Annotated in this window: 33 protein-coding genes, 1 tRNA gene and 11 pseudogenes (1 of these 45 running past the window's edge); 19 read left to right on the top strand and 26 right to left on the bottom strand. The window is 57.8% G+C overall.

Features of this window, described 5'->3' with window-relative positions:
* The first annotated feature begins 659 nt into the window (after window positions 1–659).
* From X773_RS63940 to X773_RS63920, 6 genes and pseudogenes are all read left to right on the top strand, one after another.
* Window positions 660–1,790 (top strand): acyltransferase, encoded by a 1,131-nt coding sequence (locus X773_RS63940; RefSeq protein ID WP_023678763.1) that lies wholly within the window; start codon window positions 660–662, stop codon window positions 1,788–1,790.
* A 358-nt stretch (window positions 1,791–2,148) separates the two neighbouring features.
* Window positions 2,149–2,259: pseudogene (locus X773_RS74940) on the top strand (transposase); the annotation flags it as partial.
* A gap of 49 nt (window positions 2,260–2,308) precedes the next feature.
* Window positions 2,309–3,574, top strand: coding sequence for a helix-turn-helix domain-containing protein (locus X773_RS63935; RefSeq protein ID WP_245274767.1), 1,266 nt, complete (start codon window positions 2,309–2,311; stop codon window positions 3,572–3,574).
* Window positions 3,571–4,566 (top strand): annotated as a pseudogene (locus X773_RS79095) (ATP-binding protein); the annotation flags it as partial. The gene X773_RS63935 and the pseudogene X773_RS79095, both read left to right, overlap by 4 nt.
* Before the next feature lie 103 nt (window positions 4,567–4,669).
* Window positions 4,670–5,503 (top strand): annotated as a pseudogene (locus tag X773_RS63925) (IS3 family transposase); the annotation flags it as partial.
* A gap of 59 nt (window positions 5,504–5,562) precedes the next feature.
* Window positions 5,563–7,704 (top strand): hypothetical protein, encoded by a 2,142-nt coding sequence (locus X773_RS63920; protein WP_031212266.1) that lies wholly within the window; start codon window positions 5,563–5,565, stop codon window positions 7,702–7,704.
* A 288-nt stretch (window positions 7,705–7,992) separates the two neighbouring features.
* Here the strand turns inward: X773_RS63920 and X773_RS74935 are convergent.
* Window positions 7,993–8,124: pseudogene (locus tag X773_RS74935) on the bottom strand (transposase domain-containing protein); the annotation flags it as partial.
* A gap of 25 nt (window positions 8,125–8,149) precedes the next feature.
* Between X773_RS74935 and X773_RS76600 the strand changes: the two are divergent.
* Window positions 8,150–8,302 carry a hypothetical protein gene (locus X773_RS76600; RefSeq protein ID WP_156937402.1) on the top strand — a complete coding sequence of 51 codons (153 nt, stop codon included), beginning with the start codon at window positions 8,150–8,152 and terminating at the stop codon, window positions 8,300–8,302.
* A gap of 51 nt (window positions 8,303–8,353) precedes the next feature.
* On the opposite strand, the pseudogene X773_RS63915 reads toward X773_RS76600, so the two are convergent.
* The 15 genes and pseudogenes from X773_RS63915 to X773_RS63865 form a co-directional block, all read right to left on the bottom strand.
* Window positions 8,354–9,043 (bottom strand): annotated as a pseudogene (locus X773_RS63915) (IS66 family transposase); the annotation flags it as partial.
* A 338-nt stretch (window positions 9,044–9,381) separates the two neighbouring features.
* Entirely contained in the window at window positions 9,382–10,047 is a 666-nt protein-coding gene (locus X773_RS79355) for an SIS domain-containing protein (protein ID WP_348625938.1), read from the bottom strand.
* Window positions 10,039–11,239, bottom strand: a pseudogene (locus tag X773_RS79350) (hypothetical protein); the annotation flags it as partial. The gene X773_RS79355 and the pseudogene X773_RS79350, both read right to left, overlap by 9 nt.
* Before the next feature lie 34 nt (window positions 11,240–11,273).
* Window positions 11,274–11,326 (bottom strand): annotated as a pseudogene (locus X773_RS79345) (hypothetical protein); the annotation flags it as partial.
* Window positions 11,327–11,597: 271 nt separating this feature from the next.
* The gene (locus X773_RS63910; protein WP_198023603.1) at window positions 11,598–12,788 is read right to left on the bottom strand and encodes a glycosyltransferase family 4 protein; all 1,191 of its coding nucleotides are present in this window, start codon (window positions 12,786–12,788) and stop codon (window positions 11,598–11,600) included.
* Window positions 12,789–12,990: 202 nt separating this feature from the next.
* Window positions 12,991–14,226: an oligosaccharide flippase family protein gene (locus X773_RS63905; protein WP_023678754.1), complete on the bottom strand. Its 1,236-nt coding sequence runs from the start codon at window positions 14,224–14,226 to the stop codon at window positions 12,991–12,993.
* 133 nt (window positions 14,227–14,359) lie between these two features.
* Window positions 14,360–15,406, bottom strand: coding sequence for a glycosyltransferase (locus X773_RS63900; RefSeq protein ID WP_198023602.1), 1,047 nt, complete (start codon window positions 15,404–15,406; stop codon window positions 14,360–14,362).
* A 213-nt stretch (window positions 15,407–15,619) separates the two neighbouring features.
* Window positions 15,620–16,690: an EpsG family protein gene (locus tag X773_RS63895; protein ID WP_031212253.1), complete on the bottom strand. Its 1,071-nt coding sequence runs from the start codon at window positions 16,688–16,690 to the stop codon at window positions 15,620–15,622.
* An 85-nt stretch (window positions 16,691–16,775) separates the two neighbouring features.
* Window positions 16,776–17,978 (bottom strand): glycosyltransferase family 4 protein, encoded by a 1,203-nt coding sequence (locus X773_RS63890; protein ID WP_198023601.1) that lies wholly within the window; start codon window positions 17,976–17,978, stop codon window positions 16,776–16,778.
* Between the two features lie 526 nt (window positions 17,979–18,504).
* Window positions 18,505–19,536 carry an NAD-dependent epimerase gene (locus X773_RS63885; RefSeq protein ID WP_023678750.1) on the bottom strand — a complete coding sequence of 344 codons (1,032 nt, stop codon included), beginning with the start codon at window positions 19,534–19,536 and terminating at the stop codon, window positions 18,505–18,507.
* Window positions 19,536–20,810 (bottom strand): nucleotide sugar dehydrogenase, encoded by a 1,275-nt coding sequence (locus X773_RS63880; RefSeq protein ID WP_023678749.1) that lies wholly within the window; start codon window positions 20,808–20,810, stop codon window positions 19,536–19,538. Before X773_RS63880 ends, X773_RS63885 begins: the two co-directional genes overlap by 1 nt.
* A 413-nt stretch (window positions 20,811–21,223) precedes the next feature.
* Window positions 21,224–22,501 carry a sugar transferase gene (locus tag X773_RS63875; RefSeq protein WP_245274766.1) on the bottom strand — a complete coding sequence of 426 codons (1,278 nt, stop codon included), beginning with the start codon at window positions 22,499–22,501 and terminating at the stop codon, window positions 21,224–21,226.
* 40 nt (window positions 22,502–22,541) lie between these two features.
* Window positions 22,542–23,861, bottom strand: coding sequence for a UDP-glucose/GDP-mannose dehydrogenase family protein (locus X773_RS63870; protein WP_023678747.1), 1,320 nt, complete (start codon window positions 23,859–23,861; stop codon window positions 22,542–22,544).
* 147 nt (window positions 23,862–24,008) lie between these two features.
* Window positions 24,009–24,599, bottom strand: a complete 591-nt coding sequence (locus tag X773_RS74925) for a transcription termination/antitermination NusG family protein (RefSeq protein WP_023678746.1) — start codon at window positions 24,597–24,599, stop codon at window positions 24,009–24,011.
* 376 nt (window positions 24,600–24,975) lie between these two features.
* On the bottom strand, window positions 24,976–25,566 hold the full coding sequence (locus tag X773_RS63865) for a biotin transporter BioY (RefSeq protein WP_023678745.1): 591 nt from the start codon (window positions 25,564–25,566) through the stop codon (window positions 24,976–24,978).
* Window positions 25,567–25,679: 113 nt separating this feature from the next.
* Here X773_RS63865 and X773_RS63860 point away from each other — a divergent pair, with 113 nt between their 5' ends.
* On the top strand, window positions 25,680–26,669 hold the full coding sequence (locus X773_RS63860; protein WP_023678744.1) for an MBL fold metallo-hydrolase: 990 nt from the start codon (window positions 25,680–25,682) through the stop codon (window positions 26,667–26,669).
* On the opposite strand, the gene X773_RS63855 is transcribed toward X773_RS63860, so the two are convergent.
* Entirely contained in the window at window positions 26,602–27,387 is a 786-nt protein-coding gene (locus X773_RS63855) for a DUF1499 domain-containing protein (protein ID WP_023678743.1), read from the bottom strand. The two genes, X773_RS63860 and X773_RS63855, sit on opposite strands and share 68 nt — an antisense overlap.
* A gap of 83 nt (window positions 27,388–27,470) precedes the next feature.
* On the bottom strand, window positions 27,471–29,099 hold the full coding sequence (locus X773_RS63850) for a fatty-acid--CoA ligase (RefSeq protein WP_023678742.1): 1,629 nt from the start codon (window positions 29,097–29,099) through the stop codon (window positions 27,471–27,473).
* Between the two features lie 176 nt (window positions 29,100–29,275).
* On the opposite strand from X773_RS63850, the gene X773_RS63845 reads away from it, so the two are divergent.
* Together X773_RS63845 and X773_RS63840 are read left to right on the top strand one after the other, a co-directional pair.
* Entirely contained in the window at window positions 29,276–29,662 is a 387-nt protein-coding gene (locus X773_RS63845; RefSeq protein ID WP_023678741.1) for a hypothetical protein, read from the top strand.
* Window positions 29,663–29,789: 127 nt separating this feature from the next.
* A complete protein-coding gene (locus X773_RS63840; RefSeq protein WP_023678740.1) occupies window positions 29,790–30,179 on the top strand; it encodes a DUF427 domain-containing protein in 390 nt (129 codons plus the stop codon).
* On the opposite strand, the gene X773_RS63835 is transcribed toward X773_RS63840, so the two are convergent.
* From X773_RS63835 to ppdK, 3 genes are all read right to left on the bottom strand, one after another.
* Window positions 30,180–30,917, bottom strand: a complete 738-nt coding sequence (locus tag X773_RS63835; RefSeq protein WP_023678739.1) for a polysaccharide deacetylase family protein — start codon at window positions 30,915–30,917, stop codon at window positions 30,180–30,182.
* Between the two features lie 140 nt (window positions 30,918–31,057).
* Complete coding sequence (locus X773_RS63830) at window positions 31,058–32,161, bottom strand: glycosyltransferase family 9 protein (protein WP_023678737.1); 1,104 nt, start codon at window positions 32,159–32,161, stop codon at window positions 31,058–31,060.
* A gap of 135 nt (window positions 32,162–32,296) precedes the next feature.
* Window positions 32,297–34,975, bottom strand: a complete 2,679-nt coding sequence (gene ppdK, locus X773_RS63825) for a pyruvate, phosphate dikinase (RefSeq protein ID WP_023678736.1) — start codon at window positions 34,973–34,975, stop codon at window positions 32,297–32,299.
* 184 nt (window positions 34,976–35,159) lie between these two features.
* On the opposite strand from ppdK, the gene X773_RS63820 reads away from it, so the two are divergent.
* The 4 genes from X773_RS63820 to X773_RS73775 all read left to right on the top strand — a co-directional run bounded on the left by X773_RS63820 (window position 35,160) and on the right by X773_RS73775 (window position 39,963).
* Complete coding sequence (locus tag X773_RS63820; RefSeq protein ID WP_023678735.1) at window positions 35,160–35,504, top strand: glyoxalase; 345 nt, start codon at window positions 35,160–35,162, stop codon at window positions 35,502–35,504.
* A 122-nt stretch (window positions 35,505–35,626) separates the two neighbouring features.
* Window positions 35,627–35,701: transfer RNA gene (locus X773_RS63815), tRNA-Gln, on the top strand.
* A 636-nt stretch (window positions 35,702–36,337) separates the two neighbouring features.
* Window positions 36,338–38,524, top strand: coding sequence for a calcium-binding protein (locus X773_RS78320; RefSeq protein WP_023678734.1), 2,187 nt, complete (start codon window positions 36,338–36,340; stop codon window positions 38,522–38,524).
* A gap of 551 nt (window positions 38,525–39,075) precedes the next feature.
* Window positions 39,076–39,963 carry a LysR family transcriptional regulator gene (locus X773_RS73775; RefSeq protein ID WP_051406185.1) on the top strand — a complete coding sequence of 296 codons (888 nt, stop codon included), beginning with the start codon at window positions 39,076–39,078 and terminating at the stop codon, window positions 39,961–39,963.
* A gap of 31 nt (window positions 39,964–39,994) precedes the next feature.
* Here X773_RS73775 and X773_RS63805 read toward each other — a convergent pair whose 3' ends face one another.
* Together X773_RS63805 and X773_RS0138625 are read right to left on the bottom strand one after the other, a co-directional pair.
* Complete coding sequence (locus X773_RS63805) at window positions 39,995–40,219, bottom strand: DUF2274 domain-containing protein (RefSeq protein ID WP_051406184.1); 225 nt, start codon at window positions 40,217–40,219, stop codon at window positions 39,995–39,997.
* On the bottom strand, window positions 40,185–40,823 hold the full coding sequence (locus tag X773_RS0138625) for a hypothetical protein (RefSeq protein WP_245274765.1): 639 nt from the start codon (window positions 40,821–40,823) through the stop codon (window positions 40,185–40,187). The genes X773_RS63805 and X773_RS0138625 overlap by 35 nt, the downstream gene beginning before the upstream one ends.
* 181 nt (window positions 40,824–41,004) lie before the next feature.
* On the opposite strand from X773_RS0138625, the pseudogene X773_RS0138620 reads away from it, so the two are divergent.
* From X773_RS0138620 to X773_RS76580, 3 genes and pseudogenes are all read left to right on the top strand, one after another.
* A pseudogene (locus tag X773_RS0138620) lies at window positions 41,005–41,217 on the top strand (IS110 family transposase); the annotation flags it as partial.
* A 124-nt stretch (window positions 41,218–41,341) separates the two neighbouring features.
* Window positions 41,342–42,154: pseudogene (locus X773_RS0138615) on the top strand (IS110 family transposase); the annotation flags it as partial.
* A gap of 500 nt (window positions 42,155–42,654) precedes the next feature.
* Window positions 42,655–42,819, top strand: coding sequence for a hypothetical protein (locus tag X773_RS76580; protein WP_023678731.1), 165 nt, complete (start codon window positions 42,655–42,657; stop codon window positions 42,817–42,819).
* 325 nt (window positions 42,820–43,144) lie between these two features.
* Here X773_RS76580 and X773_RS74920 read toward each other — a convergent pair.
* From X773_RS74920 to X773_RS63795, 3 genes and pseudogenes are all read right to left on the bottom strand, one after another.
* Window positions 43,145–43,589 (bottom strand): annotated as a pseudogene (locus X773_RS74920) (sugar phosphate isomerase/epimerase); the annotation flags it as partial.
* Window positions 43,584–43,809: pseudogene (locus tag X773_RS77485) on the bottom strand (transposase); the annotation flags it as partial. The pseudogenes X773_RS77485 and X773_RS74920, both read right to left, overlap by 6 nt.
* Window positions 43,810–43,911: 102 nt before the next feature.
* Window positions 43,912–44,292, bottom strand: coding sequence for a hypothetical protein (locus X773_RS63795; protein WP_156937400.1), 381 nt, complete (start codon window positions 44,290–44,292; stop codon window positions 43,912–43,914).
* Between the two features lie 426 nt (window positions 44,293–44,718).
* On the opposite strand from X773_RS63795, the gene X773_RS63790 reads away from it, so the two are divergent.
* Both X773_RS63790 and X773_RS63785 read left to right on the top strand, forming a co-directional pair.
* Window positions 44,719–45,906 carry a magnesium transporter gene (locus X773_RS63790; protein WP_023678727.1) on the top strand — a complete coding sequence of 396 codons (1,188 nt, stop codon included), beginning with the start codon at window positions 44,719–44,721 and terminating at the stop codon, window positions 45,904–45,906.
* A 341-nt stretch (window positions 45,907–46,247) separates the two neighbouring features.
* A protein-coding gene (locus X773_RS63785) for a tetratricopeptide repeat protein (protein WP_023678726.1) crosses the window boundary here: on the top strand, window positions 46,248–46,566 show its 5' portion. Its footprint extends 956 nt past the window's final position; only the first 319 of its 1,275 coding nucleotides appear in the window; it begins with the start codon at window positions 46,248–46,250; its stop codon lies off the right edge, out of view.

Raw genomic sequence — 46,566 nt, 5'->3', positions numbered from 1 at the left:
CTGGCGAAACAGCGATATCGACGCCCTCATGCCATGGAATTACCAGCGCTGAACGGCCTCAGCTGCCCGCTTACGGTAAGTCGGGTTGCTGGAACCATCGATGATCGACGATATGATGGACCTACGCGCTCTCATGGAGGAGACTTCGGATTCCGATCTCTTGCGCCAGACGCGGATCGTTGCGGAGAGCTACGAGGCTGGCGGGCGCCGGCTGCGCTGATCGAAAGCTCCGCGTCTTCGCCGATTGCTCAATCCGCGCCCCGTGGCGTAACAGAAACGGTCGAGGCTCGCCGCTGGATGAAAGTTCAGTGGCAGGTCACCCGTCGTCGGCGTTGCGACCACCCTGTGGTCGATGACGACCTTGGCCGGGCGTTATTCAATGGGAACATCGCTCACCGTGATCCTGAGGCCGTCTGAGATTCTGGCAAAACCTTGGGATCTCGCAGCTTTCAGTTCACTTAGTCCACTGATTTTTGTTGACCCAGTTAGGAGGTATTGCGAAGCTGTCGACGACGGCAAGCCAATCGAACAAGCTTATCTCGCCCACCCAAGGTTGGCGACTCGGATGTGGGCTTCCCCTAGTCCGTGCTGCTTTTTGCCTTTTCCGACTGACGGGTTTGGGATAATTCGAACAAGCAGATGCGCTGGGCAACACTCCCATGAAACAAAACGGAATATCCACGACCTCACTTGATTTTCTGCGCGGCATCGCAGCCGTGTACGTCGTCGTCAACCACACGCGAGGTGCGTTCTTCAGGGGGGGCGAAAAGGTGATCGCTGAGGCGACAACGGCGCATCTGGGGATCTATGACTACGTGGCGCTGTCCTTGCTTCAATTAACAAGTCTCGGCACCGAATTCGTAATTTTATTTTTTTGCGTTAGCGGCGTCGCGATGGCCCACTCCATCAGCGAGTCGACAAATGTAACTCGGTTCTACACTAAGCGCATCATAAGAATCTGGCCGTCCTACGCAGCGGCCGTGGTGCTAGCCGGCGTTGCCTGCTGGGTATTCACCGCAATATCGCCAACTAATACGTTCAGCAATAATTGTATAACCACGTTTTGCTCAGCTAAAGCAATTGGAGAAATGCTGATTTACGCAAAGACTTCGACTATTCTAACACCCCAATTCTGGTCCTTGCCATACGAAGTTATATTTTACGCGTTTTGTCCAATTCTTCTCACTACAAGAAGGCGAGTTACCGCGGTTCTGGGGTTGTCCGTGGTTTTTACGATCGCCGGAGGCTTGGTCTTCGGAATTGGACTGAATCCAAGCTCGTCCATTTTTGTCAACTTTCTGATCTGCGCCCTGTTCTGGTTTATGTGCGGAGCCGCGGCATACCATTTCATAGACAGAGTGCCATCTCTTTCGCCATCGACATTCTACCTGGTCTCGGTAATCGCGCTCGCAGCCGCATTTGGCCTGAAGAAAATAGTAGGTGGTTCGAATGCGTTCTCAAGTCTTGTCATAGTCATTTTTGCCGTGAACTGCGTACGCAACATCCCACCATCTCTCGCTTCAATAAAGCTTTTAAATTGGGGATTCTTCAGCTATTCCATTTACATATTTCATTACATCTTTATTGCCGCAATCTCTTTTATCCTAAGCACAAGCTATGGAATCGAAAAAACGGACATTCACAATTATTTCGCTTGGCTTGCTGCTATCCCGCCGGTCCTACTGGCATGCTGGATCCTGTACTATTGCGTCGAAAAGCATTGCAATGACTTTCTCTCTCGTCTTCGCTCCTCGAAAGCGATTGGAGATCAGTTAACAGCCACACCTTAAGCCAGCCACACGATCCGTTCCAGACCGTTGTCACCAAGCTGTTGATGGAGCCGAGAATTGCGCCGGGGTGGGTGGCGTACCTTGTCCGTTCTCATGGCCGCCTTAAATCGCCGGAGCGGCACTACCTAAATCGGGACTACAGAATGGCGCTTTCCTCCCCATGCCAATCATTTGGGTCGTTGCCAGCCATGCAAGTGCCCGTCTATCACGCACTCGAACCCTCCTACCAATGCAGATTCTCATAGACAATCACTTCAACGGAACCGACCCACCTGGCAGCAGACAGCCAATTGTGACCTGCCACGGGTAATTTCCTCCATCTGAGATTAGAGTCCGGCCTCGATTGAAGGACGGACTGATGAAGAGAAGGCGGTTTACGGAAGAGCAGATCATCGCGGTTCTGCGTGAGCACGAAGCGGGGGCGAAGGCGGGCGACCTGGCGCGCAAGCATGGGATCTCCGAGGCGACGCGGCGCGTAATCGTTGATGCTTCTCCTGATGGTCGGGAGAGGGATTTCGGTGATCAAGATCGGGGAGATGATGATGATACTGGATTTGCATCGGCAGGGCCTGTCGGTGTCGGCGATCGCCAGGGAGAGCGGGATCGACCGCAAGACGGTGCGCAAATACATTGAGCGCGGGCTCGAGGCCCGGCTTACGGGCCGCGCAAGCCGCGTCAGNCGGCAGGGCCTGTCGGTGTCGGCGATCGCCAGGGAGAGCGGGATCGACCGCAAGACGGTGCGCAAATACATTGAGCGCGGGCTCGAGGCTCCGGCCTACGGACCGCGCAAGCCGCATCAGGCGGTGATCGATCCCTTCACGGCCTATCTTCGCGAACGCGTCACCCGATATCCCGGACTCACCGGCAGCCGGCTTTTCCGGGAACTGAAGGATCTCGGCTATGGCGGCGGCTACACGGCCGTCACCGACTTCCTGCGCGACGTCCGTCCTGCCGCGGCGGAGCGTGGATACGAGGTTCGCTTCGAGACCCCGCCCGGCGAGCAAGCGCAGGTCGACTTCGCTCAGTTCAATGTCGTCTTTGCCGATGAGCCGACCACGCCGAGAATCGTCTGGCTATTCTCCATGGTGCTTGGCTTCAGTCGCCTTATCTGGGCACNCGAAGGCGATACCGGCGGCATCGTCTACAACCGTGCCCTCGTCGATCTTGCCCGCCACTATGGTTTCCATCCCAAAGCCTGCCGGCCTTACCGCGCCAAAACAAAAGGCAAGGTCGAGCGACCATTCCGTTACATTCGCGAGGACTTCTTCCTGGCCCGGTCCTTTCGCAACCTCGAAGACTTGAATGCGCAGTTGCGTCACTGGCTGGACACGGTCGCAAACCCGAGAGTTCACGCAACCACACGGCGTGTCGTCAACGAAGCTTTTGCCGAGGAGCGGGCAGCGCTGCGGCCGCTGCCGTTGGCTCCGTTCCGATCGGTCCTGAAGCTCGAGCGACGCATCAGCCGGGAGGGCATGGTTAGCGTTGGCGGCAATTTCTATAGCGTGCCCGACGCCACCAGGCGCCGTGTCGTCGAGGTGCACACTCTGGCCGAAGAGGTTCGCATCTTCGAGGACGGCGCGCTGATTGCCGCCCATCCCATTCTCGAAGGTCGGCATCAGCGTCATGTCGAGCCCGGGCATCGCAACATCCACGTCCACAAGCGCCGACAAAGACTGAGGAACGACGAGGTCATCCTTCATGGCTCAGGCGACAGGGTCGCTCAGCGCCCGTTGGCCTTCTACGATGCCGTCGCCCGGGTGATGGCGAAGGAGCAGCGTCCATGACGAATGCGCTCGATACCACGCCATCCACAATCGACCGGATCCGCCACGACCTCGTCGGCCTGAAGATGCCACGAGCGCTCGAAGCGCTCGATCATGTCGTGCGCCGGCTCGAGCAAGGCGAGATCGCCGCCCTCGAAGCCATGGACATCCTCCTTTCGGAAGAGTTGACCCTCCGCGAGAACAGCCGGATCAAGACGGCACTGCGCATGGGCGTCTGGCCACGATCAAGACGCTCGCCGGCTTCGACTTCTCTTTCCAGCCCTCGCTCGACCGAGATCGAATCTTCACGCTCGCCCAACTCGGCTTCGTCGCCCGCTGCGAGGTCGTCCACTTTCTCGGCCCACCCGGCACAGGCAAGAGCCATCTGGCCATCGCACTTGCCGTCGAGGCTGTGAAGGCTGGAAAGAGCGTCTATTTCTGCACGCTCGCCGAACTCATCGCCGCACTGGCAAGGGCCGAACGCGAAGGCCGCCTGCAGGAACGCATCCGCTTCTTCTGCCGGCCTGCTCTGCTCGTTGTCGACNAGGGCCGAACGCGAAGGCCGCCTGCAGGAACGCATCCGCTTCTTCTGCCGGCCTGCTCTGCTCGTTGTCGACGAGATCGGCTACCTGCCCGTCATCCACGGTGGCGGCCAATCTGTTCTTCCAGCTCGTCAACGCCCGCTATGAGAAGGGCGCCATGATTCTCACCTCAAACCGCGGCTTCGCCGAATGGGGCGAGGTCTTCGGCGACCCTGTCGTCGCAACCGCACTTCTCGATCGCCTGCTTCNCGCGGCTTCGCCGAATGGGGCGAGGTCTTCGGCGACCCTGTCGTCGCAACCGCACTTCTCGATCGCCTGCTTCATCATGCGGTCGTCGTCCAGATCGAAGGATCGAGCTATCGGCTCCGACAACACGCCGAGCTCATGCCCGAACACCTGCGATCAAAAGCCTCCATCACGCCGCCGACGCTCAACGCACCATCACGACCGCGCGGCCGGCCGCCGAAAAATGGACACCCCTTCCGCGACAGCCTGAGCGGCGAAACTGGGGAATTTTACTTCGGCACTTTTGGGGAAAATTCGAGCGGCATTGACAGCCTGTTCCTTCGTCGACGCCGATCGTAAGATGATCCGCTACCAGTCTCGCCGTGCGCCAGAGACGGAGCTGCGTGGTCGGCTGCGTGACCTCGCGAACGAGCGCCGGCGCTTCGGCTATCGACGGCTGTTCATTCTGCTCAGGCGCCAGGGCGAGGCATCGGGGATCAACCGTATCTATCGTCTTTACCGCGAGGAAGGACTGACGGTGCGCAAGCGTCGGGCGCGACGACGAGCCGTCGGCACGCGGGCGCCGATCCTGGTCGAGGCAAAGGCGAATGCGCGCTGGTCGCTGGATTTCGTCCATGACCAGTTCGCCTGCGGCCGGCGCTTCCGTGTGCTCAACATCGTCGACGACGTGACGCGCGAATGTTTGGCCGCGATCCCGGACACCTCGATCTCCGGCCGCCGGGTGGCGCGTGAACTGACGGAACTGATCGCCCGGCGCGGCAAGCCGGGCATGATCGTCTCTGACCACGACCGAGTTCACCTCGAACGCGATCCTTGCCTGGTCGAAGAATCATCAGGTGGAATGGCACTTCATCGCGCCAGGCAAGCCGATGCAGAATGGTTATGTCGAATCCTTCAACGGTCGCATGCGCGACGAGCTCCTGAACGAAACCCTGTTCTTCGGCCTCGACCATGCCCGAAAAACCATCGCCGAATGGGCAGACGACTACAACCGATCGCGCCCACATTCGGCGCTCGGATACATCACGCCTGCGGCCTATGCCGCCAATCTCACCGCAACGGACGATCGGCTGCGCAACCCGACCAGCTCCGCCGATCACCCGTTGCTCAACCCGCGCCATACGGCGTAAAACCCGCCGAGGCTCTAACTGCAGCCGGATGAAAATTCAGTGGCAGCTCAATTGATCGAAGCTGAGTTAGCGCACGCCCTTGGAGGTCTAGATGCCCGCTATCCTTGAAATCACCCGCCGCGCGCTCTTACAGGTTTTGGCCGTCATATCGGGGCTCCCCACTCAATCTAAACTCGACAGTTCCTCGTATCTCACGGACAACGGCAACCAGCGTTCCGCGGCTGTATGCAGCGATACAGAAAGCTCATCGGGACAAACTAAGGCGAGCAACATTGGATATTTCGAAACTTTCGTCGGAATGTCTTTGGAAGTCGTGCCCGCTTCGGTGAATGTCGTGGAACTGAATGGCTACTGGACTGCCGGTGACGGTGGTGGCGCGACCTACACGAGAGCAGTACGTGAACCGGAGCATGACGGGAAATTTCAATCCTGCGATGGAGCCTGGTGGGAGCTCAACTGCAGTGAGGTGACCGCGCAGATGTTTGGCGCCGTCGAAAATTCGGAGGACGCCCACGAGCACATTCAAGGTTTTCTGAACTATACGTCTTTGGTTAATTGTGGCAAGGCAAAGCTATTTGGCAATTTTTTGATTTCAAAAGGCCTTCACTTAGATGCCAGCAAGACAGCAAACTACGAATTTTCTGTCAATTTGCGTGCCTCTGCCCCAATCGATATCATGTTTAAGATAAGTAATGGTATAAGGATGCGATTTGACGGCCGTCTTGCAGTCTACGGCGAACCCTTCACTCGTTATCAAGATAGGACTTGTCGAATAGGCTTATACATATTCAATTGCGGTCGCGCACACTTTGGAGATCTTTATGCTCGTTATTTTACGCAGTGGGGCGTATTTCAATTCGGGCAAACTAAGAGCGGAAGTAATAACTCCCTGGCAAGATTTGAGAGCGTCAGCTGCATCAACTGCGGCTCTTTCAAACGGTTTCCCCTGAGCGGCCGCTTCAGGAACGCGAACAATCAGGGTAAGCCTGGCAGCTCGGCACAGACAACAACACTGACCGTGGATACGATGCCCCCGTTAGACTTTGAAGTACGCCAGCTGTGTTGTCTAGTGATAGACAACCGTCTTTATCATATTGCGTCAACAGACTTTAGCGACTCTGACAGTCGGATTAGCGTTTTTCCATGGATAGATAGTTCCGACGGTACTTCTGGTGACTTCTTTTATGTGTTTGGTGGAGCTCTGGCCACGGTTGGGAACGACAACAACGTCATAGATATCGGGCAACTTGATGCCTATGGCTGCGCTGTGGGGCTATGGGATGCAGGGCTATACGGCGTCATCGCTAGAGGCGTCGTCACACAATCCTGCGGAATCGGACTGGTGATTGGTAGAACGCGGACAGGGTCTCACAAGAGCTCAAGCGTGGATGGCTTCTACTGTGAGGGTAATACACTTGACATCGTGCAACTAACTAACTCTGACGTAAACACTACAATTAATTGCACATATGAAACCGACCTCAGGAAATGCATCAACATGTCGTCGCCAAGATTGAAAAATAATTTTCTTAAAGAAGGCGGGTTTGCCTCCCTCGGTGTGCTAAATGGGAAACACTATTTTGGCGATAAAGCGGGTGGAAATGCAGCGGACAATTACAAACTTTTGAACATCGGCCCAGATATTAGCAATATCTATTTGCGCGATGGCTGGACAATTTACCTTTCGGTTAACCTCGACGTGAGCAGGCTGTTCGGGCACGATGCATTTCCAATTTTCTTCATTGGCTCTGGAGCCAATCAACGCCCAACTGGAACTTTTGTTTTCAAGCCACCGTTGGGATGGACGGTAAACGGAGATAAGGCGGTCGCGTTTTCGGGATTCTCGGGACCTGTAACTTTCTTGGTGAAATATCATTTTGCGGCCTCAAATATCCAGGTGAGTTTGGCAGCCGGCCGGGAGTTGTCTCCCTCAGTAACGGAGCTTTCTGAGGATACCGACAGCACGCTCTTTCCCTGGGTAACCTCGGAGACCGTTATCCAAACGGCGATGTTGTCGGCCGATCGGGTATTAACACTCTCAGACTTTAACGCTTTAGCCGGCAGGACGCGTTTTAAAATCAGTAGATTAGACGCGGGGCAATTTGCTCTAAGTGTTGGAGGATTGGTAGAGTTAACCGGTAGTTCTTGGTGTGAAGTTGTTTATGACGGATCGAGATATGTTTTGGTCGCATTAGGGAAGCTCTATGACGCAGGTGGCAGTGCCGGCAAATAGGAATTTCCCGTACTGCCCCATTCTGCTCATTTAGTGCCGATCATTTCGCGGTTGGCGGAGCAGACAATATCCGTCAAGAGTTTACAGGTGCTGAGTCGGCGAATCAGAAGCGGATTTTGTCAACTTTGTTGCGAGTTCCGTGTGCTAACCGTAAGCGTGAAGCTGGCCCCATCTGGCGCGGCATGAGGATGATGGGCGAGAGATGATGACACTGAAGAGCCGAGGAGCTTGCAGTGTCAATTTTTATGACTGCGCCTATGCCTGATGAGTAAGCGCCTCGCCGGTCGCCTATGGATTTGGGCTTGACGTTTCCCGGAATCGCCAAGGCATGAGTTCCTCGATCTGGCTCTTTGGATGGCCGTTGATGATGGCCTCGAGGGTTTCGGCAAGGTAGGCAACGGGATTGACGTCGTTGAGCCGTACGCATACGACGAAGGTCGCATGATTGGGACACGCGCGTGCGCGTGGCGGGCTCTATGATGGCGATGCGCGAAGGTCAGGCGGCCTGCTGATCGGCGGCCTTGTCGGCTTCGCGCAGGCGCTTCCATTCCCAAGGCAGTGGTTCGTGCAGAGTACGCATACGACGAAGACCGCATGATTGGGACACGCACGTGCGCGCGGCGGGCTCTGTGATGGCGATGCGTGAAGGTCAGGCGGCCTGCTGATCGGCGGCCTTGTCGGCTTCGCGCAGGCGCTTCCATTCCCAAGGCAGTAGTTCGTGCAGACGCAAAGCGGGAAGATCAGCAATGCGGGCCAGGACATCGGCGAGCCAGGCTTTTGGGTCGACGTCGTTGAGGCGTGCCGTGGTGATGAGGGTAAGCATAACGGCGGCGCAGTCGGCGCCGCGCTGGGAACCGGCGAAGGTCCAGTTGCGCCTTCCCAGAGCAATGCCACGCAGCGCTCTTTCGGCCGCGTTGTTGCTGAGGCAGATTCTGCCGTCGTCGATGAAGCGAGCGAAGTCGGCGCAGCGCCTGAGCATGTAATTGATTGGCTTCAGGACCTCGGAAGAGCGCGAGAGGGTATCGCGCTCGCGGAGCAACCAGGCGTGCATGTCGTCGAGAAGTGGTTTGCTCTTCTCCTGCCGCACGGCATACCGCTCGGCGGCGCTGCGGCCGTTGATGGCGCGCTCGATCTCAAACAGTGCGTCGAGGCGCCTGACCGCCTCCAGCAAGATCGGGGAGATCGGTTTGCCCTTCTTGCCATCCCGGGCCTTTTTCGCGATGTCGGCCAATTCGAAGAATCCTCGCCGCGCATGGGCGTAGCAAAAGGCCGGCGTGATCGGCTGCTCCTTCCGCTGCGGGTCGAACAGCGGCTCGAAGCCACTGTAACAGTCGCACTGTGACTTGGTGACAGTCAGTAGCGATATCCATACCGACAGTCAGCTACACCCTCCGTTCGCCCGCAAGGCGACCCTCCTCGGACGCGTACGGCTCGGCGATCCAGGATGTGCTGGAGCGGCGATGATCCCGATCCCGGACGGTGCGCGTTCCGGACCGTCTTCAGCGGGGCACGGCACTATTTTGGTTTATAGCTTTATAGCAAAACATCCGACGACGCTCGCGCCGTAGAGCCTCCAACCGCTTCGGCGTTCACAGCCGCATCCGTGATAGATCGCGCTATGAAAGCGAGGCATACATCAGCGAACGAGCCACCGGTGAGCAAGTACTGTCGCCAATATTACTCCACCGTCACCGATTTCGCCAGGTTGCGAGGCTGGTCGACATCCGTGCCCATGAACACGGCGGTGAAATAGGCGAGCATCTGGATCGGCAGCGCGTAGATGATCGGCGAGATGATTTCCGGCACGTCCGGCAAAACGATCGTCTCCATCGTCTTCACCGTAGCGTGTGCGGCGCCCTTGCTGTCGGTGATCAGGATGATCTTGCCGCCGCGTGCCGCGACCTCCTGCATGTTCGACACGGTCTTTTCGAAGATGCGGTCATGCGGCGCGATGACGATGACGGGCATGTTCTCGTCGATCAGCGCGATCGGGCCGTGTTTCAACTCGCCGGCAGCATAGCCTTCGGCATGGATGTAGGAGATCTCCTTGAGCTTCAGCGCACCTTCCATGGCCAGCGGAAAATTGGTGTCACGGCCGAGATAAAGCACATTCTTGTAGTGCGAGAGGTCGCGCGCGACCTTTTCGATCTGCCCGTCGAGCTTTAGCNTGCGGTCATGCGGCGCGATGACGATGACGGGCATGTTCTCGTCGATCAGCGCGATCGGGCCGTGTTTCAATTCGCCGGCAGCATAGCCTTCGGCATGGATGTAGGAGATCTCCTTGAGCTTCAGCGCACCTTCCATGGCCAGCGGAAAATTGGTGTCGCGGCCGAGATAAAGCACATTCTTGTAGTGCGAGAGGTCGCGCGCGACCTTTTCGATCTGCCCGTCGAGCTTTAGCACCTGGTTCGCATAACGCGGCGCTTCCGACAGCTCGCGTATCAGCGTTTTCTCCTGCTCCTGCGAAATCGTTCCGCGCGCCACGCCCGCCCGCACCGCCAGCGAGGCCAGCACGGAAAGCTGGCAGGTGAACGCCTTGGTCGAAGCGACGCCGATCTCCGGGCCGGCCAACGTCGGCAGGATGACGTCGGATTCGCGCGCCATGGTCGATTCGCGCACATTGACNGCATAGCGCTCGAACCAGTATTTGCTGATCAGCCCGGCGAGATAGGCGGTGCCGCAGGCCGAGATCGCCAGCCGGTCGACCTTGGCGAAATCGAACGGCAGCTCGAGCGGCTTCGAGACGCCGCCGACGAAATCAACATAATGCGCCAGCGTGTGCGAGATCACTTCCGGCTGCTCATGGATTTCCTTTTCCATGAAATGGCGGCGGTTGCCTTTGTCGACCATGAAGCTCGTGCTGAGCGACTGTTGGCGTTTGCGGTCGACCTTGTTGCCGCCCATGTCGAAGATATCGACCTCGTTGCGGCGCACCACCGCCCAGTCGCCGTCTTCCAGATAGGTGATCGAATTGGTGAAAGGGGCAAGCGCAATGGCGTCGGAGCCAAGGAACATCTGGCCGTCGCCATGACCGACCGCGAGCGGCGGGCCGTTGCGCGCGCCGACGATCAGATCCTCGTCGCCCTTGAACATGATGGCGAGCGCAAAGGCGCCTTCCAGCCGCTTCAGCGCCTTGTGCGCCGCCTCAACCGGCTTCAGCCCCTTGGCCAGTTCGCGCGCCACCAGATGAGCGACGACTTCGGTATCGGTCTGCGAGGCGAAACTGTAGCCGTCGCGCATCAGCTCGTCGCGCAATTCGGCGAAATTCTCGATGATCCCGTTATGGACGATGGCGACNGCGCGCGCCGACGATCAGATCCTCGTCGCCCTTGAACATGATGGCGAGCGCAAAGGCGCCTTCCAGCCGCTTCAGTGCCTTGTGCGCCGCCTCAACCGGCTTCAGCCCCTTGGCCAGTTCGCGCGCCACCAGATGAGCGACGACTTCGGTATCGGTCTGCGAGGCGAAGCTGTAGCCGTCGCGCATCAGCTCGTCGCGCAATTCGGCGAAATTCTCGATGATCCCGTTATGGACGATGGCGACGCCGTCGGAAAAATGCGGATGCGCATTGCTCTCGTTCGGAACGCCATGTGTGGCCCAGCGCGTGTGGCCGATGCCGATCATGCCGTCGAGCGGTTCGTCCTTCAGCCGGCGCTCGAGATTGACCAGCTTGCCCTCGGCGCGGCGGCGGTCAAGCCTGCCGTGCTCGATCGTGGCGACGCCGGCCGAGTCATAGCCGCGATATTCGAGCCTTTTCAGCGCATCGACGATAAGCGGCNTCGATCGTGGCGACGCCGGCCGAGTCATAGCCGCGATATTCGAGCCTTTTCAGCGCATCGACGATAAGCGGCGCGACCGGCGAGTTACCGACAATTCCAACGATACCGCACACCAGTTAGGCCCCCCGAATGTTCAATATCGCCCTCTTGTACCGCCTTATCACAATTGCTTCGTCATATTCGCGTTCTACTTTTCGCCTACCGGCACGGCCCATATTGGCTCTTCTGTCGCCAGACAGCTTGTGAAACATCACGCATTTAGCGAATAAGTCACGGGCGTCTCGCGGATGGCAGAGATAGCCACTAACACCCTCGTCAACCACATCGCGGCAGCCACTCCAGTTGGTAGTAATGATCGGTCGGCTGAGCGCCGCGGCCTCAAGGAGAGTTCGAGGTGTACCCTCCCCATAATAGCTTGGAAGCACGACGCAATCGGCAGCTTCCATGAATGGTCTGACATCGTCTGTATCTCCTCTGTATTCAACAATCCCCTCACTCACCCACCTATCAACATCGTCCTTTCTCACCGACTTCGGATTTTTCTCGTCTACGCTGCCCAGCAGTTCGAATTTCATTGATGCACCCGATGCCTTTGAAAGACGGGCGGCCTCAACAAATTCTCCGACTCCCTTCTCCCAAATCAATCGTCCAACAAAAAGAAATATGGTCGGATCTGCCAACTCGGTAACTTGGCGCTGGCCGCCCCTAAACTTTTGCAGATCTACTCCAGATCCTGGCAGGATGTCTGTCTTTTGTGATTCCACTATCTTTAGATCAACAAACAGCCGCCGATCATCCCAATTTTGAAAAAACACCATGGCCGACTTGCGAAGCGTCCACCTATACAGAATCCGAGTTGCGCGCGACAATAGGGACGTAGACGACGAAGCTATGCCGAGCCCAGCGATGTTATTAATGACCGGGACTCCACACATCCTGGCTGCAAACGAACCGTACACGTTCGGCTTAATCGTAAAACCCAAAAATAGACATGGCTTCTCTTCCTTCAGCACTTTGAACAGACGCAAAAACAACGAAATCTCAGCGAAGATGTTCTTGCCGTGGCCGTCAAAATCTAATCTAATGAACCGACATCCTAGCGCTGCGACCCGCCCGGAATACGAATCGAATGGAGCGAGCGCGATCACATCAAATTCGTCCTCAATTAGAGACCTGATTAATCCGCTGCGGAAATTCGCCAGATTCCATGATGTGTTGGCGCATATTATCAGCTTAGGCTTCATTTCGACCCCCCTAGTCTGCTGGCCGACCGGCACTTCAGATGGGCGTGACTGGGTATTCGTCACCAAAATAACTCCGTGATTTGCAAGTGCGGCGCAGAGTAGGGCTGGGCGTAAAGAAGCTTGACACGGAATCCACGACGTCACGTCCTCAAGACTTCCCTTTCACTCCACGGCCCACTAGCTAAACACTTTTCGCGTCTGGCTACGAACCGAGTGGCGGAAGCACAGGCTTCGCTGCGGCGGGAGGAGAGGGCCATCCGGTATACTATGGTCCGTGATATGATTTGACCTTAACGTAAAGGAAAACAACGAATGAAAAATAAGCAAACGAACACCCTAAACTGTTTGCAACTAAATATTGCTTAAAATCATATTGAAATACGTTCGCCAGAATGACAGCCAATAGCATGACACCTAATACCAGTATGTTGTTAGCTAGCAACCATATTGTCTTTCTGACAACCAGAGCGGTAGTCTGAACACTAACGGCAACCAACCTCGCAGTCAGTAGCGGCAGCAATATCAGTACAATTCCTCCTGACTCTGCCCACTTCGCCCCCAGTATCAACACCGCAAGTTTGCTAAACAATGCATAAGCAGCAACGACAGCTACTGACAATGCGATAGACGTCCAAAGGGTGAAGTTGAATTCCCAGAGAAAGCTACCTTTGTTGCGGTGCGAAGCGGAGGCTTTCTGAAAATACACTTCGGACAATCCGTTTGCCACCAATGACAGTGGTAGAGCCGCAATACGAAATGAAATGGAATATAGCCCAACCTCTCGAATGGAATAAGACAGAGATATGAGTACACTCATTGCGTTGATGGCAAGCGCGCTTATCAGAGTACTCGGAATGTCGAACACGACCGTCTTGCCATACCGAGCGATCACGCGCTTCAACCAAGTCCTCTTAATTTGTCGATTTAAATCGAGGCTATTTAAGGAATACACCAACACGATTGCCTGAGCCACAAATCCCAGGCAAAAACCTTCAATGAGCCCTGTCTCTTTGTTGCCAAGCACACCCAAGGCAATCTGCGCAGCGACAGTCACGATGGCTCGCAGTAAAAGGGATCCAGTCCGCGCAGCGTACTTGTCGTTCTGAAGAAGTAATATCGCGGCGGCGTTGGTTAATCCGGTCAGTGCTACTACAACGCCAACGAAAAATAGGAAGTAAAAACCGGTGGATAAAACACCAATAGCCGAGAGCATCGCCAAAGAGACGACCAACGCTATAGAGACGAATGCATTGCAACACTGGGCTACAATGAAGACAGAAAACTGCTCTTTCGGCTCAGACGAAGGGATCATCATCTCAAATCTGAGACATGACACCGAACCAACTATCGCTGTCAGCGTGATAAACAGCGCAAATACCCCAAAATTTTCCGGGGAATAGGTTCGCGCAATAAAAGGGTAGCTGGCAAAATTGACCAGCTGAGCCAGCGTACTGCCGCCAATAAGAGTTCCCAAGCTTCGAAGATACGACCGTCTGTTCATCACTTCGTCATTTTCAACAAACGTTCGCAGCGGGCTGCCATTTGGTAGAATCCGCGGCGAGGCAGAAGACCGCCGGCCTCCTGTTCGTCAAAAGGGTCACTGCCGCCATCCTTTGTCATTCTCGAACACACTTCTACCGTTGCATGAGCTTCGCTATGCCCTCTAACACATCATCTCCATACTCTTTGGCATCCGCCCAGGTGGTGAAGGCGGATGCACTCAGGTCCTCAAATCGTCCTGGGATTTGGATTAATTTGTCGAGATCCTCGACCGATTTGCCCAGGTCTTCAGGATCCACAATCAGCGAGTTCATACCCGGCTTACAGTAAGACCCGATTTGTCCGACTGCGGTCACGACGGGAACAAGCCCTTGTTGCATTGCTTCTACTACAGACATTGCCATGCCCTCGCGACGGCTTAGCTGTAGGTAGAAAGAATACTCAGCTGCAATGGCGCTGATTTCAGACCGGTCAAGCTCCCCCATCAACCGAACGACACCTTCGAGGCCCGAATTCTTAATTTGAGCTTCAATGTTCGCTCTCTCCCCCTTGTCTGGCCCCCAAATATCAAACTTGGCGTTCGGATATTTTTCTCGTATCAGTCTGATAAATTTCAGCGCCACATCGATCCCTTTGTCGTGTGTTAGACGCCCCCAAAAAACGAACCGCGGACCTCTATATTGGCTTACGCTACGAACACCTGTGCGTGCAACCACGAACGAAATCACACGTCGCCTGGTGTCGGCACGCTGGCCAACCCTGGACTCTAGTGTTTTGGCAGAGTCAGCCCACACCTCATCACAAATTTTCAATGCTAACAATGTGAGGAAATTGTCCACGGCATGGGCCGGAAGAGCGCTGTGCAAAAAAACGACCAGCTTCATCCTGGGCCTTAGCACTTTCATGAGCATGGCCACAGGCATGCTTGGCCACAGCGATGCAATCAGGACGTCCGGATGGGCAACGACAATCCGATAGACTGAAACCAAATGTGCCAGCGGATTGTTGACACGAGCAATACGGAAGCGACGAAAGCCCCTCGACGCGACGCTGGTTGGCTCAACAATGTATTGTAATCTGAATGAAAACCCTGGCCGGCTCAGATCCCTCATGGAACGAGCAGCTGTTTCAGCGCCGCCCAAGCCATCTTTCGGAAGCAGATGCATTACCTTTATCACCACGCGCACTCCTTGGCAGGCCGTCTCGAACTGCCATTGCCTTTTTGCCTGACCCTGACCATTAGGGGCAGCGCAAGTCCTAGCATGACCATGAGGAAAATGGCCCCCGAAAGGGAACATGCGACATTGCTGCTCGATTCCCAACAAGCGAATTGCAAGAACCCGGTCAATGTAGCCTCAGGGACTCCTGGAGCTCACGAGACCACGACCACCGTCTTAGCTCAAAGGATTGTGTTCGAAGAGTACGCTCCTGTACGGCAACCAGCTGTCGGCGTTATTTGCAAAATTCAGCCACGTATACATAATTGCCAAGGAATATGTTACAACGCCAACGACCAGAGGAAGTGCATTCTTCTGTTGTGAAGCCAAGAGCGGCAGCCTGCCTAACACAACCATCTGGATAGGAATAAAGTACAATGCAATCCGATCAACCGCGGTCGAAGATGGCGAAACATATAGAAGGCCTACTAACGCTATACTTGCCAGAGCGACCCACCACCAGAGCCTTTTCTCGCTATCTATTAGTTTAAAATGGTTGCCCCCGAATACTAGGATAAGCGCGGGCAGCAGGTTCATGACGATACGAACAAGCGCTCCCTGCGACCCAAGTTGCCTTTCCGCATAACGAAAATATATGCTGTCGGCAGAATCATATAAAAATAACATGAAAAATGTAGCAGCTAGCGCGATGGTTGAAATAGCTATCATAACGCGCCCTTCCGAGTTCGACAGCGCAATGAATGGAAGCATAATCACGGCGGATCTGTGGAATAGTGCGGCGGCAAGTACAAAAATTATTGCTTTAGTATTCTGCCTCGACCCGATGCACGTCATTGCGAACATAACCAGCGAGATTGCAACACTTTGTCGGGTATATCCCATCGCCACGACGATTACCAAGTAGGGTACTGCTACAGTAAGCGCCAGCCACGGAAACGGCTGATTCCGACAGAACTGGGCGAGCCCCAGGAAAAACAATATAGCGCACACGAGGTTTACCGAAACAAGTCCGAAACCCAGCTGAAACGACACCCAATTGACGACCGCGTAACCGGGATCAATGCCCAGCACAGCGTCAAGAAACCGTTGACCATCTGCCCCATAATAGTGGCGCAGATAATTTGGCCAGTCGGTGCCAACTTCATATCTGAGTCCAACGAAGATAGTTGCCAAGGCCAAATACGCCTTCCAGGCTGCTCCCGTTCCATTAGGACGAACTAACCTTGGCTTGAGATCCTGTAACGATATGTACGCTGGGATCAGCCCAAAAAGCCAGTAGTAGATCACCGACCGGACTCCGACGAAATATTGTAACAACTCCCCTCGAAAGCGTCTGATCGGCGAGCCACAGATGGACCTCTGAGCATGCCCACTAATGTTCTGCCAGTATGATATCGGCAAACCGATCGACTTGAGCCTGGAAGGAATATCTCTTGATCACCTCGACACCGCCCAGGGCCTTCGCGAGTGCGACATCGCGCTCGCCGCAAATCCGAACCAGCGTATCGGCTAGCTCGTCGCAACGGCCCTGGCCAACAAGATATGCAATGTCCTCTTCGACGAGCTGTCTGAAGTGCGGGTTATCCCAAGCTATTATGATTTTCCCGGCTGCCATCTGCTCCATTAGCGCGTTAGACGTACCGCCACCGCCCAACGTTGAGGACGAGAATGTCAGGGCCACACAAACATCAATATTACGAAGAAATTCGGCGATTTCATCGTTAGGTTTCGCGCCGTGGTACTTCAGATGGCCGAGTTTAGCGAGCTCAACGGCTCGGCTTGCGTATTCTCCGTCACCCACTATGTGGAATTCAAAATTGGAGGCCTCATCCCTAGCTCGAACAAGCTCGATCGAGCGGAAGAACTCTTCTATCCCCTTAACTTTTGAGAGCCGCCCGACAAATGCGACCTTAATCGGCGCCTTTAAAGTTGGCGGCGGCATCTGCCATCTAGCAAGGTCCACCCCATTTTTGATAACAGTGACCTCTAGTCCCAGCGCTCTATAGTGCTCCGCAATGTCGTCGCCGTTCGCCAGGATTACATGCGCTTTGGAAAGGATAGATATCTCTATCTTCCGAGCGAGCGCCTCAAGAAAGAACGGAATTCGAGGGGCTTTTTCATGAAGATAAATACCTCTAAGCCAGAGCACCCTTCTTTGTGTACGGAAATTCCTAAAAAGCAGAATCATCGCCAGCTCAATGACGCTGCCCACTCCCAACGATATTCGCAATTCATCGGCCACGCCATTAGCTCGGGGCGGTGAACGCAGTAGACATCCCACCATGAGAAAGACACGCGGCAATCTACTTTTGGCAGCGTTAAAAATTTTTACCGAGAGCCGCCGTCTACTGCTATCTGCGAAATATGAGCAGAATGCGCTCGAGTGATCCGCTTCGTCGTTATTCTTCAGGCCATAGATATAGAGAGAAACTTCAGCCTTCTCCTGCAATAATCGCGGCAGAAAATTGTAGGCCCACGTTTCGCGCCCGCCACCGGCCCGATTAAAACTAGAAAGCATTATAAGGTCAATAGTGACCTTCTTCCCGCCATCCGTCTTTCTATCAAACTCTTCCATCATTGAATCTAAAATCGCATCTTAATATGGCGCGCAGGAACCCCGCCAACAATTGTATTCTCCACGTCTATACTCCGCGTCACAACCGCCCCCGCAGCGACAACAGTTCCATTTGCGATCCTCACTCCAGCCAAAATCGTAACGCGGGACCCGATCCAAATATTAGAGCCTATGACTACGGGAAGTCGCTGGATCGGTTGAAATTTAATCGGAGTATCTGGATCCGAATATGAATGTTCTGTTGTTATAATGGAGGTATTATGGGCGATAGAGACGAAATCACCAATTTCCAGCCCACCTTCACAGAGCAAAAAAACACTATGATTGATTGATACGTCTCGACCAAGCTTCAGGTTCCTGCTTGAGCTGATGTTTACATCTGCCCGTACGATTAGATTAGGTGTTTTTTTTCCAATCATAGTCTGGATGAGCAGTCTCCTAATCGGAATAGCAAAACGTGAGTGCGAACGTATCATGACCACGTACAGGAATGCACAAATCTTCCTAAGCATTGTTATTTGATACGCTACGAGGGCTGTACTCCATAATAGCTTTTGTACCATTCGACAAACCGACCTATACCTTCTTCGATCGTTGTTCTCGGGCTGTATCCGACACGGTTCTTTAGTTCAGTCGTGTCCGCATACGTATCTGGGACATCACCTGGTTGCAGCGGAAAAAGCTCGATGATTGCTTTTGTTCCAAGCGCGGTCTCAAGCGCCTCTACGTACTTCGTTAGTTCCACCGGCTTGCGGTTGCCTATATTGAAAATCCTCCACGGTGCATTGCTGGTGGCTGGATCCGGCTCGGCGGAGTTCCAGTCGGGATTGGGCGCGGCGGGCTGGTCGCTCGCACGAATAACGCCCTCGGCTATGTCCTCGACGTAGGTGAAGTCGCGCGTGTGGTTGCCATTGTTGAATAATTTAATACGCTCGCCCGCAAGGATATTTTTGGTGAACTGGAAAAGCGCCATGTCCGGCCGGCCCCAGGGGCCATAGACGGTGAAGAAGCGAAGGCCAGTCGTAGGCAAGCCGAACAGATGGCTATAGCTGTGTGCCATCAGTTCGTTGGCACGCTTTGTCGCCGCATAGAACTGCAGCGGGTGGTCGGCAGGGCGATGCTCGGAAAACGGCATGTCGGTGTTCGCCCCGTAGACGCTTGAGGTGCTTGCATATGTCAAATGCGCCACACGGCTGGCGCGACACCCTTCAAGCATGTTGGTGTAGGCGATGATGTTGCTTTCCACATAGGCATGTGGGTTCTCCAGGCTGTAGCGAACCCCAGCCTGGGCGGCGAGATGGATCACGCGATCAAAGGCGTGAGCAGTAAAGCAGGCGTCCACCACGCTCTTCTCAGCCAAATTACCGCGGATGAAGTGAAAGCCAGAATTGCTTCTGCGGTTCGCTTCGTCCAGCAACCGCAATCTCGCTTCCTTGATTTCAGGGTCGTAGTAGCTGTTGACGCTGTCTATTCCGACGACCTCATCACCGCGCTCCAACAAACGTTTCGACACGTGATAGCCGATAAACCCAGCCGCGCCTGTCACCAAAATTTTCATCAGAAGCGTCCATCCGTAATTTCCTTGGGAAACAAACCTTTGATATCGTAAATGACTCCCGGGGTCTTGCGAAGGCCTTGTAGGCCGACGGCGCCCAGTGCATTAAATTGCCTGTGCCCTACTGCAACAATTACGCCGTCATAGGCCCTCGCCGGGATATCCTTCACACTCAGTACACCGAGTTCTCGTTCACATTCCTGCGGATCGACCCAAGGGTCCCAGAGGTCAACCTGCGCGTTATATTCCTTCAACTGTGCGACGAGGTCGGCGACCTTAGAATTTCGCAAATCCGGGCAGTTTTCCTTGAAGGCTGCGCCCATCACAAGAACTCGGCTGCCAACGACGGGTATTCCTTTGCGCATCATCAGCCGGGCTGTCTGGTCCGCTGCGTGTTTTCCCATGCCGTCGTTGATTCGACGGCCTGCGAGTATGACTTCCGGATGGTAACCGAGTTCTTGTGCCTTGTGGGTGAGATAGTAGGGATCTACGCCAATGCAGTGCCCGCCGACGAGGCCAGGTGTGAATCGCAAAAAATTCCATTTCGTGCCGGCGGCTTGCAAGACTTCTGACGTGTCTATGCCAAGCTTGCCAAAGATCAGCGACAGCTCATTCATCAGAGCAATGTTGAGATCTCTTTGCGTGTTCTCGATCACCTTCGCCGCCTCTGCAACAGCAATGCTGCTCGCCCGATGCGTGCCCGCAGACACAATCGACGCATATAACGCATCAATGGCGTTGGCCGCCTCTGGGGTTGATCCGCTGGTGACCTTCACGATTGTCTGAAGCCGATGCTCGTGGTCACCTGGATTGATGCGCTCCGGGCTATATCCCAAAAAGAAGTCTTCATTGTAGCGCAAACCGGAGTGTCTCTCGATAAGAGGGGCACACACCTCTTCCGTGCAGCCGGGATAAACAGTGGATTCAAAGATCACCACAGCCCCACGAGACATGACATCACCGACCATTGCGGATGCGGTAACCAGCGGCCTCAGATCCGGGCGATTGGCTTTGTCGATCGGAGTTGGAACGGTGACGATGAATATTCCGCAATCGCGCAGATCATCTTTGTTGGTCGTAAATTTCAGTCGCGAGGCCGAACTGATTTCTTCACGACTAGTTTCGAGTGTGTGGTCCTCCCCACGCCTAAGGGACTCCACTCTCGCCTGGTTGATGTCGAATCCGACCACATCCCTCGTGGCGGCGAAGGCGACTGCCAACGGCAGGCCTACATAACCTAGCCCGATGATAGCAATTTTTTTGGCATCTACGTTCATTTTTTGTGTCCTGCCTACGCTAGTCGCGGATGTCTGAACTGATCGGCAATGCATTCGCACCATCAGATAGATGCAGCCTTCGCCCAATGCCGATGATTGGAGTCGCACTCGGCCATTTGTTGGACCAAGCTACACCTCCTCGCTCGGATCGCTGCGAGCGATGTGCTCGATTCTGCACCAACTCGTGTTCTGCCTTCGAGGGACTCTCAACCAAAGACGAATCTCCGCAGCTGGAATCATCGCCTATCCACCACGTCCGCAACGCCGAAAAATTTGCACATCCAATGCCTGTTTCGTCACTGGAACCGATCTCATCAGACCCGGTTGCAACCCGCTTTATGCCAGCGGCAGGATCAAGTCGCGGAAGACAGACCGGCAACTGTCGAAGAAACTCGCAAGCCCCTTTTCAGCGCCTAGCGAGCACCGAAGCCTGTCAGCATGGTTCGGATGGTACGAAACACAATCAACACATCGAGCCAAGGGGAGAAATTCTTTATGTAGTAGAAGTCGTAGTGAAGCTTTTCCAGAACATCATCCACGGCCGCAACGTGGCCTTGGTTGACTTGTGCCCATCCGGTGATGCCAGGCCGAACGATGTGCCGATATCGATAGAATGGCAGTTCTGCTTCGTACCATTTCGAGAGCACGAGTGCTTCCGGTCTCGGGCCGATCCAGCTCATCTCGCCGTGCAGGATGTTGAAGGCCTGCGGCAACTCGTCGATCCTGGCTCGTCGCAAGAACTGTCCCAAGCGTGTGATGCGCGCGTCGCCGGGCTTCGTGATGGCTGCTTCCTTCTCGTCGCCAATGGTGGCGCTGAGCTTCATCGTTCGAAATTTATAGACCTCGTAAGGATGTCCTCCGTACCCCATTCTTTTTTGTTTAAAAAGCGCCGGCCCAGGGGAATCGAGCTTAATAGCGATCGCTACAAACAACAGCAATGGGGAAAAAACGATAAGCACAAACAACGCAGAAGACCAGTCTATAGCCTGCTTTATTTTCAGATATGCCTGATTTGGATTCAAGGAACCGAGGGTATTTTCAGAAAGATGCTCGATCTCTACCCTGCCTGTGAGAGACTCCCTGATTTGTTTGACATGATAGACCGGCGTTCCCGACAGCGCGCGATCTGCGATGTACCGCTCCCACTCATCCGATAGATCAGCCCGAAGATCAGCCACCACACCGCTCGCATACTCAACGACCGCGCCCGGCGAATGAATCCTATGCCAACTCACACCCGGTATGCTCTCCAGCCTGTCGACGTCTCCACCAGGAATTATGGCCAGCCGATATGAGTCGAGCCGTCGTGTGGCCAAGCTCAGGCCAAAATACCACAGCGTCGACTGAATAAAGCTGGCCGCCGCCTGGAACCGACTATAATCGAATCTGAAGAAGAAGATGGTTACGAACACAAGGCCGTAAGTCAGGGCGAATGTGGGCAAGATGTAGCCAGCCGCTGCGACCCCGGGAAAGTTGCCGATACGCTTGTACAGCATGTAGCCCGACGTGTGGGCGACGAGCGCTGCAAAAATCGTAACCTGCATGTTTGGCGACCAGATTACTTGCTGATTGAACGATATGCGGATGAGCGCCGGCAGCACGATAGCGAATGTCAATCCGCCAAGAAGCTGAAAGCGCATCCGAAGCAGGAGATGCCGTTTATTGGGTAAATGGATGGTGGTGGCGATCAATTTGAATCCCGCGAATTGGGCCCCATAAAAACCTGGATGTTCACTGGACAGAATGCCGCTCTCGGCCAACGCTCGAATAGGCTATGCCTTCCTTCACGACGTCCTCGCAGCGGTAGACGTTTCGCAGATCAACCATAACCGGCGTCGCCATGAGCGCACGGAGCCGTTTCAGATCCAATGACCGAAACGCATTCCATTCGGTGACGATGACGATCGCGTGCGAACCATCGGCTACTGCATAAGCGCTTTCGCAGAGCTCAATGCCCTCAATTATCTTGCGCGCTTGGTCCATGCCCACCGGATCATAGGCTTTGATCGAAGCGCCCGCGTCCTTGAGCGCCTGAATAATGGCCAATGAGGGGGCATCGCGCATATCGTCGGTGTTCGGCTTGAACGTCAGGCCAAGGATACCGACAGTCTTGCCGCGCACAGAGCCGCCGCAGGCCTCGACCACCTTGCGCGCCATCGCCCGCTTGCGCTGGTCGTTTATCGAGACCGTCGTTTCAATCAGCCGCACCGGGCTTGCCGCGTCCTGCGCGGTCTTGACCAGTGCCAGCGTATCTTTCGGGAAACAGGAGCCGCCATAGCCCGGTCCAGCATGAAGAAACTTTGCACCGATGCGGTTGTCCATGCCGATGCCGCGCGCGACGTCCTGCACATCGGCCCCCAACCTCTCGCAGAGATCGGCAATTTCGTTGATGAAGGTGATCTTCATGGCCAGAAATGCGTTGCCAGCATATTTGGTAAGCTCAGCCGTACGCCGGCTCGTATAGAATATCGGCGCGACATTCAACGAGAGTGGACGGTAGATCTCGCCCATGACGGCCTTGGCCCGTTCTGCATCGGTCCCGACAATGATGCGGTCGGGCCGCTTGAAATCCTCGATGGCCGATCCTTCGCGAAGAAATTCCGGATTGGAGACCACCGCAAAATCGGCGGCGGAATTTTGCTCGCGGATGATCCGTTCCACCTCATCGCCGGTACCTACAGGGACGGTCGATTTCGTCACCACGACCGTAAATCCTTTGAGCGCGCGGCCAACTTCGGCGGCCGCATCGTAAACGAAGGACAGATCGGCGTGCCCATCGCCACGCCGTGACGGCGTGCCGACGGCTATGAAGACGACATCCGATTGAGAAACGGCATCGGCCAGATTGTCGTCGAAACGCAAGCGACCTTGCGCGGTATTCGTGGTGACGAGGTCGTCGAGCCCTGGCTCATAGATCGGTATCTTGCCGAGTTTGAGCATGGCAAGCTTTTCCGCATCCCGGTCGACGCAGCAGACCTGATGGCCAAAGTCGGCGAAGCAGGCGCCCGAGACGAGCCCTACATAGCCGGCACCAATCATTGTTATTCGCATAGCGCGTACTCTCATTAGCGCCGACGAGACGATCTCGTCAGACAGCGCCTAGTCCCACCGAAGAACGGCTACCGCACTCCCGGGTGAAAACCCGAGAGCCGATCCTACAACAATTTGCATCGCCTCGCCGCACCTCGATGCTTACGACTATGCGATGGCGACGAGATCCCTGGTATCAAGGTCGACAGGTATCTCGCCATTCATGATCGCAACCAGAACCCGAGCCCTTCCGGCTGGATCGAGCCGGTCAAGGCGACCGATCATTTCCGCGAACGGGCCGGAAAGGATCCGAACCGAAGCACCGGCTGCGAGGCCGCCACTGAAGTCGAGCAGGCCGTGCCTGCCGGTCAACGCAATGAAGCGCTCTACCAGACCGGAGGGGACAGGCAAAGGCCGGTCCCCTTGCATGACGAGGGAGCGCACACCGAACGTTCCGTTGATCGAGCGCCAACGTTGCAGCGCGACGTCAAGGGCGATGAACATATAACCCGGGAAATAAGCTGCGGACCGTGTTTCGAGCCGCCGGGCATGACGCACGGTTTTCTCGCAGCGAGGCACAAAGGGCTCGAATCCCTGGATCCGGAGATGCCGCTCTGCGACATGCTCCTTCCCGGGAAAGACGCTGGCCGCATACCAGCGCGTTGCCGGCGTGGCGGTCGGCTCAGGCGACAGGGCTGTTGCCTTGCTCGTTGTTTTTTCCGCGCTACTCACGTGTCTTCCTTCGGCGGTCGGTGGCATGATCTCAGGTCAACGGTTACGACAGTGTGTGGATACCAGCAAGCAACCAAGCCACTAGAGTCAAGGCGGTTGGGTTAAGAATTTCCTACACATTGTCCAGAAATTTAGCTGTGCCTAAAATAATCATCGAGCCGCTTTCTTTTTCAGCTGGCTGAGATGCTATGTCGAGCAATTTATTTCCATGCGTAGGTGCTTGGTTACGCTGGTCGTGACGAATCGCCCGTTGGTTCTGGTACTTAGTCCGTCGACTTGAAGCTAATGTGACGGATGGCGTCGCGCACAAGCCTGCCGCCAGCGACAAAGATTCTGCACGGCCACACCAACTGCGGCGAAAAATCACTGTCGCGCAGAACAGGTTATCACCGCTCGACCGGCTTCACGAACGCTTCAACAGCGACCAGACAGCCGGCACCAAGCTCGCGGCCAGCGCAACCTTGATCAGATCACCGACGATAAAGGGCAACACCCCGAACTGCCAGGATTTTTCCGGGCCGATCAACAGCGCCAGCCAGGCAAAGCCCATTGCCATCATGACGATCTCGGCCACCAGCATGGCATTGAAGAGCTTGATAGGATGGCGATCCCAGCCACGGTCGGCAGCCCAGCCGACGATCGCCGCCATGACGACGAAGCCGGCTAGATAACCGCCGGTCGAACCGAGCATGTAGGCAATGCCGATGCCCTTTTCCGGGGTGCTCTGGAAGACTGGAACGCCCAATGCGCCCTCGGCCATGTAGAGGAGCAGCGTGGCGACGCCGAGGCGCATGCCGAAGGCGGCGGCGATCAGCAAGACGGCGAGCGTCTGCATCGAGATATCGACCGGTCCGAGCATGACCTTGCTCTTGGCAGACAAGATCAGCAGCAGCGTTCCGGCGATCGCCAGCAAAAGCTGTCCCGCCAGCCGGGCCGTGCCCTTTTCAGGCAGAGCGAGAGAAATGAGCGGACGCATCGTCGTTGCAATTGCCATGGTCTTCCCCGTTCCGGATTGCCGCCAAACGCGGCCTTGCGTTTTCCTATATTGGCTTCCGTGCTATGCGGCAATCGGTTTTGCCCTCGCCCCAAAAAGGTCGCGACGTTCGCATGGCGCTGAAATTCGACACACGCTTCGATCCGGCCTACGGCCAGGGCGTGAGCGTTGCGCCCGACGTGCTTCGAATCACGGCCCCGAATCCAAGCCCGTTCACGTTTCACGGAACCAACAGCTATATCGTCGGGCGCGAGACGCTGGCGGTGATCGATCCGGGTCCGGATGACGAGGCACATCTTCAAACGCTGCTCGAAGCGATAGGGACGAGGCCGGTCAGCCATATCTTCGTCAGCCACACGCATCGCGACCATTCGCCCCTGGCGGCGCGGCTGAAGCAGCACACCGGTGCGGCGGTTCTGGCGGAAGGCCGGCATCGCCCGGCGCGGCCGTTGCGCACCGGCGAGGTCAATCCATTCGATGCCAGCGCCGACACCGACTTTGTTCCTGATATCGCGCTGCCGGACGATATGGTCATCGACGGCGACGGCTGGGCGATCCGGACGGTGCTGACGCCCGGCCATACCGCCAATCACGCGGCCTTCGCGCTGGAGGGAACCGGCATCCTTTTCTCGGCTGATCACGTCATGGCGTGGTCGACTTCCATCGTCGCGCCGCCGGACGGCGCCATGGCCGACTACATGACATCGCTCGATCGGCTCATCGAACGTGACGACCGGCTGCTGCTGCCCGGCCATGGCGGGCCGGTGACCGAGCCGCGCAACTTCATGCGCGGATTGAAAACGCATCGAAAAATACGCGAACGCGCAATTCTGGAGCGGATCAACAACGGCGACCGGACAATCAAGGACATGGTGGACGCGATCTATCGCGACACCGACCCGCGCCTGCATGGCGCGGCCGGCCTGTCGGTGCTTGCCCATCTGGAAGACCTGGTGGCGCAGGGCCTGGTCCACACCGACGGCGCGCCGGCTATCGACGGCATCTATTCGCCGGCAACGCAGCACACTTCGGATATCATTCCGCCGGCGCCACGCCCACCTGGCCGGCGACTTCCTGGTCGAGTTCGGAAAGGAAATCGGTGATGCGCGCTGCATTGTCGCCAAGGTCGTAGCGGCCGTAACGCGAGGCCGAGCGCATATCGACGATGACCGCATCGCCGTCGTCGGTCACGCGGATGGCGACATCGGCGGGAAGACCAAGCAGCAAGCTGTTGGCCAGCGCATGGACCGTCACGTCGCTTTGCCCCGCTGCGTCTGGAAACGGCGCCGTGAGCTGCCAGCCGCGCCGATCGAGCACGGTTTTGACCGCCTCCAGAATGCGATCGAAAGGCAAGGTGTAGCTGCGTCCGGTAACAAGCGGATAAGCTTCGATTTGCAGGCGCTGCTCGCCGGGTGTCGGCGGCAAAAGCTCGTTCATATCCTTTGTCCGGGTAGAAATATCGAGCGCCGGCGGGTCGTCGAAATTCGTCGAGATGTCGCGCAGCGGCGGATAGGTCGCCGCCCAATAGGCCCCGACAGCGTAAGGGATGAGCACCAGAAACGCCAGCAAGGCGCCGGCGGTCAGGTCTTGGCCGCCACGATCACCGAAGTTCCACAATCGCGCGAAGGCAAACCCGGCAAACAAAAGCGCAAACGCGGCGAGCAAGGCGACAATGCCAAGCACCCATAGGAAAGCTTGGGTCTCGACGAGGTCATAGCGATGGCCGATGAGAGCGGTCAGCAGCAGGACTGCCGAAAACGCGCCGGCGCGCCGCGACCAACCGGCAGCCCTCGACGTTTGTCGCTCGGGAATTCCCGTCATTGGTTTCCGCGCTGCCCCAACCCGAACACAGGCATAGTGCCTTTCAGCGGCGGCTTGAAGACGCAAAGACGCTGCATCTCCGGTCAATCCGTCGGCAGGTGATAATCTCGGAACTGCTGGCGCAAGGTAATCTTCTGGATCTTGCCGGCAGCGGTGTGTGGGATTTCGCCGACAAAGGCGACGTCGTCCGGCATCCACCACTTCGCCACCTTGCCGTCCATGAAGGCGAGGATGTCCGTCTTGGTCGGTTCCCTGCCCGGCTTACGCACGACCACGAGCAAAGGCCGCTCGCCCCATTTCGAATGCGGAATGCCGATGGCGGCGGCCTCCGCCACATCGGGATGGCCGACCGCGAGGTTCTCGAGCTCGATGGTCGAGATCCATTCGCCGCCCGACTTGATCACGTCCTTGGCGCGGTCGGTGATCTGCATATAGCCTCCGGGGTCGATATGCGCGACGTCACCGGTATCGAACCAGCCGTCTTGATCGAAATGTTCGGATCCGATGCCGCCATAATAGGCGCGCGCGACGGCCGGCCCGCGGACCTTGAGCCGGCCGAAGGTCTTGCCGTCCCATGGCAGTTCGTTGCCGGCGTCGTCCGTCACCTTCATTTCGATGCCGAATGGCGTAAAGCCTTGCTTCTGCTGGACGTCGAGGCGGGCTTCACCCTTCAGCCCGGCATAGTCCGGCTTCAGGGTGCACAGCGTGCCGAGCGGCGACATCTCGGTCATGCCCCACGCGTGGACGACCTGGACACCGTAATTGTCCTGGAACTTCGTCGTGAGCGCGCGTGGACAGGACGAGCCGCCGATGACGACTTTCTGCAGATAGGGCAGTTTCTTGCCGGTCTCTTCCAGATGCTGGAGGAGCATCATCCACACCGTCGGCACGGCGGCGCTGAAGGTCACCTGCTCGGTGTCGAGCAGCTCGTAGAGCGAAGCCCCATCCATCTTACAGCCGGGCATGACCAGCTTGGCGCCGATCATCGGCGCGCTCTGGGCAAGGCCCCAGGCGTTGGCGTGAAACATCGGCACGACCGGCAATATAGTATCGCGTGACGACAGGCCCATGGCGTCGGGCATCGCGGCGATCATGGCGTGCAGCACGTTCGAACGATGGCTGTAGAGGACGCCCTTCGGGTCGCCCGTCGTGCCGGATGTGTAGCACATGCCGGCGGCGGTGTTTTCATCGAATGTCTTCCAGGCGAAGTTGCCGTCGGCTCCAGCAAGCCATTCTTCGTACGCAACCACATTGGGCAGCGCAGTCTCCGGCATATGCGCGTTGTCGGTCAGCACGATAACCTGCTTCAGCGACTTGACCGCGCCGGCGATCTTTTCGAGCAGCGGCAGGAAGGTCAGGTCGACGAACATCGCCTTGTCCCCGGCATTGTTCATGATCCAGGTGATCTGCTCGGGAAAGAGCCGCGGGTTGAGCGTGTGATAGATGGCGCCGACACCCATGATGCCGTACCAGGCCTCGATGTGGCGCGCGGTGTTCCAGGCCAGGGTCGCGATGCGGTCGCCAAGCCCGAAACCGTCACGCTCGAGCCGCTCGGCGACCTTCAGGGCACGATCATGGATTTCGGCATATGTGCTGCGCACGATCGGCCCCTCGATCGAACGCGACACGATTTCGCGGCTGCCGTGCTGCCTCTCAGCATTATCGATCAGCTTATGGCAAAGCAGCGGCCATTCCTGCATCAGCCCGAGCATCTTGTTCCTCCCGGTTATTTTTTCGCCATTGTGGGACGAACCGGCGGATTGTCCAGCCAGGATCGGGCTGGAGCGGGGCATGGAGCCAATTGAGGCCGAATTCGCCACAATCCGGCCATGCTCGGCGTTAACGTTGATTAACGGCGGGGCGCGATTGGCGAATGAAAGAGGTTCGCATGGACGCGCAGCTCGACGACAAAGCCCTCGAAAATACGCTTGCCGAAAGCCTGGCCGATCTGGTGGCGACCGACGTGGCGCCGGCCGATCTGGTTCCCGGCGCCAAAACCGTTTCCGAAGATGAATTCGTCGAGGTCGTTGGCGGCGCTCTCGAGGCGGTCGGCGGCACACTCTTGTTCAAGATGTGCGTCGAGAACGAGGGCGAAGCCCAGCACGTTGCCGCCGCATCGGTCGGCGATGCCGGCAATCGCCAGTTCCTGCTGCTCACCTTGCCGACCAGCGGTGGTGCGCTGAAGGTCGAGACCACCTCGAAAAGCACCAACCCGGTGGCCGGGATTGCCGCCGCCTATGCCGGGCTGATGGACGCATTCCAGGCCGCCGCCTAATTCTAGGCGAGGTATCGGAGGAAAGCGCGAGACTTGCCCCCGTGGGGCGATGCCCGCCTGGTGGCAGGCAGCTATTGCGCAAGGCTCTTGCCAGACACATCTTGGGGTAGAGGCAAGGAGATCCGATATGGACCAGATCGCAAACCCGTCACCCGGCTTTCAGCGCAATCCTGGCAAGGTCATCACAGTCGAGCCTTACAAGGGCACCGTGACGGTGCGCGCCGGCGATGTCGTCATCGCTTCGTCCAACAAGGTCAAAGTGCTGACCGAATCGCCCTACCCCCCGGTTTTCTACATTCCGTTCGGCGACATCGACTTCAAACAGCTTGGCAAGACCGAACACTCGACCCATTGCCCCTATAAGGGCGATGCCAGCTATTGGAGCGTGCTGCCCGCCGGCGATGCAGGCAAGGATGCGATGTGGGCCTATGAGCGGCCGTTCGACGAGATGGCCGATATCCGCGACCACGGCGCGTTCTATCCGAACAAGGTGACCATCGAGGCCACGCCCGACTGATCAGTCGGTGGTGCCTTCATCGCCGACGCCGTCGGCATCGTCGAGACGCACGAAGGTGAGGCCCTTGGCCTTCAGCGCCAGAAGTCCCTGCACCACGCCTTCGCCGGCCGCATGGGTCGGCTGGTTGATGTGAGCGATGATGACGTCGCCGTCCTTTGCCGCGGCAATGCGCCGGGCGGTCTCTTTTGCGCCGAGCAATGACCCGCCATCGCCGTTGATTGAGAATCCGGCGATCTTGAAACCAAGCTTGCGTATCATCGCGATTGCCGACGGGCTGTATTCGGCGGTTGCGCCGCGAAACCATTTCGGCGCCGGTTCGCCGGTCACGGCGAGAGCGGCAGCACCCGATTCGACCTCGGCCAGCACGGCCTCCGGGCTGCCGGCACTGCGAATGCCGTAGATCTTTTGCGGCGTGTCGACGGCCGGGACATGGCGGCCGCCATGGTTTTCCAATTCAAACATTTCGGGATGCGCCCGCATGATCTCGACGGCGGCGGCGTTGTGCTTCAGCCAGATGCCGGTGACGAAAATGGTGGCAGGAATCTTGTTTTCCACCAGCGCCGAGAGAATCCGTGTGTCGGTCCTTCCGCCGCACGCATCGAGCGTCAGCGCGACGCGGCCGCCGCCCGCCTCGGTCTTGATGTGCAGCGTCGGTGCGACGAGCAACTGGGCGTTGCCAGGAGAAACAGCCCACAGCGATATCGCAATGGCGCAAAAATACTTTTGGAACGGGCGCATCGATTATTTCCAGGTCGGCCGGTTCAAAGTTGAAGCGGCGACCCCAAGACCGCCATCAAGGCGGAAATCGGGACGATGCCCCTGCAAAAGCGTCGGCAGCGGCAATTTGACCGCCGGCCTGACCTTTGGCAAGCGCGAGGTCACAATGCGTGCTCCACGTCCTTAACCTTACGTGAAAGGATCGCGAGCACCGCGTCGACCACCGCTTTGACCTCAAGTCGCCAGACGCAGCAAGCCTTGCTCGGATCGGGTCGGCGGCACAGGTCCCTGGCTATGCACTCGCAAGGCATGGAGGGCCGCGGCGTAACATTGGCCACGCCGACAGGACCCCACACGGCCGGGTCGGTCAGGCCGAAGAGGCCGACAACCGGCGTTCCGGCGGCGGCGGCCATGTGCATCGGGCCACTCTCGTTTCCCAGAAACAGGCGTGCCTGGCCGAGGACCGCCAGCAGCGTTGCCAGCGACAGCGCCCCGACCACGTTGACGACCGGCGAAGCGGCCTTGGCGACGATGCGCTCGGCAGATGCCCGTTCATCGGGGCCGCCGACAAGCAGGAAGTCCAACCCGGTCTGCCGCGAGATCTCGTCGATCGCCAGCGCAAAACGTTCCGGCTGCCATTGCCGCCCCCGGAAGCTCGCTCCTGCATGAACGGCTATGAAGGCGTTACGCCGGAGATGATGCCGGTCGAGAAGCGCCAATGCCCTGGCGGTCTCCAGCGGCAGCGGCTCAATCGTTGGGACCGGCGCACGCAACTCCACGCCAAGCGCCTCAAGCGGCGAAAGATAGCGGTAGAGATAATGCTGGCCACCAAAGCCAAACGGCTTGGCTAGGACGTTGGCGGGCTGGCGTTCCAGCCAGCGTAACGGTTTTTCGGGAGGATCATATCCAACGCGGGTCTTGGCGTTGACGAGCCTGACGATGATGCGTGAGGTTTTGGAATCGGCCAGGTCGACGGTCAGGTCAAACCGGATCCGGCGCAGAGCGCGCACCATCGCGTAAAGCTCGCGACCACGCTGCACAGGGGTGCCACGCATCCGTACGCGCTGGAACGCCACCACGTCCGAGGCGATGCCATGAGCCAACAGGAAACTGGCAAATTTCGCCTCGCAAAGGAACACTATCCTGGCCTTTGGATATTGGAGGCGCAGATTTCTGGCGAGCGCGGAAGCGAGGACAAGATCGCCGATGAATTTCGTCTGGAGGATGAGAATCGAGCGGACGTGCGTGGGCGGGTTCTGCAACATCTGTTTCTGGCACCGGGGCGGGTTCGGAGGCCGGAAACTGGGCAGAAACGATGTCGGGATTTGGAGCCGACAGACGCACGTTCGCGTGAATTCGGTTACAAATCGGTAAGGTCAGATGCCGGTGGACTCCAACTCCTATCCGCGGCCGTTCTTTGCAGCCTGCACCGCCGCTTGCGCGGCGGCCAGCCTGGCGATCGGCACCCGGTATGGCGAGCACGAGACGTAGTCGAGGCCGACCTTTTCGCAGAAATGGATCGAGGCCGGGTCGCCGCCATGCTCGCCGCAAATACCGAGCTTGATGTCGGGCCGTGTCGCCCTGCCCTTTTCGGCCGCCATCCGCACCAGCTCGCCGACACCCTCTATGTCGAGTGACACGAATGGATCCTGCTCGATGATGCCTTTTTTGCGGTAAGTCTCGAGGAACGAGGCCGCGTCGTCGCGCGAGATGCCGAAGGTGGTCTGGGTCAAATCGTTGGTGCCGAAAGAGAAGAATTCGGCCGCCTCGGCGATGACATGGGCGCGGATCGCGGCGCGCGGCAGCTCGATCATCGTGCCTGTCAGATAATCGATCCTGACGCCGGTCTCCTCCATCACGCTTTTGGCCACAGCGTCGATGCGCGCCTTGACGAAGTCGAGCTCCTTTACCAACCCGACCAGCGGCACCATGATTTCGGGGACCACCAGCGCGCCGGCCTTCCTGCCGGCCTCCACGGCCGCCTCGAAAATGGCTCGTGCCTGCATCTCGGCGATTTCGGGATATGAGACGGCAAGCCGGCAGCCGCGATGGCCGAGCATCGGATTAAACTCATGCAACGCTTCGGTGCGCCGCCGGAGCTTGTCCGGCGACACATTCATGGCGGCGGCGACCTCGGCCACCTCCTCCTCGGTCTTGGGCAGGAATTCGTGCAGCGGCGGATCGAGCAGGCGGATCGTCACCGGCAGCCCGGCCATGATCTCGAACAGTTCGAGGAAATCCGAGCGCTGCATCGGCAACAGCTTGGCCAGCGCCGTTCGGCGGTCCTTTTCGGTATCGGCCAGGATCATCTCGCGCATGGCAACGATGCGGTCACCGTCGAAGAACATGTGCTCCGTGCGGCAAAGCCCGATGCCTTCGGCGCCGAAGGACCGCGCCATGCGCGCATCGAGCGGCGTCTCGGCGTTTGTGCGCACCTTCATGCGGCGCGCGCCGTCGGCCCATTCCATGATGGCGGCGAAATCGCCCGAGAGTTCCGGCTGCAGCATCGGTACGGCACCCTTCAGCACCTGGCCGTTGCCGCCGTCGATGGTGATGATGTCGCCCTTGCGGAAGGTCGCGCCCATCGCCATCAGCGTGCCGGCTTTGTAGTCGACGCGCAGCGAGCCGGCGCCCGAAACGCAAGGTTTGCCCATGCCGCGCGCCACCACGGCGGCGTGGCTGGTCATGCCGCCGCGCGTCGTCAGGATGCCTTCGGCCGCATGCATGCCGTGGATGTCTTCGGGGCTGGTCTCGATGCGCACCAGGATCGCCTTGCGGCCTTGTGTCTTGGCCTCCTCGGCGTCGTTCGAGGAAAACACGATTTCGCCGGTGGCAGCACCTGGCGATGCCGGCAGGCCGACGCCGATGATATCGCGCGCCGCCTTTGGATCGATCGTGGGATGCAGCAACTGGTCGAGCGAGGCCGGATCAATGCGGGCGACGGCCTCCTCCTTCGAGATCAGCCCGTCCCTGGCCATGTCGACCGCAATCTTCAGCGCTGCCTTGGCGGTGCGCTTGCCTGACCTGGTCTGCAGCATCCACAATTTGCCGCGTTCAATGGTGAATTCGAGATCCTGCATGTCGCGGTAGTGCTTTTCCAGGCGGTCGGAGATGCTGACGAAAGCCTGGAAGGCGTCCGGCATCAGCTTCTGCAGCGACGGCTTGTCGGAACCGGCGGCAATGCGCGCCGCCTCGGTGATGTTCTGCGGCGTGCGGATGCCGGCAACGACATCCTCGCCCTGGGCGTTGACCAGGAACTCGCCATAGAGCTGCTTTTCGCCGGTCGAGGGGTTGCGGGTGAAGGCAACGCCGGTGGCCGAGGTGTCGCCCATATTGCCGAAGACCATGGCCTGGACGTTGACCGCCGTGCCCCAGCTTGCGGGAATATCGTGCAGGCGCCGGTAGGTGATGGCGCGGTTGTTCATCCAGCTGGAAAACACCGCACCGATGGCGCCCCACAGCTGCTCGTTCGGATCCTGCGGAAACGGCTTGCCGAGCTCCTCCTCGACCTTAGCCTTGTAGAGCGCGATTACGCCTTGCCATTCGATGGCTGTCAGCTCGGTGTCGAGCTCATGGCCGAGGCCGCCCTTCTGGTCTTCGAGGATTTCCTCGAACACCTCATGGTCGAGGCCCATGACGACGTCGGAATACATCTGGATGAAACGGCGATAGCTGTCATAGGCAAAGCGCGGATCGCCTGAATCGGCGGCCAAGGCTTCAACCGTCTCGTCGTTCAGGCCGAGATTGAGCACGGTGTCCATCATGCCTGGCATCGAGGCGCGCGCCCCTGAGCGAACCGACACCAAAAGCAGTTTCGAGGGATCGCCGAAACGGCGTCCGGTCAGCCGACCGATATCGTCGAGCGCGACCGCAACGTCCGCCTCCAGCGAAGTCGGGTACGTGTGGCCGTTGGCGTAATAGGCGTTGCAGACCTCGGTGGTGATGGTGAAGCCCGGCGGCACCGGCAGGCCCAGGCTGCACATTTCGGCAAGGTTGGCGCCCTTGCCGCCGAGCAGATTGCGGTCGCCGGCACGGCCTTCCGCCGCGCCGTCGCCAAAGGTGTAGACCCATTTGGTCATGCTTGCCCCCGGTTTGCAGGAGATTGGAAAGGTTTAAATCGAGCGATATGATGCTGCAGTGCGAAAGGCAAGGCATCGGCCAAGCCGACCGGCCTCTACAATCGATTAAGGAAAAGCGGCGCCGAAAAGACTTGCTTTTTGGAAAGCTTTGCTCCAGAACATAACGAGAACAAAAGGCAGAGCGATGAGAATGGCCGGAAAGCTAGATTATCTGGAAATGCCAGCGGCAGGCGGAACGCTGGACAGCGTGAAGGCTTTCTCCAGCGCAGCCTTGTCATGGTCGTTCACCGATTACGGGCCGACCTATTCAGCTTTTGCCGAAGGGCTGGACGGCGGTTTTCAGGCGGATGGCCAAGATGCGCCGGCCAAGCCGCTGCCCGTGCTCTATTCCGAAAGGCTGGAGGAAACATTAAGCGCCGTCGAGAACGCCGGCGGCACCGTCGTCAAGCCGATCTTTTCATTCCCCGGCGGCAGGCGGTTCCATTTCGTCGATCCGGTTGGCAATGAAGTGGCGGTGTGGGGTGAATAGATCCGTTTAAAGTAGCGATTGCAAAACTGGTGGATTGGCCGCGCATAGTCGATATGTCGGCATTGAGCTTTCTCCCGGCTCGTCCTATAAGGCCGCGCGCACAGCGGGCACCCTCCGGCTGTTGGGGCGTAGCCAAGTGGTAAGGCATCGGTTTTTGGTACCGACATTCCCAGGTTCGAATCCTGGCGCCCCAGCCAGTTCTCCAATTCTGACGATCCCCCGAGTCGTAATCTCAGTTGCAGACACCTTGGTCGCGGACTGGTATCTGCGGTATCTGTCCACAACAAATTGGTGTCTCCGGCAGAGAGCGCGATCCGGCTGGCATCTTAGTTTAATGTCGGCTCAATTGGCCGGAAGTCAAATGCATCTTGTGGAGAAAAGCAGTTTTTCTGCCTCGGTTTGGCGTTCGATCTTATAGTTTAGACTTTTATAATCCAAAACATCAGATTTTTTCGCTCTTCTTCAGATAAGTCAGCGCCTCCAACGCCTCTCTAGTAGCAACCGGCGCAATTATCGAACTAATTTTAATTAAAATATAATTTCTTTTTAAGCATCAGCGATCATATTTATCTTGTACTGTCATCAACAAGTATAATGTCGCAGAAATATCAATAAGCATCTTTCGGAAAACAACGTGGGAATCTCTGAAGTTAAATTTGCTTTTATCGCACAATGTCGACTATCCGTAAGTATATTTTTCGCTGCAACGTGAGAATCCTGCCGCCGATCAATCATTCTATCAGGGCGTGCAGGTATGTGATTTGGCGCTAATATACACCTTCTAGTAGGCAGGCATCCGCGGGGCGCTATCGAATCAAAATGAGGGATTATGGATGGCGACTCTCCATTACACGTCGGGCGGATCCGGCACGGACATTGCAAAAGCCGGATTCAATCTGGCTAGCGTGCAATATGTTGACCAGGTCAACGAGCTGCCAGAGGACATGAAAGGCTTGGTCTACCTCGACGAGGCCAACGGAGTAACCCAATCCTTTATCGACAAGGTTACTCCTTTCCTCGGCAATCCGAACGTATTTGGGTTCTTCCTGGTTGACGAGCCGGATCCCACCGGCCAATGGGGTACCTACGCCTCTGCGGCAAATCTGAAGGCAGAATCCGACTGGATCCATGAGCATTTTCCAGGCGCCAAGACCTACATCACAATGATGAGCTTGGGGACGTCGGCGAATCCGGATTTCAGGGGCACGTACAATCCCGCCAATACGGGTATCGATTACTACGGCATAGATGTCTATCCGGTCCGCACGGATGGCCCGGTCGACTACAACATGATCGATAAATTCGTTGCCGCCGCTCAGGCATCGGGCATCCCGACGAGCCAGATCGTTCCGGGCTACCAGGCGTTTGGAGGTGGCGAGTATAACACCGATATGGGTGGCAAATATGTGGTGCCCACCGCCGCCCAGATGGAGACCATGATGGAGCACTGGGCCAAGCTGGTTCCGTCACCCGCCTTCGACTACGCATACGCCTGGGGTTCGCAGCGAGGCGACACAGCGTTGGAGAGCTCTTCGGAACTGCAGGCCGTTTTCCGGGAACACAACCTTGCAACGACGGGGACCACTCCGCCTCCCGTCGACACAAGCGACACCTTGTATGGCACCAGCGGCGACGATGTGTTTCACGGGGCCGGCGGCCACACAATGATCGGCTATGGTGGCAATGACACCTATTATGTCGATGACATCCGCGACAAGGAGATCGAGGCTGCGGGCGGCGGTACCGACAAAGCATTCGCCTCCGTAAGTCATGCGCTTGCGGCCGGATCGGAAATCGAACTTCTCGCCACCAACAGCCCGTCCGGCACCACGGCGATCAACCTGACCGGCAATGCGTTCGCCCAGACTATCCAGGGCAATGCCGGTGCCAATGTCATCAACGGCGCCGGTGGGGCCGATACGTTGGTCGGCTATGGCGGCAACGACACCTACTATGTAGACAATGCCGGCGACAGGGCGATTGAGGCGGTGGGCGGGGGCAACGACAAAGTGCTCGCCTCGGTGAGTCACGTCCTGTCGGCCGGCTCGCAGATCGAGCTTCTCGCCACCAACCCGTCAGGCACATCGGCAATCAACCTCACCGGCAATGAGTTCGCCCAGACCATCCAGGGCAATGCCGGCGCCAATGTCATCAACGGCGGCGGTGGCGCCGATACGATGGTCGGCTATGGCGGCAACGACGCCTACTATGTCGATAATGCCGGCGATAGGGTGTACGAGGCGGCTGGTGGTGGCACGGACAAAGTTCTCGCCTCCGTGAGCCATACCCTTTTGGCCGGGCAGGAGATTGAGCGTCTCGGCACAACGAACTCTTCGGGCACCACAGCCATCAACCTCACCGGCAACGAGTTCGCCCAAACCATCCTGGGCAATGCGGCCAATAACACCATCAACGGCGGCTCCGGAGCCGACATGATGGCAGGCTATCGCGGCAACGACACCTACTATGTCGATAATGCCGGCGATAGGGTGTACGAAGCGGCTGGTGGTGGCACGGACAAAGTTCTCGCCTCCGTCAGCCATGCCCTTTTAGCTGGGCAGGAGATCGAGCTTCTCGCCACCAGCAATCCGTCCGGGGCGACGGCGATCAATCTCACCGGCAACGCCTTTGCCCAGACCATCCAAGGCAATGCCGGCGCGAACATCATCAACGGTGGCGGCGGTGCCGACATCTTGACCGGTAACGGAGGCAACGATGCTTTCGTGTTCAATAGCGCTCTTGGAGCCGGCAATATCGACAAGGTCACCGACTTCAACAAGCTCCAGGACAAGATCCAGCTCGACCATGCCATTTTTGCCGGGCTTAAGGTGGGCGGCCTTTCATCCGACGCCTTCTTTGCCGGCACGGCCGCACATGACAGCTCCGACCATATCATCTACAACAGCTCAACCGGAGCGCTCTCTTTCGACAGTGACGGGACCGGTGGCGCACATCAAGTACAGTTCGCCACGCTTTCTCCAGGTCTCTCGATTACGGCAGGCTCATTCTTCGTGACCTGAAACAGCCAGTGCGGCGGACCTTCAACTCGAGGTGTCCGCCGCTCTATCTTTGTTCAAGCGCCGGATGTCCGAGATAGATGTTTTGGCCGGTGTTGTCCCTGGAGGTAGCGGGCGTGCCCTCCATTAGATGAGCGAGAAAACGGAGTGGTCTCTTTCGGTGAGTGTCCTTCGGGATCATCGCTGCGAGTGCCCTGCCATCGCTGATCGGCTCGTGCGAGCCCTCTCTTGCCAGCGGACCCACCGTACCGACCCAGCATGAATCACGGCGAGGCGCCATGGCCGACCATGAGTGCCACTCAAGGTTAAGGGTTCCCCTCAGGTGAAGGCGGCGCAAACCAAACACACATTCGAGCTCGTCTACTCCGACGCGCATTCGGGGATAGCTCCCGGTGATCGCGAGAGATTGCTGCACGCCACCTGACGTCCGTTGTTTCTTTCATAAGAGGCGTCGGTGGCCTCATCAGTGTCAATACTGAGATTTGGTGATAGCCGGCCGCGGCCAAAAGCGCTCAAACGTGTGCGACTTGTCGCCACCTACACGTTGAGCACAGATGCGGAACTCCATTCAACTAGCGACTCTCAATTATGCGCTTGTCGTCGCCGAGGAGGGCAGCTTTCTGCGCGCGGCGCGGCGCACTGGGATCGATCACACCGCGCTCAGCCGGCGCATCCGCGATCTCGAATACGAGATGGGAACGAGGATATTTCATCGCCATGCCCGCGGCGTTGGCCCAACCCCGGCCGGCGAGCGTTTCCTCGATCGTCTTCGCTCCGTGCTGCTCGAACTGGACAATACTCTGACGCTGGCCAGGACGGGCATCAAGGATGAACAACAAAGGCTTTCCATCGGCTCCAACGGACTCATCCTCGCCGGGCGAGCGCTGGGTGCAATCATTGAGTTCGGGAAATGTTATCCAAATGTGACCGTCAGCTTGATAGAAGGTTCTCATCCTGAGCCCAGGGCTGCGATGGGCGGCACGCAGGTCGACGTCACCGTCACTTCCTCCTCCCGATCCACTGGCGGCGCATTCGAACTGAAATTGTGGAAGGATACCCTAGCCGTCGTCCTCGATTCCAGTCATCCTCTCGCAAGCCGTCCCGTGATCGAGTGGTCGGAGCTAGGCCAGGAGACGCTGCTCGTGCGCAGGGGCGAAGCATTTCTACTCGCCGACGCTGTTGGAAGCAGTGTACAGCTTCCCGCGATCGTCGAACATCACGTCAGTGCGGGCATCCTGCTGCGCCTTGTCGGAAACGGTCTAGGAGTCGCTCTGATCCACCACAGAGATGCTAACAGCCTTCCTGACGGCGCCGTCTGCCGCAAGCTGCGGATCGGGAGCAAGCCAATCCAGATCTGCAATTTTGCCCGTTGGCGCCCGGACAACGCCAATCCTGCCCTGCCGATCTTCATCGCGTTTCTGCGTGATCGGTATTCTTCCTGATGGCCCTCCAACAGACATAAACCCCGAACACTCATCCGGCTTCAGGCTTCCTCGGGTTCTGGCAAAGGCTCTGTCTTGTCATGAACCGGGTCAGCATCGGCGCTATCAGCTTTGCCGGATCGGCGACTATCTGTCCGGTCTCGCGGCCCAGCAATTCAGCATAGGCGACGAGATCGCGATGAATGGTGCCGGGCAGTTCGACCGTGATCTTGACCGGACGGTCATCGGGAATGACGGAGAGTTTCAGTTTGGTCATGACGGATCCTTCGGCGCCGCACCCGGTCAGCACCAAAGCGTTCGGCGATGCGCACCAGATCGCAGAGCGCTGAGCGGATTTGCGGCCAAGGAAACTCGGAGCATTCCTCCCACGCTTCGCCCTCGCGCAACACGGCATCGAGCTTGCCCGCCACACCGGCCAGAGTCGTAGCGGGGGTGGTTGAGAAAGCTTGCAGCAGATCTTGCATTTTCTCGCTAGCCTCGCACTCGGTCCTGAAGGCGGCGGTGTAGCCGGTTTGCTCCGCAGCCGCATCCCAGCGTGCCTGATGCGCCGCGAAATCAGCTTCGGCCTTTTCGCGGAGAGCCGCCATATCCGGCGCTTTGCCGAGCACTTCATTGAGCATCTCGATCGAATGGATCGTCACCTGCTCACCCTCGGTTAGGCGGACGGTCACACAGGGAAAGCCGACGCTCTCGACAAGCCTTGTCTCCAAGCGCTGCTGCCTCCGGCAAAGCCGCTCGGTCTGTTTGTGGACTCTCTCCCATTCCCGCCAAAGCGCCAGTGCAGGATCAGAACCCACATTCGTGCTTCCGGCGCCGCTTGCGGGCGCGTTGCCTTGGAGCGTCCACGCGGTGGTGGCCACGACTGTTCCCTCAAGTACTCGCCTGCGGGTGACGTAAGGCAGAGTCGTGGTATTGTCGGAATCAGATGGGGTATTCGGCTCGAGCCCATCTTCAAAGGTGATGCAAAGAGGTGTTGCGCTTCGAGCTGATGATAACTTGGTCTGTCCAGACAGCCACAAGCATCAGGAAAGGAAGCGCAACATGAAGCATTTTGTTGGCCTCGATATCTCGGTGAAGGAAACCGCCGTTTGCGTTGTCGACGAAACCGGCAGGATTTGTCGTGAGGTGAAGGTAGTCAGCCACCCTGACGATATCATTGCGGTGCTGAAGGACTCGACTTGGAACGTCGAACGGGTCGGGCTCGAAGCAGGGCCCTTGTCGCAGTGGCTATTCGAGGGGCTGGCCAGGGCCGGGCAGAGAAGCACGAACCCGCGAATGATGTCAGAAGCTAGTAAGGCAGAAAATGACAAAAGCGCTTGACCCCAAGCCGCCGAATAGAGAAGCCATGATCCGAGCTCCAATCAGCTTGGGTTGTNTCTGCATCGAAACACGTCATGTGAAAGCATTCCTGAAGGCGCAGCCGAACAAGACAGATCGCAATGATGCGCGCGGCATAGCCCAGATGATGCGGGTCAACCTATTCCGCCCGGTGCACATCAAGACGCTGACGAGCCAGAAGCGCCGGGTGCTGCTGACGGCCCGCAAGATCTTGCAGGAAAAGGCGATCGCGATCGAGAACGACATCCGCGGTCTTCTGCGCAACTTCGGGCTCAAGGTCGGCGCCGTGGGAACGGCGAAGTTCGAGGACCGCATCCGTGAGCTTGTCGAATGCATGCCCGATCTGGAACAGATCATGGAGCCACTGCTGGCCGCCAGGCGGAAGCTGCGCGAGGAATTTGCGCACCTGCACAGACAAGTGCTGGCGATCGCCAGGGGCGATGCTACCTGCCGGCGCTTGATGACGGTCCCTGGTGTCGGCTCCATAGTGGCGCTCGCGTACACCGCGACGATCGACATTCCACAACGGTTCAGAAACTCTAAGGCGGTAGGGCCGATCCTGGGGCTGACACCGAAGCTCGACGAGTCCGGCGAAAGCAAGCGCGTTGGAGGCATCTCACTCTGCGGGGACGGCATGATGCGAACATTGCTCTATGAAGCAGCCCAAGTCATGCTGACGCACGTGAAGAAATGGTCATGGCTGAAGGCCTGGGCGATGAACGTCGCCAAGCGGCGCGGCTTGCGCAGGGCGATAGTCGCGCTCGCACGTCGCCTGGCGGTCGTCATGCACCGCATGTGGCTGGACAACAGCGAGTTCCGCTGGACGCGGGAAACCATGGCGTCAGCCGTGTGACAAAAGGCCGGGAAGAAGAGGTAGAGAGTTCCGCCCAGCGCGGAAGCACGTCCTTCGCGGGACGAAGGATGAGGTGAGTTCGCGATCATGGGCGCACCGGTCATGTCATGCTGGCCAGGACGCGAATCAGATTGTTCCGCCTTATTCTCTGAATCCCATCAAGGGAGGGCCAATGGGCCGATCCCGGAGAGAAGCACGAACCCGCGAATGATGTCAGAAGCTGGTAAGGCAGAAAATGACAAAAGCGCTTGACCCCAAGCCGCCGAATAGAGAAGCCATGATCCGAGCTCCNAAGCTGGTAAGGCAGAAAATGACAAAAGCGCTTGACCCCAAGCCGCCGAATAGAGAAGCCATGATCCGAGCTCCAATCAGCTTGGGTTGTGGTCAGGCTGACTGGAGTGTTGGCGCACTCTGGCCAGCCGCCGCACGTGCGATGAAAGTGCGATGCACGTGCATATCTATACGCCTTTTGAAACTGAATATCAAGCCGCAGAGCGAAAATGACAAAAAAGCCGTTCACCACCCGCCTTGATCCGCCGGTGTTGGCCTTGGCGCAACAGCTTGCAGACGCGGAGCGGCGTTCTATCACCTCGGTGATAGAACTCGCATTGATCGAGTACGCGGAACGGCGCGGAATTAAGATAAGTGCGAAGGAAAGGGAATAGTCAGAAGGGAGCTGGCGGACGCCGCCAAGGTACCGGGTTGGCGAGCACGCATGCGATCACATGGATGGCGAACGGGTGGATGACTTGTATGTTTCCAGCCCCTGCCCGCGCTCGACCACCAGGGACAAGCCAACTAATGCTGGCCGTCGTATCGTGGACCGGCAGGCGAACTCTTCTTACAATCTCATCGAAACAGACCGACAAAACTCGTTACGGTCGACCTTGCCAATGCGGAACGGCTCGCTGCCAACGAGTTCGGCAGCTCTGGCCGACATTGGCAGCACAACAGCCGCGGATTCTCCGTTTTTACTCCGCCGCTCCGCGCTCAGCGCGATCGTTCAACGTGACGAGATTTTTTTGCCCGGGCCAGGCAATCGGGTTGCTCGTTGGGATAGCGGGGCCCGATTTCCATGATGAGGACGGTCCCGGGCAAGAAGGCCAGCTCACTGAAGATGTCATCCTATTCGATATCGCCCAGCCGAGGGGCATGTGCAGGTCGCCTATACCCAGCGCTGCGTCCTCCTGCGGGAGGTAGGTTCTGTGGAAGCCCTGCGGGCGCCCGAAGGAGTCATGGACATGCAGGTGCCCCGCCACCGGCGGCATTGCCCGCAGAAGTTCAGGCCGCGATGGGTGGATTCAATATAGGCGTGACTGAAATCGATAAGCGCCACCAAGTTCGGATGGCCGACCGCCTTAACCGTCTGCGCCACCTCGGCCGGGGTCTGCCGGCACTGACCCGGTTCCATGGCGAAGAGGTTCTCAAAGGCGATGATGATCACCGCCAACTTGCGGGACCACCGCGACGCTGGCTCTGCGGTGGCAGGAGCGTTTGGCGGTCGCCTCACCCCAGCTCTTGACCTTGTCCCTGCCCTTGAAGCGGATCACCAGACCCGATACCGCCTCGCAGAGCGCACGCCGCACATCCGAGTCGCCGGCTTTCGAGATCCGTCCCCGGACGTCAGTCGTGGAGCCGGACTGCCAGCGCCGCGACAGCGAGCGTGCCGAGGCATGGTTGCACGGCTTCGACGGCCCGCCGATCGGCGGTGAGCCGAAGCCGATAAGCAACCAACTAAAGACCGAGTTCGAAAGCCGTCAGCGGTCGGTCCACCAACCGCTGGCGCGGGCGGCATCGAAGCACACTTTCCTAGGGTGGGGGCCTTTGAGCGCGGCTTTCAGAGCGGCAACGCCACGATTGTACTCTTTCGTTTTGTCATACTTCCCATCCTCAACAAGAAAGTCGCCAAAACGTCTGTCGTTATAGATCGATTGAGAGCAAAACAGATAAGCCGCCATCTGATATCCATAATCGAAGGCAACCGAGTTAGCGCGGGCGGCGGTTGGAACGAACGAGTTTGCGCAAATCACCATTGCCGCGACCGGCATCATGCCTACGCAAGATAATTTCATTGTTGTTGCCCTCTCCCAAGACGCAACGAACTTGCCGAAGTTTTTGCCTTGGTACAAGACCGTCATGAAATCGTCCTCGAAGGAGCTCGTGCTCCACATCCTTCTGTGCAAGCAGTCGCAGATCTTAACCGGCCGTGGCGTCAATAGCTGGTGAAACTGGCAAGATGCGCCGGATGAGGCAATCAATTCGAACGCCGGAGACCCTGCCTCTGCAGAACTTCCGGGTTTAAGTTTCCTTGGTGCGGCGTGCTCGCAAAGCCCAAAAGACCGGTGAAGTTCGCAACACGTCAAATTCTCGGCGACACTCTGACGTTACAGCCCGCCTGTATGCACCCACGCAATGACGCAGATCTGTCTGGGTTCGGTCCACTCGGGCCCGAGAGGCGAAGATTTCGGGATCGAGGCGCTTGGGCCACTGCGCGCCAGACAGAGCGATCCGATCCGTGTCATACTGTCAGAGGCAAGACACTAGCAATTTGGGGGCGGCGGCAGATGAAGGAAGAGAACGACGTTCAGAAGCTGGTACGCACGCTGCGTGCTCGAGCACCTGATGACGCGGCTGAATTGCTTGCCCGAGAGTCTCCCGAGTTCATCCGGGACACACTAAAGTTGTTGCCGGACAGGCATGCCCGTAAGGTGGCGGAGCATTTGCCGCCGCATATGCGGCCCGTCAAGCCTCATGGCGATGGCAAGGACCTTGCGATCCCTGAGTCGCTCGTCGAACTGATGGACCCGATTCCCGCCAGCGTTCCTGTCGGCACGACGATAGCCGCCGCAGTGGAGGCCGTCAGACGCACCCAGGTGCCGACCGAGCTCACTTATCTCTATGTTACGGAGGGGGGCGACAAACTGGTTGGCCTGGTGGTCCTGCGCGATCTGATGCTGAGCGAACCGGACGCGATTGTCGATCAGATCATGCTGCCCAGGCCGTTCGCCCTTAACGTCGATCTCTCTTTGAGCGACGCATGCAAGGCGGCGGTACGCCGTCACTACCCTGTCTATCCCGTGGTGGACGCGGAGAACCGGCTGCTCGGGCAGGTCCGCGGCTGGCGACTGTTCGAGCAGCAAATCATCGAGATTTCCGCCCAGTCTGGCCAGATGGTGGGTGTCCAGAAGGAGGAGCGTTCTTTTACGCCGCTGTTTTCAGCCTTCTTGAAGCGTCACCCGTGGCTGCAGCTGAACCTGCTGACGGCCTTCATGGCCGCTTTCGTGGTCAGTTCGTTCACAGGCACGATCGAGAAGATCGTCGCCCTGGCGGCGTTCCTCCCGGTCTTGGCCGGGCAGAGCGGAAACACCGGCTGCCAGGCACTGGCTATGACGCTGCGTGGCCTTGCCCTGGGGGATGTGGACAAACGACCGAAGCTGCACCTGGTGATGAGGGAGGGCGCGCTCGGGATCGCCAACGGCGTGCTCGTCGGTCTTGTGGCGGCTGCGGCGATGTGGTTCTACGCGTCGCGGCAACCGGAGTCGGCGGCCCAGGCGCCCATGCTGGCACTTGTGATCCTGCTTGCCATGTCCGGATCGTGCCTCATGTCCGGAATCTCCGGCGTGCTGATCCCGCTGGGCCTGCGCCGGGTCGGCGCCGATCCGGCCGTCGCTTCGGCGATCTTTCTCACCACCGTGACCGATATCGTTGGCATGGGCCTGATGCTGGGGCTGGCCACCATGCTCGTGCTGTAGCAAGACGCGTCCGGTGACGCGTCCCTGGGCGTCGGGGGCGATAAGCTGACCTCGTAGCGTTCAACGAACCGCGCAAAAAATATTAATCTTGTCGACTGTGCGATCCGCCACTGATGATGACTTGAGTTAGTTGCCGCCGATGCCGAATACTTCAATTGTGCACAGCAACGCTGAGAATACATTTGGCCAACGGGCGTAGCCGAAGCACGAATAAACCGATGGTTTGTTGCGCAGCTGCAACAGCTGCTGAGACTCGCATGGTCTGGCGACCGTTCAGTCGCCTTTTTCTTGTGGTCGTGCTAAGTCCTTCGCACTAGTCGGGTTTGGGGTGGGTTCTCGGCATGCAATCTTCGTTTCGAACGATCTTCGGCTGCGCCGCGGCGCTGCTTTGTACCGGCGTATTGCCGGCCGGCGCACAAGGTCTTTTTACGGCATATGACGATGCGTTTTCAGCCCGCATCGCCAGTCCGGCCGACAACGGAACGCTCGCCCAGTTCGTCACAGTTGCCGTCAATGCGGGACAATACGATCAGGCGATCTCCTCAATCGAGCAGTATCTGATCAAATATCCCCGCGATGCGCGCGCCCGACTGGCGGCCAGCCGATTGTACTATCATGTCGGCTCCTATGAATTGGCCCGGCGGCAGGTGCAGTACGGCA

Origin of the sequence: Mesorhizobium sp. LSJC280B00 (assembly GCF_000502835.1) — a bacterium.
Classification (GTDB): Bacteria; Pseudomonadota; Alphaproteobacteria; order Rhizobiales; family Rhizobiaceae; genus Mesorhizobium.
The sequence above is the reverse complement of the archived record's forward strand: the minus strand, read 5'-3'. Positions and strand labels throughout refer to the sequence as shown.

What these genes read in the sequence shown, in the direction of transcription:
- X773_RS63940 (WP_023678763.1), top strand. Translation starts at nt 660, where the DNA reads ATGAAACAAAACGGAATATCCACGACCTCACTTGATTTTCTGCGCGGC.
- X773_RS63920 (WP_031212266.1), top strand. Translation starts at nt 5,563, where the DNA reads ATGCCCGCTATCCTTGAAATCACCCGCCGCGCGCTCTTACAGGTTTTG.
- X773_RS63905 (WP_023678754.1), bottom strand. Translation starts at nt 14,226, where the DNA reads ATGAACAGACGGTCGTATCTTCGAAGCTTGGGAACTCTTATTGGCGGC.
- X773_RS63890 (WP_198023601.1), bottom strand. Translation starts at nt 17,978, where the DNA reads ATGGAAGAGTTTGATAGAAAGACGGATGGCGGGAAGAAGGTCACTATT.
- X773_RS63885 (WP_023678750.1), bottom strand. Translation starts at nt 19,536, where the DNA reads ATGAAAATTTTGGTGACAGGCGCGGCTGGGTTTATCGGCTATCACGTG.
- X773_RS63880 (WP_023678749.1), bottom strand. Translation starts at nt 20,810, where the DNA reads ATGAACGTAGATGCCAAAAAAATTGCTATCATCGGGCTAGGTTATGTA.
- X773_RS63870 (WP_023678747.1), bottom strand. Translation starts at nt 23,861, where the DNA reads ATGCGAATAACAATGATTGGTGCCGGCTATGTAGGGCTCGTCTCGGGC.
- X773_RS74925 (WP_023678746.1), bottom strand. Translation starts at nt 24,599, where the DNA reads ATGCCACCGACCGCCGAAGGAAGACACGTGAGTAGCGCGGAAAAAACA.
- X773_RS63865 (WP_023678745.1), bottom strand. Translation starts at nt 25,566, where the DNA reads ATGGCAATTGCAACGACGATGCGTCCGCTCATTTCTCTCGCTCTGCCT.
- X773_RS63860 (WP_023678744.1), top strand. Translation starts at nt 25,680, where the DNA reads ATGGCGCTGAAATTCGACACACGCTTCGATCCGGCCTACGGCCAGGGC.
- X773_RS63855 (WP_023678743.1), bottom strand. Translation starts at nt 27,387, where the DNA reads ATGACGGGAATTCCCGAGCGACAAACGTCGAGGGCTGCCGGTTGGTCG.
- X773_RS63850 (WP_023678742.1), bottom strand. Translation starts at nt 29,099, where the DNA reads ATGCTCGGGCTGATGCAGGAATGGCCGCTGCTTTGCCATAAGCTGATC.
- X773_RS63845 (WP_023678741.1), top strand. Translation starts at nt 29,276, where the DNA reads ATGGACGCGCAGCTCGACGACAAAGCCCTCGAAAATACGCTTGCCGAA.
- X773_RS63840 (WP_023678740.1), top strand. Translation starts at nt 29,790, where the DNA reads ATGGACCAGATCGCAAACCCGTCACCCGGCTTTCAGCGCAATCCTGGC.
- X773_RS63835 (WP_023678739.1), bottom strand. Translation starts at nt 30,917, where the DNA reads ATGCGCCCGTTCCAAAAGTATTTTTGCGCCATTGCGATATCGCTGTGG.
- X773_RS63830 (WP_023678737.1), bottom strand. Translation starts at nt 32,161, where the DNA reads ATGTTGCAGAACCCGCCCACGCACGTCCGCTCGATTCTCATCCTCCAG.
- ppdK (WP_023678736.1), bottom strand. Translation starts at nt 34,975, where the DNA reads ATGACCAAATGGGTCTACACCTTTGGCGACGGCGCGGCGGAAGGCCGT.
- X773_RS63820 (WP_023678735.1), top strand. Translation starts at nt 35,160, where the DNA reads ATGAGAATGGCCGGAAAGCTAGATTATCTGGAAATGCCAGCGGCAGGC.
- X773_RS78320 (WP_023678734.1), top strand. Translation starts at nt 36,338, where the DNA reads ATGGCGACTCTCCATTACACGTCGGGCGGATCCGGCACGGACATTGCA.
- X773_RS73775 (WP_051406185.1), top strand. Translation starts at nt 39,076, where the DNA reads ATGCGGAACTCCATTCAACTAGCGACTCTCAATTATGCGCTTGTCGTC.
- X773_RS63805 (WP_051406184.1), bottom strand. Translation starts at nt 40,219, where the DNA reads ATGACCAAACTGAAACTCTCCGTCATTCCCGATGACCGTCCGGTCAAG.
- X773_RS76580 (WP_023678731.1), top strand. Translation starts at nt 42,655, where the DNA reads ATGACAAAAAAGCCGTTCACCACCCGCCTTGATCCGCCGGTGTTGGCC.
- X773_RS63795 (WP_156937400.1), bottom strand. Translation starts at nt 44,292, where the DNA reads ATGACGGTCTTGTACCAAGGCAAAAACTTCGGCAAGTTCGTTGCGTCT.
- X773_RS63790 (WP_023678727.1), top strand. Translation starts at nt 44,719, where the DNA reads ATGAAGGAAGAGAACGACGTTCAGAAGCTGGTACGCACGCTGCGTGCT.